Here is a 52,600-nt window from a genome sequence, read left to right as displayed (position 1 = left end):
GTCTGGACCGCGGAACCGCATCTCGAGGCCCGCAAGCGTCTCGGATTCCAGGTCATGCTGTTCCTGATCGTGCTCGCAGGCCTGCTCTACTTCACCAAGAAGAAGATCTGGGCCCGCGTGGGCGGCGAGGTCGAAGGCCACGCCACACCCCCGATGACGCACAATCCGTAAAGATCGAGAACGAGGCCCCGAAAGGGGCCTTTTTCTTTATTGGGTGACAGCGTGTGACGGCAGCCCTATTTCGAGGCGATGCTGCAGACGATCGCCGACGACATCTGGGGAAAGCCCTGCCTCGCCTACCACGTTCAGCCGAGCCTTGAGCCTGAAACCCGCGACGCCTTCGAGGCGGTGCAGCGGAAAATTGCCGAGCACTGGCCGGAGCCGTTGCATATCGGACCGAAGCACGGGCTGCATGTCACTATTTATCCCCTGGTTCCGGTGAGAGGCTCTTTCGACAAGGCCGCCTACTGGCAGGGCATCGCACGACAAAGTCAGAGTCTCCTGGAGGATCTCTGTGCCGGTCACCAGTCTCTGGAACTGCGGTTCTCCCGCCTCAAGGTCACCGACACGGCCATCATCGCGACCGCGACCGAGGAGACCGGGCTGATTGACGCCATTCGGAACAGGATCGTCCGTGATATTCCCCCGCCGCCGGGTCATCAGCCGATCATCTACGATCTCATCCACGCGACCCTGGCCCGCTACCCGACGGGAGCCTCCATTCCGGACGATGCGGTCGGGCGCATCGAGAGCCTGCCCGTCTCCATCACGGCGCCGGTGACGCAGATCAGGCTTGTTCGCGAGACGCTTTTTCCCTGTCTCAGGACCGACGAGATCGCCTCGATTCCGCTGACCACGAGGTGAGGCTTGGCAGGTGACACTTGGGACGTAGGCCTTCCTCGGCTATGACAGGCCCTTAACAGCCCCTGGTATACGAGGACGAGCATGACGAAGGCGGTTCTAGGAATCATCGGCGGATCGGGGGTCTATGATCTGCCGGGCCTTGAGGACATGTGCGAGGAGCGCATCACGTCCCCCTGGGGCGAGCCCTCCGACATTTTGCGCATTGGCCGCATCGGCGGAACGACGATTGCGTTCCTCCCCCGCCACGGACGCGGCCATCGCCTGTCGCCCTCCGACATCAACTACCGGGCCAATATCGACGTGATGAAGCGAGCCGGCGTCACCGACCTGATCTCGGTCTCGGCGGTCGGTTCGTTCAAGCACGAGTACCACCCAGGCTTCTTCGTGCTGGTGGACCAGTATGTGGACCGCACCCACAAGCGCGAGAGCTCCTTCTTCGGCCAGGGTTGCGTGGCCCATGTGCCCATGGCTCATCCGGTTGGCCCTCTGCTGCGCCAGCGCATCGCCGATGCCGCTTTGGCCGAGGACATTCCGTTTGCGCTGGGCGGCACGCTGGTCTGCATCGAAGGTCCGCAATTCTCCACTTACGCCGAGTCGATCACCTACAAGGGACTCGGCTACGACGTGATCGGCATGACGGCGATGCCGGAGGCCAAGCTCGCCCGCGAGGCCGAGATCACCTACGCGACCATCGCCATGGTGACGGACTACGATTGCTGGCACCCGGAGCACGACCATGTCGATGTAGCCTCCGTTGTTGCCGTGGCGCAGCAGAACGCCGCCAAGGTCGCGCGCCTCGTGGCCCGCGTCGCCCGCGACTTCCCAGCCGAGCACGAGCCGTGCCCTGCCGGTTCCGACCAGGCGCTTGAGGGTGCCGTCATGACGGCGCCATCCGCGCGCGATCCGGAACTGCTGAAAAAGTTGGATGCGGTGGCGGGCCGGGTGCTAAACCCTTCCAAAGCGTGATCACGGACCCATCGTCGTCAAACACTCAGGCAGGCTTGAACCCATGGACCAGCGTCTCCTCACCGACCTGAAGGCCGCGATCCGCTCGATCCCGGATTATCCCAAGCCGGGCATCGTGTTCCGCGACATCACGACCCTGCTGGGCGACGCGCGGGCCTTCCGGCGCTCCGTGGACGAACTCGTCCATCCTTTCGCGGGCGGTCGCGTCGACAAGGTGGCGGGCATCGAGGCGCGCGGATTCATTCTCGGCGGAGCCATCGCGCACCAACTCTCCTCCGGCTTCGTGCCGATCCGCAAAAAGGGCAAGCTGCCCCACGAGACGGTGCGGATCGCCTATTCGCTGGAATACGGCGTCGACGAAATGGAGATCCACACGGATGCCATCGGTCAGGACGAGCGGGTGATCCTCGTGGACGACCTCATCGCCACCGGCGGGACGGCGGTCGCCGCCACCCAGCTCCTGCGCCAGATGGGGGCGAACATCGTGGCCGCCTGCTTCATCATCGACCTGCCCGATCTCGGCGGAGCCCGGAAGCTGCGCGATCTCGGCGTCGAGGTGCGCAGCCTCGTGAGCTTCGAGGGGCATTGACGCCACACACTGTCACCCCGGGGCGGCGTAGCCAAGCCCGGGATGACAGCGGGGTAGAGCGGGGCGCCCTGAGCTGGCCCTCACCCCCGCCTTTCCCAGAACACCATGCCGTCGAAGGCGAAAACCGCCTCGCCGTGCTGGTTGGTGCCGGTGTTGTGGTGGAACACCAAGCCCCATTCCGGGCGGGACGCGGAGGGGCGCTTGGCCGTCACCGTGGTGCGGTAGGTGATCGTGTCGCCCGCATAGACGGGCTTCAGCCACTTCAGGTTCGAGAAACCCGGCGAGGGGCCGAGCCGGGCCGGGCGCTGGCCGTGGGCGAGCGCATAGGCGCGGATCCGGTCGCGATGCCCGACCATGTGCTTCATCCAGACACTGGCCGTATGCCAGCCCGAAGCACAGAGCGCCCCGAACAGGCTGCTCTTGGCAGCCTCAGCATCCACATGGAAGCGCTGCGGATCGTACTGCTTTGCGAAGCCGATGATGTCGTCCGGCACGAAGGTGTAGGAGCCTAATTCCTCCGTCTCGCCGATGATGAGATCTTCGAAATAGGGATTTGAGGAGATCGGCGGGATTTCGCGTTGCGGATGGTCGCCGGGCAGCGAGTCCGCCACAGCGTTGAGGACTTTGCTGTTGTCGACCGCAAAGGGCTCGGCATCGCGGGTTGCGAACATCACCCAGTTGGTCTGCGTCAGCACCGTCTCATCGGCTTGGTTCACCATGTCGAAATGCAACTGCACGAGTCCCAGCGTCGGCCTGCTCTTGGAGATACGGCTCTCCAGGACCTTCACGTGCGAGCGCAGGGTATCGCCCGGCCTCACGGGCCTCACCCATTTCACCTCCTCGATGCCCGGAGCGCCCATGGCGGACGAGTCCAGCAGCAGCCCATCGGCCACAAGGCGCATGTTGAGGCTGCAGGTGTGCCAGCCCGAGGCGATCAGGGTGCCGATGAAGCTGTCTTTGGCCGCTACCTCGTCCACATGGAAGGGCTGGGCATCGTATTCCCGCGCGAAGGCCAGGATGTCGTCCTTCGACACATGGAGGGGCCCGAGGGTTTGAGCGAAGCCGACCGGCAGATCTTCGAATGTGCGCATGAGCAGTCCCCTGTCAGGACCTGCCCTAGCACAACGGGCCTCCCGATGGGAGGCCCGCTTCAGTGTGAGTGGCTCTGGTTTAGGGCCGGAATGGCAGTTCCTAGAGTACGAACCAGCTCTTTTGCAGGTCGAAGCTTCCCTTGAGCCTGATGACGGCTTCTGCCGTCTTGTCGTTGTCTGTGTTGAGATAGACGTAAGTGTCCGTCTTGGTCTTCTCGTAGCGAACCTCACCGGCCTTGCTGAAGGCGTTCTTGCCGATGAAGCTGAAGTTCTGGTCACCGCGCTTGCTCGAGTTGGCATCCACCAGCTTCAGGTCGAGCCTGTCGCCCTGCCGGCCCGAGAAGTCGGTGATATAATCAGCCCTGCTCTTGGACGTGCCGGTGTCCCGGTCGTCGAAAACGAACACGTCCCGGCCGGTGCTGCCCGTCATCGTGTCCTTGCCGAGGCCGCCGATCAGCCGGTCGTTGCCGATCCCTGCGCTGAGCAGGTCGTTGCCACCGACGCCGGACAGCACATCGTTGCCGTATCCGCCCTTGATGACGTCTGCCAAAGCGCTTCCGACAGCTCGCTCAGCCTGCGAGTCACCAATCGTTACATCGATTCGCTGGGTGAGCTTCGCTCCGAACGAATCTGTAACGGTCACCGCATCGTGTGTTTCTGCGCCTGCTCGTAGTCGAGCAGCACGCCGTTGGCCACCCTGAGCGTCCCGTCCGCATCGAGCGAGAAGCGGCCGCCTGCATTGTCTACAAGGGTAAACAGGTGCTTGTCGTTGGCATCGTCCGTGACCGAGAGCTTGCCAATGGGATGTCCTGTCTTGCTGTTCTCCTCAATCACGTTACCGACCAGATTAACGCCGCTCGGTGGAACGTTTTGGATGCTGTCAAAGTCTACCTTGATATCGGAGAACTGGAAGATCTCGGCTCCGGTGACCGTATCGGTCCCATCACCATTGGCGCGCTTGTCCTTGATCGTGAGAACCTCACCATTGCGGGTGACCTCGTAGTCGGACCGCTGGCCGGTGAAGACAACCGTATCCTGGCCGCCCCTGCCGTCGAAGCTGTTGTTGGCGCTGTTGCCATGGAACGTGTTGGCGAAGCCGTTGCCTGTGAGGTTGATGGCGGCAGCGCCGTCAGCCCTGAGGATCTCCACATGAGATGCTCCGCCAAGCGTATAGTTTACGCTTGAGACGAGCGTGTCGATGTCGCCGGAGTCGGCTTCGATGATTCCGTCGTTCTGATTATCGATCCGGTACGTGTCGTTTCCACCACGACCGTCCAATGTATCCGCACCCGCGTCGCCATTGATGACGTTGGCTGCATCGTTGCCGATGATGGTATTGGCAAGCGCGTTGCCGGTGCCGTTGATGGCAGCGGTTCCCAGGAGCGTCAGGTTCTCCAGGTAGTCGGAAAGGCCGTAGGTTCCGCTGGTCTCAACAGTATCGATGCCACCAGCATCGACTTTGCGACCGTCAACTTCAATCGTCTCGTCGATGGTGTCGTCTGCGCCCACCACATAGGTGTCGTTGCCGCCCAGACCTCTGAGCGTATCCGCACCGCCGCCGCCATTAAGGCTGTTGCGGCCCGCATTGCCGATGAGAATCTGTCCTAGCGCATTGCCGGTCAGATTAATGTCAACTGTGCCAGCATTGGCTTGAAGCAGTTCTACTGCCTGACCAACGCTCAGGGTAAAGGACTCTGATGCATGAATCTCGTCCTGGCCCGTATCTGCACCGCTCTCAACCACCGCATTGCTGCCATCGACATAGTAGATGTCGCCGCCTGCGCCGCCCTCGAGCGTATCTGGCCGCCCTTGCCGTCGAGGATATTGGTGCCACCATTGCCGATGATGATGTTATCGAGAATGTTGCCCATGCCAGTCTCGGCGCCGTCGAGAAGGATCAGGTTCTCCAGGTTGCCGCCGAGCGTGTAGTTCTGCGCGGACCTGACTGTGTCGGTTCCTTCCTCAGCTCCTTCGACGATGGTGTCATCCCCGTCGAGGATGTAGGTGTCGTCCCCTCTACCGCCGTCCAGCCTGTCGGCTTCTTCTCCGCCGTTGAGCGTGTCCGATCCGTCTCCGCCAGTGAGGATATCGACGCCATCCGCACCGGAAAGGGAGTTCGCCGCATCGTTGCCGGTGATGGTGTTGGCAAGGTCGTTGCCATTGCCGTTGATGGCAGTGGTTCCAAGAAGGATAAGGTTCTCAAGGTTCGCGCCGAGAGTGTAGTTGTTCACCGCAGTGCGGACAGTATCGGTGCCACCAGCATCAACTTTCACGCCATCAACTTCGATCGTCTCGTCAATCTTGTCGATTCCATACACCACGTAGGTGTCGTTGCCAGCTCCGCCCTCAAGTGTGTCCGCACCGCCGCGGCCATCCAGAACATTGGTTCCTTCATTGCCGATGAGACGCTGCGCGAGCTCATTGCCGGTCAGGTCAATAGCGGTCTCGCAGTCAGCAGGCCAAGCCCGCAGGATTTCGACGGCTTGACCAGCCCCCAGGGTGAACGACTCCGTTGCGCAAACCTCGTCAGTACCCTGGTTAGCAAGTTCGAATACTCGGTCGCTGCCGTCGACATAGTAGACGTCACTGTCTGCACCGCCGTTGAGGGTATCCGCTCCTGCATCGCCAGAGATAGTGTCGTTGCCGGCGCCGCCGTATATGGTGTCGTCGCCGTCGTCGCCAGCGAGGGTGTCGCCGAGATCCGTGGTGCTGCCGCTGAGGTCCAGCTTGAGAATCCGACCATTCATGCCGAGGACGTACAGGTTGCCTTGGCCGTCCTGGCCGAAAGAGACGAACTGCCATGCCCCTACCGAAGTGTTGTTCGGGAAGGCGATCCGGCTTGTAATGTTGACAGGTTGGGAGCCAGCGACGCGAAGATCGATGGCAAAGATCTGGCCGTTGCCGTAGTCGCCGAAAATGTAATGCCCCTTGAACTCACCCGGTCCTTCGTAGACATATCCACCGGTGATGGATCTGCCCATGACGTTGTGCTGGTAGGCGTATACTGGGTCTGTATAGCCGTTTCCTTGGGGCCCGTCGGCTTGAGCGCCACCGGTTGTCGGCCGCCAGCCGTAGTTCGCGCCGGCTGTGCCAATATTGATCTCTTCGTACGCTCGGTCGCCTACATCCGCGATGTAGAGCCTTCCGTCCTCATCGAAGCTGCAGCGCCACGGATTGCGCAGGCCAACGGCCCAAATGGCGGACGGCGCAAAGGTGCCATTGATATTCACAAAGCTAGTGGGATTGTCGGTTGGGATCCCGTAGTTGTTGTTCTCGTCCCCTGGAAAGCTGTCCCCATTCACATCAATTCGCAGGATCTTGCCTTTCAGGTTTACTGAACCACCCTGCATGATGGTTTGGGAGTTGTTGGCGTCCTGATCTTCGCCCGTGGCGATGTACAGCTTTTTGTCGGGACCAAATTCCATCCAACCTGCTCGATGATTGGAAGTGGCATAATCGATCGTCATGATCGTCTTGGGCGGAGCGGTCGGACCTGCGGCAAGATTTTCCGGATTGAAAATGTACTCCACGATAACCTGGTCAGTTCCGGATGCTGTTGAAGCAGTATAGTTGACGTATAACTTCCCGCGATGAGGGCTCCCCGCAAGAGCAAATTCCGGATGAAGTGCCAGGCCGAGAAGGCCCGTCTCATTGCCACTGCTTATTGGGGAAATTGTGAGAATGGTCTCCGCGGCAGCGGTGGGATTCTGGAGATTTACAACTTTGACCAGTGCTTTCCCTATTCCATTCTCATCCATAAATCCTTTTTCAGCAACGAAAAGGCGATTGGCGTCTCCGGCCGGGGCCGTGGCGAAGACTGTCTGGAACATGCCTGTTCCAAATTGCGTCGCTGTGGGAGAGGACGGATCGTATCCATAGATCGTGTCGGCCCCATTAGAGCCTGTGATATTATCGGATGCGGAAGTACCCGGATAAGTCGCCATAGTCGTTGCCCCACATTGAAAGTGTTACTTGCCTCCATCTGTTGCTGAGGGGCTTGGCTGGGACAACTCTCTGAACGGGGAGGGTTCTTGACGAAGGGGCAGGTTTGTCTCGTTCCGGCAATGAAAAGCCTGTCAAACACAACCATGACTCCTGAGCCCATCACGCCGCGGCAATTGGCAGCATTTAGGGAGAGAACTGCCCCGCCGCGTGGTGCGCCAGTCGGATCGGCTCGGGCAGGCGGTACTTTGGCGAGCAGCGCAGCACGACTTCGGTGGCCGTCGGAATGTCCGCGAGGTGGCCCGGCGAGATGAACATAGGGTTCTTCGCCGTGCGAGTGCGCAAGGCCACGCCGATGGTCTCCTTGCGGTCGATGAGCGGCGCGGCAGAGCCTTTCTCTTCGGCCAGATCCTTGTAGCGACCGCAGAGCAGCGTCTTGCCGCAGCCGATGGTCGGGCGCTGGAGCCACAGGCCCATATGGCTGGCGATTCCAATGCGGCGGGGATGGGCGATGCCCATGCCGTCGAAGAGGAACACGTCGGGCACGGTTTTCAGCTTCTCGAACGCCTCTTCGAGCACCGGTCCTTCGCGGAAGCTCAAGAGTCCTGGAACGTAAGGAAAGGGCGTCGGGCGCTGCGCCAGCACCGTCTCCACCGGCAGGAAGCCCGGATAAGTGACCACCACGATGGCAGCTTGCGACTGCTCGTTCTTCACGCTCACATCGACGCCCGCCACCAGCTCGACCGCGTCGAGGTCGATGGGGCGATCGGACACGACCTCCCTGCGCAGCTCCTGCTGCAGGGCGATGGCCTCGGAGGGGGAGAGGTTCCAGTCGTGGCGATGGTGTAGCTTCATGATCCGACATCGAAGAGGACGAGGGCTCAACGCTCAAGGTTCGGGATCGATCCCTTTCAAGCCCGGGGCGCCGGACCAAAGCCAGCAAATCCTATGGCCAAGCCTATGACATCACTACGGGAAACCCCTTAGGGACATTGTCTGAATATCGTCCTCGGTCTGGCGGGTATACACCCTTGATCACTAGACGAAGTCCAACAACGAGGATGTCATGTCTCGCGTATCTGCCGCCGCCGGTCTTGCGGCCCTCGGCACCGGCCTCTGGGCGTGGCCTGCCGAAGCTCATGTGAAGTGGTTCGCCCCTTATATCGTCGATGCCGCCCCGCAGCCGATTTCCGCCACCCTGACCAACGTGTGGTTCTGGAACGGCATCGGCCTGGTGCTCGCCTTCTTCCTCGCCACGCTCATGATCGAGCGCACATTCGTCGGTCGCGGCATCCAGTCGGGCCTCGACCGCGTCAGCGCCCCGTTGTGGAGCCGCGCGGACGACTTCATGCGCGTGTCCATCGGCGGCTTCTTCGTGGCGATCTTCGCCGTCGGCGGGGTCTATCTTACCCCTGATCTCAAGACGGACTACGAGCTCATTTCCTGGGCGCAGCTGCTGATCGCCATGTGCGTGTTCTCGCGCCGGACGATGCCGATTGCCGCTGCCGGCATCATTGCCCTCTGGGTGGTGGCGCTGCGGGAATACGACCTGTTCCACCTGCTCGACTATCTGGCGCTCGGCGTTGCCGTCGCGGCCTATCTGGTGCTGGCCTCGTCCGATGACGAGAAGTGGCGCGCCCGCCGGTTCCTGGCCCTGCGCTGGGGCATCGCGATTGCTCTCATGTGGTCGAGCCTGGAAAAATTCGCCTATCCGGAGTGGTTCTATCCGCTCGTGGAGGAGAAGCCTTTCCTGACCTTCGGCATGCCGCGTGACGTGTTCATCCCGATGGCCGGCGTCGCCGAGTTCACCATGGGCTTCGGCCTGCTCTGGACCGCGCTGGTGCGCCGTCTCTCGGCCGTGGCTCTGCTGGTGATCTTCTTCACCGCCGTCTACCCGTTCGGTCGCATCGACCTCGTGGGTCACGCCCTGATCATGGCGGCCCTGTTCCTGGTTGCCGCCGATCCGTGCCGCGAGGCCAAAGCGGTTGCCGTGAAGATGCCCAATGCCCTGCCGCGCTTCGGCAGCCTGGCTTCGGTTCCTGCGGGACTTGCGGTGGCCCTCGTGGTGCTGGTGAGTGGGTACTGGGGACTGCACGGGGTGTTCTATGGTGCCGAGTATGGGATCGAACGGCAGATCGAACAGACAACCCATTCCCACAGCAAGGAATACCCGCACGGGCCTCAGCCCAAGCCTGAGAACCGCAGCCATCACTGACCAAGCTGAAGCCGGGCCGCTCATAACGGCCCGGCTTGATCTTTCGCAAAGAATGACCGAACGGGATGGAGCATCGTGCCTCCATCCCGTTCGGTTTTGAGGAGATCCGATTTGGCGCATTCAGCCGCAGGCCGCAGCATCCCGATCATCAGCCCGGCCGAGGGCGTGACGGAGGCAATGATCCGCGAACTCGTGGAGACGTTCTATGACCGGGTGATCCGCGATCCGGAACTCGGGCCGATCTTTCACACGGCGCTCTCCGGGCGATGGAGCCGGCACCTGGCCCTGATGGTGGATTTCTGGTCGTCGATTGCCCTGCGGACGGGCCGCTACCAAGGCAAGCCTCAGGCGGCCCATATGGGCATGAGCCTCACGCCCGAGCTTTTTGCACGCTGGTTGTCATTGTTCGAGCAGACGGCGAAGGAGCTGTTCGAGCCGGATGTGTCGGCTTTCTTCGTGGATCGGGCCCGACGGATCGCCGAGAGCCTGCAGATCGGCCTCGGGAGCCCTGCGGCTGCCTTGAGGCTTTAAGACTACCGTTCCCACCACTCAAGCTCGTCATTGCCGCTCTTGGGCAGCAGGGATGAGATGCCGATCATGAGAAAGCCGCAGGCCACGAGCACACCGACGAAGAATTCGGCACTGCCGAAGCAAGGGGAAAAGAAAGTCTCGAAAAAAGCCTGCATGAAGCCACCCTCCATGCAGGCTTTGTCGCATCATGGCCCTGAACGCATGAAAAAGCCCGTGTTCAGGATTCCGACAGGTTGATGAGGAGCCACTAGAGAAAACCTGAGCCTCATCCTGAGAGGCTGGCTCATAAAAGACCGGCAGCCTTTCTGACGTCATCACCGGCCTTGTGCCGGTGATCTCGATGGCTTGAAGCGCCGTGCTTTTCAGCATCGGGATGGCCGGCACAAGGCCGGCCATGACGAAAGCCGAGGCGTGTTCCTCTTTATGAGCCAGACTCTGAGGAGGACCTCTAGCTCTGTCTCGAAGGACGAGGCGTCTCTAGAGAGCACTGGACCCTCCTTCGAGACGCCGCTTCGTGGCTCCTCAGGATGAGGGGAAATTGTTAGGCTCTATGTGTTGAAGCGGAAGTGCATCACGTCGCCATCCTGGACAATATATTCCTTGCCCTCCAGCCGCAGCTTACCCGCATCGCGCGCGCCGGCCTCGCCCTTCAGGGAGGTGTAGTCCGTGTACGCAATGGTCTCGGCGCGGATGAAGCCCTTCTCGAAATCCGTGTGGATCACGCCGGCAGCACCGGGAGCCTTGGTGCCCTTGGTGATCGTCCAGGCGCGGGCCTCCTTCGGGCCGACGGTGAAGTAGGTGATGAGGCCGAGCAACTCATAACCGGCGCGGATCACCCGGTTGAGGCCAGGCTCGGCAAGGCCAACCGCGTCGAGATAATCCTTCTGCTCGTCGGGCGGCAGAACGGCGATCTCGCTCTCGATCTTGGCCGAGACGACCACGGCCTTCGCGCCTTCTTCCTTCGCGCGCTCGAAGACCTTGGCCGAGAAGGCGTTGCCCTGGTCGGCGGAGGCCTCCTCCACGTTGCACACGTAGAGAACGGGCTTGGAGGAGAGGAGGCCCAGCATCTGGAACAGGCGCTCTTCTTCGACCTTGCGCTCCACCATGCGGGCGGGCTTGCCTTCACGCAGAAGGGGCAGGGTGCGGTTGACGAGGTCGAGGGTTTCCTTCGCCTCCTTGTCGTTGCCCTTGGCCTTCTTCTCAAGCGCGGTGACGCGCTTCTCAAGGCTGTCGAGGTCGGCCAGCATCAGCTCGGTCTCGATGGTCTCGATATCGGCGATCGGGTCGATCTTGCCTTCCACGTGGGTGATGTCCGTATCCTCGAAGCAGCGCACCACATGGGCGATGGCATCGACCTCGCGGATATTGGCCAGGAACTGGTTGCCGAGGCCTTCACCGCGGGACGCGCCGCGCACGAGGCCGGCAATGTCCACGAAGGTGAGGCGGGTCGGTATGATCTGCGCCGAGCTGGCGATGCCTGCAAGCTGGTCGAGCCGGTCGTCCGGCACCGCCACGTCGCCCACATTCGGCTCGATGGTGCAGAACGGGTAATTGGCCGCCTGTGCCGCAGCCGTCTGCGTCAAGGCGTTGAAGAGGGTGGACTTGCCCACGTTCGGCAGGCCGACGATGCCCATTTTGAAGCCCATGGCCTCACTCCTTATGGTAGCCGGGCTCTAGCCGGCGTTGTTCTTGCCTTCGGCAGCCTTTTCTCCGGGCCGCTTCACGTCCGTCCAGCCTCTCGCCTCCATGGCGAGGTGGACCTTGTTCTGAAAGCTGCCGTCCTCACCCTTGGCGAGAAGGGCAGCACTGTCCGCGATGATCCGGCACAGGTCATCGACCCAAGCCTCCTCGCTCTTGCCGAAATCGCCCAGCACGTGGCTCTGCACGAGAGCCTTGTGGCCCGGATGGCCGATGCCGAGGCGCACGCGGCGATAATCGTTGCCGCAATGGGCCGAGATCGACCGCAGGCCGTTATGGCCCGCATTGCCGCCGCCGATCTTCACGCGCAGCTTGGCCGGCGGCAGATCGAGCTCGTCGTAGAAGACCGTCACGTCGTGGAGCGGGATCTTGAAGAAGTTCTGCGCTTCTCCCACGGCCTGGCCTGACAGGTTCATGTAGGTCTGCGGCTTGATCAGCAGCACCTTCTCGCCCCCGATCACCGCATCGGCGGCCTCCGCGTGAAAGCGCTTGCGCCAGGGTCCGGCATTGTGCACGCGTGCAACCTCATCCACGGCCATGAACCCGATATTATGACGGTTCCTGGCGTAGCGGGATCCGGGATTGCCGAGGCCGACGAAGAGGCGCATCGCTTGGTCCTGCTCATAAGAAACGCTCCGGCCTTGCGGTCGGAGCGTTGAAGCCGATCGATGGGCTTGAACGCCCTATCAGAGCCTTTAGGCCGCAGCGGTGCCTTCGGCAGCAGCCGGAGCCGCATCCTCTTCCGTGAGGCCGGTCGGGGCCACAACGGTGACGAGGGTCATGTTCTCGGTCGAGGTCGCCTTGGCGCCGTTCGGCAGGGCAACTTCGTTGAGGTGGATCGACGAGCCAATTTCGAGGTTTGCAACGGAAACTTCGATAAAGTCCGGAATCGAGTCGGACGGAACGAGCAGTTCCACCGAGTGCTCGACGATCTGGAGAGCGCCGCCGCGCTTCACGCCCGGGCTCTTCTCCTGGCCGACCACGTGCACCGGAACCACGACCTTGATCGCCTGACCCTGCGAAAGGCGCAGGAAGTCGATGTGAATCGGGAAGTCACGGACCGGGTCGAGCTGGTAGTCGCGCGGAATGGCGCGGATCGTCTGGCCGTCCACGTCGATCTCGAAGATCGTGGTGAGGAAGTGACCGGCGAAGATCAGCTGCTTGGTCTGGTTGAAGTCGAGGGCGATCGCCTGGGCCGGCTGGCCGGCTCCGTAAATGACGGCGGGAACTTGGCCTTGGCGACGAACGGCCCGGGCGGCCCCCTTGCCGGCCCGGTCGCGCGCCACGGCCTTGATTTGCTTTACTTCGCTCATGGTCGTGGTCCTTGATAAATGGATTGGAAAAACCGATGGCCGCCAAGGTCCTAAAACCTATCGGCGGCCATGAGGTCAGCGCCCGTGCCTCCAAGGGTGTCGAGCGGGCGCGGCATCCCTATAAGGTAAATCTCCACGAAAGACAATCATTTCAGGAGATCCGGCATCCCGGCCCCTCAGAGGCCTACGGATAACAGCCATACCGCTCGAGATAGCGCATTTCCTTCACCCGCTTTCGCCAATTCTCCTCGGGATTGCCGATGCGGGGTAGGGGCCAGTGTGGTTCTTTCCCCTTGGGAAGGGCGACGATGTTGGTGTCGCCCACAACTCTAGCCGAGCTGTCGGACCGCTGGGAGGCCGATGCTGAGACGAAGGGAGCGAAAAACCAGTAGGTATCATAGCCCCACTGGTCCAATAATTTGATCAACTCGACCGTCTTGGGTGATGCATGAGCCTCGCAAAACAGGATAGGCCTGTCCCGCTGGATTGTCTCCTGCGCTCCACGAACCACCTCCAGGTCGTATCCTTCCACATCGATTTTGATGATGCTGAGGGGTGGAAGCGCCAACGAATCCAGTCTGCGGATGATGACCGGAACCTTGTCTCCACTCTGGCTTCCACGTCCGACGGCTCCGAAGTTCGTCTGGGTAGTCAAGGCAGGAGTGGCGAATTCAATAATTCCGTCAGCCTCACCTAAGGCCCAGGGATAGGCTTCGATGGACATCAATCCATTGAGAGTCACGTTCCGCATCAGGAGCCGGAAGATCGGCAGTTGCGGCTCAAAGGCAAAAACGGACAGTCCTGGCAGTGCCTTGGCGATCGGGATGGACACAGTGCCGATGTTGGCACCTACATCGCAGACAGCACCGTCAGGTGACAGGTGGGCGAGCAGGAAATCGACTTCAGCCCGGGCAAATTCGCCCGCCGAGGCAAGACATGGCCCGATCGTTTGATCGGCACTTGGATATAGAAAGAGCGCGTCGAATGCGATGGCGCTGGAAACCTGTCTCATCTCACCTCTCCAGGAATGGGTAGGTTATAACGGACGGGATAGATCCGGCCTAGCGCCTCGGCTGCGCTCAAACGATATCAGTCGAACAGGCTCGACACCGAGCTTTCCGTCGCCGTGCGGCCGATCGCTTCGCCCATCAGGGACGCGATGGAGATGACTCGGATGTTGTGGGCCGCCTTCACCGCCTCGGTCGGCATAATGGAATCAGTGATCACGAGCGCCTTGAGGCGGGAGCTGGCGATGCGGGCCACAGCGCCGCCGGACAGCACCCCGTGGGTGATGTAGGCGTAGACCTCCTTCGCCCCGTTGGCGAGGAGCGCATCGGCGGCGTTCACCAGGGTGCCGCCGGAATCGACGATGTCGTCGACCAGGATGCAGGAGCGGCCGGACACGTCGCCGATGATGTTCATCACCTCGGACTCGCCGGGGCGATCGCGGCGCTTGTCGACGATGGCAAGCTGGGCATCGATACGCTTGGCGAGCGCACGGGCGCGCACCACGCCGCCCACATCCGGCGAGACCACCATGCGGTTGCCGCCGTCCAGGTGTTCCTTGATGTCGCGCGCCAGGATCGGCGCGGAGAACAGGTTGTCGGTCGGGATGTCGAAGAAGCCCTGGATCTGGCCGGCATGGAGATCAAGCGTCAGCACACGGTCGACGCCCGCATGGGCGATCATGTTGGCCACCAGCTTGGCCGAGATCGGCGCGCGGGAGGCGGACTTCCGGTCCTGCCGGGCATAGCCGAAATAGGGGATCACCGCCGTGATGCGGCGGGCCGAGGCCCTGCGCAGCGCATCCGTGATGATCAGGAGCTCCATGAGATGGTCGTTCGTGGGGAATGAGGTCGACTGGAGGATGAACACGTCCTCGCCGCGAACATTCTCCTGGATCTCGACGAACACCTCCATGTCCGCGAAACGCTTCACCTGGGCTCTGGCCAGGGGAACATTGAGATAGGCGGAGATGGCCTCCGCCAGCGGACGATTGGAATTTCCCGCAACGAGCTTCATGAAAGCAACTTTGGCTCTGTGTGACCGACGATGCCCGTTGCGCAACGCCGTATTTCCTGCGCCTTCGGGCGCAAGGGTCTTAGCAGCGATATCAAACCGTCACAATACACGTGAGCGGCTTTGATGGGCCGCAATACCGGGTTGTTGCCATGCGATTACTGCATTGCAACCGGGTTCTCCTCATCCAGTGTCCCCGTGGGCTGAGCCTCCGCCGTCTGGATCGGCGCATCGGCTCTGGCCGGAGGCTCGGACTTGGCCGCACTCAGGAATTCGGCGATCTCGCCCATGCTGGACTGAGCCAGCTTGGCGAGAGCCTGCTTGTCGAGGGACGAGATGGAAGCGGCTGGAACGGGGCTCGACCCTTCCAGGCGCTTGGCCCGGCGCTTCTGAGAGTCGAACACGTCCCAGACATAGGCCACCTTGGTTTCGCCGTCCTCGGTTGCGGTCGAGAGATAGCCGCGGACCCGGTAGCGCGCCGCGGCGCTGGCGCCGACCAGCTCGACCTTGCGGTCGGTGGCCGCGGTGGCGAGCTCCTCGGCCAGGGCGGTGCGGATTGGAGCCGGCGCCCCGTCGATGCTCTCGAGAGCAACGGGGATGCCCTCGGGCGATGCGCTGAATGTGCCTTGGCAGGCTCCCAGAGCCGCCGTCAGCATGATCGCGGCGATCCGCCGTGCAAGCGCCATTCCGCCCATGAAAGCCCCCGTTCTTGTTCTTCGTAACGAAGTCTTAAGCTTAACGGGGCCTCCCGTCCAGTTCAGCCGTGCTTGCGCAGCCGGATCGCAAGCGAATCGAGCCCCAGGGTGACGAGACCCGCCACCAGCCCCCAGAACGCCGAGCCGATGCCGAAAAGCGTCAGGCCGGAGGCTGTCACCGCCAGAGTGATCACGGCTGGAAAAATCTTGGACCCCTCAGACAGGGCGGAGCCTAAGGCTCCCGCGAAGGCTCCCAGGAGGGCCAAGCCCGCCACGGTCTTGATGAGTTCCGGCGGCAGCGCCGCAATCATGCCGATCAGCGCCGCGCTGAAAGCGGCAAAGACCAGATAGCTCAAGGCGTAGAAGGGGCCGACCATCCAGCGCTTGGTAGGGTCGGGGTGGGTATCGGGTCCGGTGCAGATCGCTGCCGAAATGGCCGCGAGATTGCTCGTGTGGGCGCCGAAGAGGGCAGTGACCACGGAGGCCAGCCCGGTCACGGCCAGGATCGGGCGGGAGGGCGGCTGATACCCGGAGGCCCTGAGCACGGCGAAGCCCGGCAGGTTCTGAGACGCCATGGTCACCAGAAATAGGGGCAGCCCGAGCCCGATCAACACCGCAGGCTCGAAGGCAGGCGCGATGAAGGTGAGGGAGGAGAGGCTTAAGTCAGAGGCCAGAGGCCGGGCCATTCCGCCGCCGAAGGCGATGCCGAGGCCCACGAACAGCACAGCGAGCACGGCCAAGGCTGGATTGAACAGGCGCACCACCAGGAAGATGCCCACGAGGGGAAGCACGAGGCCGGGCGCGCCCTGTGCACTCTGGAACACCCCGACCACGAACTGAAGCAGCACGCCCGCCAGCATCGCGGCTGCGATGGATGTCGGAATGCGCTCGATTGCGCGCCCGAACGGCTTGATGAGGGCTGCCAGCACGATGAGGGCACCGGCCAGCAGGAACGCGCCGACAGCGGCGTGGATGGAGATGCCGGCTGAAGCCGCGATGAGAGCCGCGCCCGGTGTCGACCAGGCGGTGATGACCGGCATGCGATAGCGGACGCTCAGGAAGCCGCTGCTCGCCGCCATGGCGAGGCACAGGGCCGCCACCCAGGAGGAGGTCTGCGCCGCATCCGCGCCTACGGCCTGCGCCGCCGCGATGATGATCGCAATCGTGCTGCCGAATCCTACCAGGGCCGCCACGACAGCGGATGTGACGATCGACAGGCGCATGATCCGGCTCCAGGCTGCATTCCAGGAGCTTTGCCGTTTAGCCCGAACGGCAGGGCTGCGCCAGTTCGTCGGAGGCACTTTCCTCACGCCTCCCGAGCCCTTAAATCTCCCCCATGAGTCGCAACACCACCAATGACGTCCCGCCGGACATTCTGGACAACGAGGAAGACGATCAGTCTGTCGCCCTTGAGAGCGGCTCGGACGTCGAGTTCGACCTGGAGGCCAATCCGGGCTCGGTCCAGCGCGGCACCGAGGTCATCCGGCATTTCTGGAACACGCTTCCCAATGCGCCCGGCGTCTACCGCATGCTCGATGCGAAGGGCGACGTTCTCTATGTGGGCAAGGCCAAGAACCTGAAGAACCGCGTGGGCTCCTATGCCCGCGGGCAGGCCCATTCGAATCGCATCGCCCGGATGATCGGCGAGACTTCGTCGATGGAGTTCGTCACTACGGCAACGGAAACCGAGGCGCTGCTGCTTGAGGCCAACCTCATCAAGCAGCTGAAGCCGCGCTACAACGTGCTGCTGCGGGACGACAAGTCGCTGCCCTATATCCTGCTCACCGCAGACCACGAAGCGCCGCAGCTCGTGAAGCATCGCGGCGCGCGCAAGCGCAAGGGCGATTACTACGGCCCCTTCGCCAGTGTCTGGGCGGTGAACCGCACCATCAACGCGCTCCAGCGCGCGTTCCTGCTGCGCTCCTGCAACGACAGCTACTACGAGAACCGCACGCGGCCGTGCCTGCTGTTCCAAATCAAGCGCTGCTCGGGTCCCTGCACCAACGAGATCTCGCACGAGGATTATGCTGGGCTTGCCGCCGAGGCGCGGGCGTTTCTGTCGGGCAAGTCGAATGCCGTGAAGCAGCGCATCACCGAGGAGATGCAGCAGGCGGCCGAAGACCTTGAATTCGAGCGCGCGGCCCGCTGCCGCGACCGCTTGGCGGCGCTCTCGGCCATTCAGGGCGTTCAGGGCATCAACACCCAATCGGTGGAGGAGGCGGATGTGTTCGCCCTCGACGAGCAGGCGGGGCAGTTCTGCGTCGAGGTGTTCTTCTTCCGCAACTGGCAGAACTGGGGCAACCGCGCCTATTTCCCGAAGGCCGACAAATCCATGAGCCGGGAGGAGGTTCTCGGCTCCTTCATCGCCCAGTTCTACGACGACAAGCCGGCACCGCGCCTCGTCCTGCTCTCGCACGAGATCGAGGACGCGGAGTTGATGGCGGCTGCGCTGTCGACCAAAACCGACACGAAGGTGGAGATCCATGCGCCGCAGCGGGGCGAACGGCGTCAACTCATCGAGTACGTGCTTCGCAATGCCCGCGAAGCGCTCGGCCGACGGCTTGCGGATACAGCCTCTCAGCAGAAGCTTCTCGTCTCCCTCGGCCAGGCTTTCGGCCTGTCGAAATCGCCCCGGCGGGTCGAGGTCTACGACAACTCGCACATCATGGGCACCAACGCTGTAGGCGCCATGGTGGTAGCAGGGGCCAACGGCTTCATGAAGCAGCACTACCGCACCTTCAACATGAAGTCGGAAGACCTGAAGCCCGGCGACGATTACGGCATGATGCGCGAAATGCTTCAGCGCCGCTTCGCCCGTCTGGTGAAGGAGGAGCCACGTGCTGCTGACGAAGATCGCGCCGCGCCGCAGGGAGACGACGGATTTCCCGCCTGGCCCGATCTCGTGCTGATCGACGGTGGCAAGGGGCAGCTTGAAGCCGCGCGCCAGGCGCTTGCGGAGGTGGGCGTGAGCGAGGATGAGGTGGCGCTCGTCGGCATTGCCAAGGGGCGCGACCGCGATGCCGGGCGCGAGACCTTCTTCAAGCCGGGCCAGCCGCCCTTCAAGATGCCGCCGCGGGATCCGGCGCTCTATTTCGTGCAGCGCCTGCGCGACGAGGCGCATCGCTTCGCCATCGGGGCGCACCGGGCCAAGCGCAAGCGTGAACTGGTCAAGAATCCCCTGGACGAGATCCCCGGCATCGGCCCGACGCGCAAGCGGGCGCTCCTGCACCATTTCGGCACGGTCAAGGCGATTCAGCGGGCGGCCCTGGAGGATCTGATGAAGGCGCCTGGCGTGAATGCCGCTACGGCCCGCGCCGTCTACGACTTCTTCCACGAGCGAGGCTAGGATTCGGGTGCGGCAGGACCTGGAGGACATCGCGGTGGCGTTTCGCAATTGCCGGCTTCTGCAATTGACGGATGATCCGTCCTCATGCTTCCTGCGGGTGTGATGAAGTCTGCTCCTTCCATCGGCCGCTCCAAGGCCTTCAACCTGGCCAACATGCTGACCTACGGTCGGCTGGTGGCCGTACCGGCCGTGGTCGGCCTGCTGTTCTGGCCCGAGGACCACTGGTCCCGCTGGGCCGCCCTGATCGTCTTTGCGCTCGCGGCCATCACCGACTACCTCGACGGCTATGTGGCGCGCACCTTCGCTCAGCAATCGGCCCTCGGGCGCATGCTCGATCCCATCGCCGACAAGCTTTTGGTGGCTGCCTGCCTGCTGATGCTGGTGGCCGACGGCACCATCCATGGCTGGGCGCTCTGGGCTGCCATCGTGATCCTGTGCCGCGAGATCCTGGTCTCGGGCCTGCGCGAGTTCCTGGCCGAGCTGAAGGTGAGCGTGCCGGTGAGCCGGGTGGCCAAGTGGAAGACCACCCTGCAGCTCGTGTCGCTCGGCTTCCTGATCGCTGGTCCTGCGGGCGAGACGGTGCTGCCGAACAACACCCTGATCGGCATCATCCTGCTCTGGGTGGCGGCGGTTCTGACGCTTTATACCGGATGGGACTACTTCAAGAACGGCATCCATCATCTCATGGACGAGGGCTAGAGCCATGAAGCTCGTCTACTTCGCATGGGTCCGCGAAAGGGTCGGGAAGACCGACGAGGATGTCGAGGTGCCGGAAGGCATCGGGACCGTGGTTGATCTGGTGCGCTGGCTGAAGAGCCGGGGCGACGAATATGAATACGCCTTCGAGAATGAAGGCGTTGTCCGAGCGGCTATCGACCACGTCCACGCCAAGCCCGAGGCCTCCATTGCCGGCGCGCGCGAGATTGCTTTTTTCCCGCCCATGACGGGAGGCTAGCCCCTTGAGGGGCGGCACCGCCATGGCACGCATGATCAGTATCCAGGCCGAACCCTTCGATGTTTCCGCCGAGACGGCGGCCCTGACCGGGGGGAGGGCGGATATCGGCGCTGTGGTGGCCTTCACAGGCCTGTGCCGGGACGAGGGCGGACGGCTCGCGGCCCTCGAGCTCGAGCATTATCCCGGCATGGCCGAGGCCGAGATCGACAGGATTGCCGAGCAGGCGGAGAAGCGCTGGCCCCTGCTGGGGCTGACTGTGATCCACCGCTTCGGCCGGATTTCCCCCGGCGAGGAGATCGTGCTGGTCCTGGCCGCCAGCGCCCATCGCCTGGTCGCCTTCGAGGCGGCGTCCTTCATGATGGATTACCTGAAGACGCAGGCTCCGTTCTGGAAGCGCGAGCACCTCAAGGACGGCACCACTGGCGCCTGGGTCGAGGCCAAAGAGGCCGATGATCACGCTATGGCGCGGTGGGCCTGATCCCTCAGGCTCGGATGCCCTCCTGAAGCGCCTCCGGCGACGGCCAGAGATAGACGACCACCGGCCATTCCCGGGCATCGACCCTGACCACGACTGCCTTGACCACCACGCCTCCGATGGCCTCGTAGAAGGACCGGAACGGGTTCTGCTCGAAAGCCCCGATGGAGACCGGGCCCGGAGCATGGACCTTCAGCCACTCGGCGGCCTCCAGGAGGAGCTGGCGTCCGGCGCCTCGGCCTTGATGCTCCGGCGCGACGTAGAGCAGCGTGACCTGTGCTGCCGACCCTACATCGTTCCGATCGCCGAGGCGCGCGGCAAGGAAGCCTGTCACGTGGCCCGCCTGCTCTGCGACGAGCAGCAGTTCCGCGTTCGGGTCGAACTGGGTTGAGAGCCACGCCCCTACCTCTCGCGCTCGATAATCGGGGTCGATGCGCGGACCGAGTTCGCTTTTGGGCATGAAGCCGGAATAGGCTTGGCGCCAGCCGTCAGCCAAAATCCGCCCGATGGCTGCGCTGTCGGCCGGGGTTCCGGGACGGATCGAAATGTCAGGTGCAGGAAGGGTCATCAAGGCTACGCGGCATCGGAGGTTCATATCCTTGACCTTATGCCGGGAAAGGCAGACCATTGCGAGACATGACACGCGGAGATGCCTCATGCGCAGTGTCGTCCTTGTCTTCAGCCTGATGGTTTTGGCGTCGGCGAACGCCCATGAGCGGCCAGCGCTGCCCCAGCAGGTACAGGCTCCCGATCACAATCCGCTTGATTGCTACTGCCGGGCGCAGGGAAAGATGTTCGCACCCGGAGAAAATGTCTGCCTGAAGACGGCTGAAGGGGCGCGGCTCGCCCAATGCCGCATGGAGATCAATGTCATGTCCTGGAGCGTCACGGAAACGCCCTGCCCGGAGACATAAAAAAGCTGCCGGGAAGCACCGCGGCAGCGTGAAAAACCATGAAGCTCGTGGAGCGGCTCGCCGGGAGCCGCAGAGACCCCCTCAGAAAAGACCTGCCACGACGGCAAGAATGAAGGAGGAGGAGGCGCAAACGGCTACGATGTTGAGCTTGGCACTCCAGTCGAGATCGGATGTCAGATTCATCGTAGCCCCTTTCCTATAGGGGTTGATCCCCTCTATGAATGGATAGGTAAGGTATCAAACCTGCGGGGACCTGAGAAGCGCCTGCCGAGCTGATCAGGCTGTACAAGGTGGCTTTCGGAATGGTTAACAAATCCTTAACGTCTTGAATTCGCTGGCCTGCAATCGTTTTCACAAGCGTGCGAAAAAAGTTCCTGCTCTATTGTGTCGCACCTTGGTTGCACCGTGCCTTCCATCTCCATGCCCGTGGTCGGACAGGCCGAATCGAAGGATGAAGGCGGCCAGCACCGATTGACGTTGACGAGATATTTACGGGCCTGTTGCTAGCCTCCGGCCATGCGTCGTGGGTTAGTTGCGTTTTTTGCCCTATCGCTCGTTGGGCTCGGGGTCACCGGTTGCGGACTGTTTCGGTTCGAGCAGCGCGAGCCTTGGCGCGCGCAGGCTGAGGAGGCCTGCCTGTCGCAGCGGCTCGTTCAGCCTTCGGCCTACATGGCCCTGAGCTCCAAGATCGAAGGCCCCGGCGTCTGCGGCATGGATTATCCGTTCAAGGTCTCGGCCTTCAACAACGGCGCCGTCGGCCTGAAGTCCAAGGTGACGCTGGCCTGCCCGATCATCCCGCGGATCGATACCTGGCTCGACGAGATCGTGAGGCCGGCCGCCGAAATGTATTTCGGCGTGCCGCTGGCCGACCTCAAGGCGGGCTCTTACTCCTGCCGCCCCCGCAACAACCAGCGGGGCGCCAAGCTCTCCGAGCATTCCTTCGGCAACGCGCTGGATGTCATGGGCTTTGCCCTGACCGACGGGCGGGAGATCTCGGTCGTCAATGGCTGGCGGAGCCGGGATCCCGCCGAGCAGGAATTCCTCCGCGAGGTCTTCGTCGGCGCCTGCCGCTACTTCACGACCGTTCTGGGGCCGGGCTCCGACGCTTTCCACTACGATCACTTCCATATCGATCTGGCGCGCCACGACCCGAAAGGGCAGCGACGCATCTGCAAGCCGATCCTGAAGTTTGCGCCCCGGATCGACCCCGAGAAGAGCCAGGAGGTTCTTCAAAGCGTGGCCGCCGCGGGCGATCTGGCTCCGGTGGATCTTGAGCAGGACGTGCCGGAAGGGGAGGCTTACATCCCGCCTGCGCCGCCTCCGGCCCCTGCGCTGGCTGCGCCCGTGGCTCCGCCACCGCGCTACTCGTCCTCGAACGGCTATCCGGCCGATCTTCCCGGTCCTGGCGGTGCCAGGGGCTCGCCGCCATCCTATCCCCAGCCATCCGCCGGCCGGCCTCCGGAGCAGACTTATCTCTCGCCGCAGTCCCAGGGGCGTCCGGCCAATGCGCCGATGATGCTGAACAGACACGCCATCTATTAAACCATAAGCGGAGCCTTGACCTTCTGGGGCTTCGCCCACATGGTCGATGGAACAGAATCCGAAGACCTGTTGGAGCATCCGAATGAAGTGGCTGGCGGCTTTCATCTCCTGCATGATGTTGAGCGCACCTGCGATGGCCCGCGAGATCACCCCTGCGGAGCGGCGGGAAGAGCCTTTCGACGCCTCGCTGCCGGCCTGTGCGGATCCGTCCGTGCTCCATGACATCAGCGTGAATTTCCGGAACAAGGAACACAAGTTCTGGAACTCCAACCTGCAGATCGTCGCTTTCGAACGGGTGCAGCAGGTTGCCTGGCGTCCTTGGGGTCTCGACTACATTCCCCGCCGCTACTGCACCGGAACGGTGGTCGTGTCCGACGGCTACAAGCACAAGATCAACTTCTCGATCCGCGAGGATCTCGGATTTATCGGCATCGGCTGGGACACGGAGGCCTGCGTGGACGGCTTCGACCGCCATTATGCCTTCGCGCCCCATTGCAAGCAGGCTGCTCCTTGATCCTGCGCTGGTGCCTCTCGTTTGCAGGCGCCTGCTTTCTCCTGCTCTCTCCCACGGCGGCTCAGGGACCGCGGGAGGCGAGGGGCGCCCCCATGGGGCAGTTCGACTTCTACGTGCTCGCGCTCTCCTGGTCGCCGGGCTTCTGCGAGAACAGCGGCAGCCGGAGCCGGCAATGCGACAGCGGCAGTGGCCTCGGCTTCGTCACCCACGGCCTGTGGCCGCAGAACGAAAAAGGCTATCCCAGCTTCTGCGAGCCCAACGGGCGCTTCGTCCCGCAGGCGGCGATCATCGAGGCCGACGGCCTCTTTCCTGACAACAACCTGGCGCGCTACCAATGGCGCAAGCACGGAACCTGCACGGGAGAATCTCCAAGCGGCTACTTCCAGGCTGTTCGACGCGCCCGCGAACTCGTGCGCATTCCCGAGAGTTTCAAAGGACTGGACAGCCGCCCACGCGTGCTGCCGAACGAGATCGAGCAGGCTTTCCTGAACGCCAATCCAGGCTTGCGCCCCGACATGATTTCGGTTTCCTGCGGGCGGCGCATCTTCCAGGAGGTGCGCATCTGCTTGGCCAAGGATCTGCGCGGCTTTCGCCAGTGTCCCGAGGTTGACCGCGACAGCTGCCGCGCGGGCGAGATCACGGTTCCGGCGGTGAGATAGCGCATCTCCCGAATGTGCAGCCTGCTTTCGGGCCCGATGCTTTAGGACAGACATGAACTACCGCCACGCCTTTCACGCCGGCAACTTCGCCGACGTCATGAAACACGCCCTTCTGGTGCGGATCCTCACCTATCTGCAGCGCAAGGAGACGCCGCTTCGCGTCATCGACACCCATGCGGGAATCGGCCTCTATGATCTGACGGCTGACGAGGCCGAGCGAACCGGGGAGTGGATCGACGGAATTGGGCGCCTGGACGAAGCTTTTGCTCCCGAGGTGGAAGAGATCCTTGCTCCCTATCGCAAGGTGATTGCCGATGTGCGTGCCCGGCATGGAGAGACCATCTATCCCGGCTCTCCCGGCATTGTGCGGGAAATCCTGCGGCAGCAGGACCGGGGTGTGCTCGTGGAATTGCACCCCGCCGATCATGCGGTGTTGAGCGAGGCTTTCAATGAGGTTTCCAACCTGAAGGTCATGCATCTCGACGCTTGGACGGCCCTGCATGCCCTCATCCCACCCAAGGAAAAGCGTGGGCTTGTCCTGATTGACCCGCCCTACGAAAAGCCGAACGAGTTGGAGCGTCTCGGCACGGAGCTTCTCGCCGCATTGAAGAAATGGCCGACCGGAATCTACGCCGGCTGGTATCCGATCAAGGATGTGGGGCCTGTTGACGCGGTGGCCGAGCAACTCCACCGGGAGAGTTCGCGTCCGGGGCTGCGGCTCGAGCTCTATGTGGATGATCCGCGCGATACAGCACGGCTCAACGGCAGCGGGCTCTTCGTTCTCAATCCGCCATGGTCGTTGAGGGAGGAGGCGGAGGTTCTTCTGCCCGCTTTGGCGGAGCGCCTGTCGCGCAGCGGCTACGGCGCTTATCGCTGTGAAGCCTTCGGACCCCCTGCTTAAAACGGATTGCCGCACGCGCCCCGACCGTTCATGACTGGCCCCAGTCTCTTCAATCCAGGGGTTTTCTCATGCTCGTTCTCCGCTCATCACCCGCCTCACCATTCGGCCGGAAGGTGAAGCTCACCGCCGCAATTCTTGGTCTCTTGGACCGGATCGAGATCGTGGATGCAGATACGCTGAACCCCGGGGACTCGATCCGCCAGCAGAACCCCCTGGGCAAGATCCCGGCGCTCATCCTCGAGAACGGGGATGTACTGTACGATTCCCGCGTGATTGTGGATTATCTCGATCATCTTGGGGGCGGGCGCGTCATCCCGAACGGGCCGGAGCGGTTCACCGCCCTGCGCGATCAGGCGCTGGCCGACGGCATCATGGATGCGGCGCTGTTGCAGGTCTATGAGGGCCGCTTCCGCCAGGAGGACAAGCGCGAGCCGAAATGGGTCGACCATCAGGCAGACAAGGTCCGCCGCGGCCTCGATCATGCGGAGGCTCATCTGTCGACCCCCGGCCAGAATCTGCAGATCGGCCAGATCGCCCTGGCTTGCGCCCTGGGCTATCTCGACCTGCGCTTCGGCGGACGCTGGCGTGAAAGCCATCCGAAACTCGTGGCGTGGCTTGCCGATTTCGAAGCCCGCGTTCCGGCCTATGCGAAGACCAGGGTCACGCCCTGAAACAAAAAAGGCCCGGGGTGACCCGGGCCTTTTCGTCGATCGCCGAGGCGATGGATCTTAGTAGGTGCCGAAGCGGAAGTTCAGACCAGCGCGGATCACGCCGAAGTCGGTCTCGCCGTCGAAGCCGTCGAAATCGAAGTCGTCGTCGTTCTCGAGGTTGACGTAGAGGCCTTCGATCTTGGCCGACAGGTTGTTGGTGAAGGCGTACTCCAAGCCACCACCCACGGTCCAGCCGGTGGAGTCGTCAGCGAAGGCGAAACCGCCGGTTGCGTAGATCAGAGCGCGGTCGAAGGCCACACCGGCGCGAGCACGCACCGTGCCGAACCAGTCGCTGGACTCGAACACGCCATCATCGGGGCCGTCGCCGTCGATGTCGAAGGCGCCTTCACGGCCGAAGTCGGCGTACTGGATGTCGCCTTCGAGACCGACCACGAACGAGCCGATCTGGTAGTTGTAGCCCACCTGGGCGCCGCCGACGAAGCCGCCGTCGTCCTCGTCATCAGCGAAGTCGATCGCGTCGAAGTCGTCGTTCGACCAGCCGTAGCCGGCGTTCACACCGACGTAGAAGCCGGTCCAGGTGAAGATCGGAGCAGCGGCAATGATCGGAGCCGGAGGAGCGGAGCGGACCGGCAGGTCAGCAGCGGCAGCAGCCCCGGCGAAGCCGAAGAGAGCGACGCTGGCGAGAAGAATCTTCTTCATGGTTTCTCTTTCCTAATCGATGTCATGCCAGCCCGACCCGATTACGCTGAGTCAGCCGGACACTCCCCATTTATAGAGCGACAATCTCGCGAGGGCTGTGACCTCACAACCACAGCGGCCAAGAACAGCTGTGGCAGGATTGTGGCGGCAATACGCAGATTATCCCCTTGCGACATCGCTGGACCTACAACGCACAGCTTGGCCATTGGTTCGACGCAGCAGCGAAAAAATGTCATTTTCTTGGCGAATATCGCTAGTTGACGCTACAGACTTACATTTCAAGAGGCTTACCATGGAAAAAGCGGCTCTCGTCACGGGAGGAGCTCAACGCATCGGGCGCAGAATCGTCGAGCGACTCGCTGCAGAGGGCTACGCGGTGGCGATCCACTGCCGCCGCTCGACGTCTGACGCTGAGCATTTGGCAGCCCAGATCAGGCGAGCCGGCGGGCGAGCGGTGGTCGTGCAGGCCGACCTCGCCGATGGAGAGGCCGTGGCTCGCCTGGTACCCGAAGCCGTCCGGGCACTTGGTCCTCTGACTCTCCTCGTGAACAACGCCTCCGAGTTCGAGCCCGACGAGGTCGGGACCCTGTCGCAGGAGCGTTGGGATCGTCACTTCGCCGTCAATTTGCGGGCTCCCGCCTTCCTCGCCCGGGATTTCGCGCATCAGCTGCCCGTCGAGGGCTGCGGCTGCATCGTCAACATCGTGGACCAGCGGGTGTGGAAGCTGACGCCGCAGTTCTTCTCCTACACGCTCACCAAGGCGGCTCTCTTCACCGCGACCCAGACCATGGCCCAGGCCCTGGCGCCGCGCATCCGCGTGAATGCCATCGGACCCGGCCCCACCCTGTCGAACGTGCGCCAGGGGGATGAAGACTTCAACAAACAGAGCGGCGCCGTGCTGCTGGGCCATGGCGGAACGCCGGACGAGATCGCCGATGCGGTGCTCTACCTTGCTGAGGCTCGCAGCGTGACAGGCCAGATGATCGCGGTCGATGGCGGCCAGCACCTCGCCTGGGAGACGCCGGACGTAGCCGGCATCAGGGAGTGAGCGCGATCGCCGAGATCAGGCGACCGTAATCCGGCTCTTGCCGGTGAGTGGTGCGGCGATAGCTGAAGAACCGCTCCTCGTCGGAATAAGTGCAGAGTCCGAGATCCGTGAAGGCGCCGATCCCTGCAGCCTTCAGGCGGGCGCCGATAAAGCCGGGAAGGTCGAACATGGCATGTCCCGGCCTCTCCGCCTCCTTGAGGAAGCGTTCATGGCCGGGCGCCTCCCTGGTGAAGCGCTCGATGAAGTCGGGGCCGACCTCATAGGCATTCTGGCTGATCGTGGGTCCGAGCACCGCGACGATGTTCTCGCGCGTCGCGCCCAGCCGCTCCATCGCCTCGACGGTGGATTCGAGAACGCCAGTCACCGCGCCGCGCCAGCCCGCGTGGGCTGCCCCGATCACACGGGCCTGCGCGTCGGCAAGCAGAACCGGTCCGCAATCCGCTGTCGTGATGCCAAGTGCGATCCCCGGCATGGAGGTCACCATGGCATCGGCTTTGGGGCGCTCGCCGCGCCAGGGGCCTTCCACGATCACCGCGTCGGGCGAGTGGACCTGATAGACGCTGATGAGGGCCTCAGGCGTGACGCTGAGCGCCTCGGCCATGCGCCGGCGGTTCTCCTGCACCTTTTCCGGATTATCCGAGGAGCCGACACCGCCGTTGAGCGAGGCATAGATGCCTTCCGAGACACCGCCCTCCCGCGTGAAGAAGGCGTGGCGGAGACCAGTCTGGGAGGAAAGGGCAGGGGCTTGGATGAACATGGGGCGATCTTACGAAGAGAAGGGCAGGGCGGGCAATCCGGGTACGGCCTGGATGGCTTCATGTGTAACGGCCAAAACCTTAAACAGCTCTCCCATCCCGGTCGGTCCGCGCTCGGTGAGGCGCGCGAGGGCGTGGTCGATGTCGGCCGCCTGGGCTGGCGTGGCGCGTGCCTTCAAGGCCTCCGCTCGCGCTTGAATCCCGAGCACTTGAAGAAACTCGCCCTGCGTGACGATGCCGTGAACCCGGGTGCCGTGCATTGCAGCGGCTTGGGCCAAGCGATGAAAATCCACATGGGTGGTCAGATCCGCCTCGCCCGGCTCCTCCAAGGGATCGACGGGCCGATGATCTTTAAGCGCCTGCAGGGTGTCGCCGAAGGCCGGCCCCCAATAGCCGTAATCCAGGATCAGGGCAGCTCCCCCATCGCGGGCAAGGCGCCCGGCGAGCCCGACCATGATGTCGATTGAGACGGCAGGCCATTCAAGGACATCGCCCAACCGCAGCGGCTTGCCGAGAGCGTGTTCCGGCTCCGCGCGCACGCCGAAAATCAGATCCTCGCCGTCGAGGCCCACCAGCCGTTCGCACCAGCCGCGGTCGGTGGCAGCGAACTGGCGGACCGGGAGCGCATCGAAGAACTCGTTGGCGATAAGCAGGGTCGGGCCTGACGGCACATCCTCGAGCCGGTCGTGCCATTCAACCGAGAAGCCTGAAGCAGCAAGAGGAGCCTGCTGGCGCTGCCTCAAGGCCGGACTCGTCTCGACGAGGTGAACCGTGGCAGCCGCTTGGAAGTCGGGCAGGAGGCAGGTCGCCCGCAGGAGATCCGCCATCAGGGTGCCGCGTCCGGGTCCCAGCTCCACGAGACGGCACGGCGCAGGGCGGCCCATGCCGTTCCAGACCTCCAGCATCCACAGGCCGATCAGCTCGCCGAACATCTGGCTGATCTCGGGCGCCGTGGTGAAGTCGCCGGCGGCTCCCAGCGGATCGCGGGTGGCGTAGTATTGCCTGAGGCACAGGCTCATATAGCGCTCGACCGAGATCGGCCCCTCCAGGGCGATCATCTCGCGCAACGTATCCTTCAGCGGCCTCACGCGGCCTCGATTGCCTGCCGGGGGCGCGTCAGACCGCGCGCTGCCAGCACGATGGCGCCTGCGCCCACGAGGGCCATGGGGATCGAGAGCAGCATGCCCATGGTGATGCCGCCGCCCAATGCCCCCACGGAGGAACCGAACAGGAAGCCGAGCTGCGCGTCCGGCTCGCGGAAGAACTCGGCCGCGATGCGGGCCAGCGCATAACCCAGCACGAAGATGCCACCGAGAAGACCCGGTCTGCGGAAGCCGAAGCGCCGTGCCGCGAACGCCATGACGATGAACAGGATCAGGCCCTCGCCGAAAGCCTCGTAGAGCTGGCTCGGATGGCGCGGCACCGGACCCGCATGGGGGAAGACCACCGCATAGGGTAAGTCGGGTGCCGGCCTTCCCCACAATTCGCCATTGATGAAGTTGGCGATGCGGCCGAAGAACAGGCCGATGGGCGTCACCACGGCGGCCATGTCGAGCATGGCCAGCGGGTTGAGTCCGCGTGAGCGGGCAAAGAGCACGATGGCGAGCACCGCGCCCAGGAAGCCCCCGTGGAAGGACATGCCCCCGCGCCAGACCGCCAGGATCTCCAGCGGCTGCGAGAGATAGGAGCCCAGGTTGTAGAACAGCACGTAGCCGATGCGCCCCCCCAGCACGACGCCGAGCGCCACCCACACGATGAGGTCGTCCACGTCGATGGGCTTGGGCTGCTTCGGGCCGCCCCAGAGATCGGCCTTTGCGGCCAGGCGCTTGGCATAGAACCAGCCGCCCAGGAGGCCCACCACATAGGCGAGCGCATACCAGCGGATCGCCAGGGGGCCGATGGAGATCGCGATTGGGTCGATGATTGGGAAGGAGAGCGGCATGAGCGGGCCTTGATCGAACGGGCTGCCATTGGACCCTTCAGGCGAGGATCGTCAACCCTGTTGCAGTTTAGGGCGAATGCGCCCATGTGTGGCGTTCCAGGGCCGATGGGCCCACCGAACGCTGTGGATTGACCCATGACCCAATCGTCCAACCGGATCTTCGATGAACTCGCCCGCTTCGCTACCGATGCCGCAGGGGCAGCGCAGGGTGTCCGCCGCGAGGTCGAGAGCATGGTCCGCAGCCAGTTCGAGCGGCTGATCAAGGATATGGACGTTGCCACCCGCGAAGAGGTCGAGGTTCTGCGCGAGATGGTGATCGCGGCCCGTGAGGAGAACGAGCGCCTCGAGGCTCGGGTGAAGGAACTCGAGGCGAAGTTGACGCCTGCCGGCGGCGCGAGCACTGCTGCACCCTGACCGGGGTGAAAAGCCGGCCTGCATCCGGCGCGGGGCTCCTGTTGTGGACAGAGGAATCCGGCGCATTGTGACGGAGGCCGAAATCTAAGACTGTCGATTATGAGCTGATTCGAGGTTGCCGCGGGAGAGCTTCCGAATACCGAAGGTATTCCGAGGTCTTTCTCCGAAAAGTGCCCGGATTGACGCAATGGTATTGCCCGAATGTGTTTACCATGTTCAGGCAACTGAGTTTTCAGGATCGACATGTCGCAGATTCATCTTGAAATCGACCGCGCAGAGCATCCCCTCGACGTGGTCGAGCGGCTGGCGGCCCTGCGGCATTGGATCTTCGATCGGGCCGAGGCGGACGAGATGTCCGTTTCCGTCTCCGGCCGCTGGGCCGATTACGATGTCGCCTTCACGTGGATCGAGGACGTGGAGGCCCTGCATATGGCCTGCGCCTTCGACCTGAAGGTGCCGGATCGTCGCCGGCAGGAGGTTGTCCAGCTCATCTCCGCCGTCAACGAACAACTCTGGGTCGGGCATTTCGACCTGTGGAGCACCGAAAACGTGGTGATGTTCCGGCACGCCCTGCTGCTGGCAGGCGGCGCCGATCCCACAGATGGGCAGTGCGAGACCATGCTGCGGGTCGCGGTGGAAGCCTGCGAGCGCTATTTCCAAGCATTCCAGTTCGTGATCTGGGCCGGCAAGTCGGCCCGCGAGGCCCTCGACAGTGTCCTTTTTGAAACCGAAGGCGAGGCCTAGAGCATCGGACCCAAAAGTGGATTTGCACTTTTGGGTCCGATGCTCCTTCTTAGAAGAGCGCATCGTCTAACGCGGAACACCGGTTCCCACCTTTCCGCACGATGCGCGACCTGCCTCGACAGGGCCTGATCGGCAGGGATAGATAGCGGTATTCCGCATCTCTTCCGTCAGGTCAGCTTATGTCTCCGAACGCTCCCCGCCTCCCATCGTCCCTCATCCTTGTTGGTGCCGGCAAAATGGGCGGCTCCATGCTGGAGGGTTGGCTCAAAGTCGGCATGAGACCGCAGGGCGTCACGGTGATCGACCCGCGCCCGTCCGAGGAAATGACCCGGTTTTGCCGCGAGCAGGGCATCGCTCTCAATCCTGCGAACCCGGCCGCGCCCGATGTGCTGGTGCTCGCCACCAAGCCGCAGATGCTGGATGAGGCAGCGTCCTCGGTGAATGCCTGCCTTGGGCCTCAGACCCTCATCATCTCCATCCTTGCCGGCAAGACCATAGGCGACCTGCGGTCAAGGCTTTCCGCCGCGGGTGCCATCGTGCGCGCCATGCCGAACTTGCCTGCCAGCATCGGCCGCGGCGCTACGGGGGCGGCCGTCAACGATCAGGTGAGCGAGGAGCAGCGGCTCATGGCCGATGCGCTCTTGAGCAGCAACGGCATCGTCGAGTGGCTTCCTTCGGAGGATCTGATCGACGCCGTTACGGCGGTGTCGGGCTCAGGGCCGGCCTATGTGTTCCATCTCGTGGAGTGTCTCGCCGAGGCAGGCGCCGCGGCCGGCCTCCCAAAGGACCTTGCCGAGCGCCTCGCACGCGCCACAGTAACCGGAGCGGGCGAACTCCTGTTCCAAAGCGACCTGCCGCCGGCGACGCTGCGCCAGAACGTCACCTCGCCCGGCGGCACCACGGCGGCGGCACTCGACGTGCTTATGCGTGACCCGAATGGGATGAAGGCTCTCATGCGCGAAGCCGTGGCCGCGGCCAAGCGGCGCGCCGAGGAACTCGCCGGGTGAGCCTTGGGATTGCTGCGGTGCATCCCTAGATTAGCCTCAACGGCATCACTTCAGGAGGTTGATCGTGACGGCACAGGCTTCCACAGCTCCGATGGACAAGCGCAAGGCCATCATCGAAGCGCTCATGGATCTCGCCGCCCGGCGCTCCTGGCATGAGATCGAGATCACCGACATTGCGAAGGCCGCCAATGTCACGCTCGCGGAGTTTCGCGATCTTTTTCCCTCGAAAGGCGCGGTGCTCGGCGGGCTGTCCCGCATGATCGACAAGCAGGTGCTAGAGGGAACGACGGACGACCTCGCCGGCGAGCCTGCCCGCGAGCGCATCTTCGACGTGCTGATGCGCCGCTTCGATGCGATGCAGCCCTATAAAGAGGCCCTGCGCCGGATCTCGCAGGACCTGCAATACGATCCCGTGTCGCTTGCAGCGCTCAACCAGGTGGCGCTCAACTCCCAGCGTTTCATGTTGGCGGCTGCCGGCATCAGCACGGAAGGGCCGCTCGGCACCTTGAAGCTCCAGGGCGCGGTGCTCGTCTATGCCAACACCATGCGCACGTGGCTCGAGGACGACGATCCCGCACAGGCCAGGACCATGGCGCGCCTTGATCGCGAATTGCGCCGCGGCGAGCGTATTCTGGAAGGCGCCGAAGATCTGCGCCGCCTGAGCGCTCCGTTGCGCGCGGTCGGCCGCGCCTTCATGCAGGGGCGCCGCTCATCCCGTTCCGAGAGGCGTCGCGCCACGGATGACAATGGCGATGCAGAGAATCCCGCAGCGGCGATCTGACAAGACGCAGAGGGGCACATGGATCAGGGGCAATTGATCTTACCGCCGATCACGTTTGATGATTTCCTGAAGGTCGACATCCGAGTCGGGCGAATCCTTGCCGTGGATCCCTTTCCGCAGGCGCGCAAGCCCGCCTTCAAGCTCACGCTCGATTTCGGCCCCGAGATTGGCACCAAGCGCTCATCGGCCCAGATCACGGTTAACCATACGCCAGAGGATCTCGTCGGCACGCTCGTGCTCGCCGTGGTGAATTTCCCGCCTCGGCAGATCGGGCCGTTCGTGTCGGAGGTTCTGACGCTAGGCGTGCCCGACGCCAACGGCGACGTCATGCTGATCCGTCCGGACCGTGACGTGCCGATTGGTGGACGGTTGTATTAGGTAGGTCCCAACTGTCATTCCGGGGCCGCGCAGCGGAGCCCGGAATCCATAAACACGACGCCTGTTGAGTTCCGCACTACGGAAGCCGCTTCGTCATATCCTCCACCGTCAGCGGTTATGGATTCCCGCCTTCGCGGGAATGACAGTGTCGATGTTTACAAGCCATTCTCGTCCCACGATCCCGGATCTTCGCTGCGCTTCGTCCGGAATGACGATTGCTGAAAGACTAGGCCGGCAGTCGCACCGTCGCACGCAAGCCTCCCAGAGGACTGTCACCGAGCACGATGTCGCCGCCATGGGAGCGTGCGACGTCACGGGCAATGGCGAGGCCCAGACCTGAACCGCCCTCGTCCTGGTTGCGCGCTTCGTCCAGGCGCACGAACGGCTTGAAAACCTCCTCGCGCATCTGAGGCGGGATGCCAGGCCCGTCGTCATCCACATGCAGCACGAGCCAGCGTGTTTCGTGATTGGCCGTGATCTCGATCCGGTCGCCATGCCGCGCCGCATTGCCGACCAGATTGAACAGCAGGCGGCGGAACGCATCGGGACGCACTGTGATCATCGGGTCTCCGACGATCTCGAGCTCCGTCACGTGTCCTTGCCGCTCGGCGTCCGACTGCACCTCTTCGAGCAGCTGCCGCAGGTCCGTCTCGACCGCCTGCTCGCCCGCATCGCCGCCCTCGCCGCGGGCGAAGGCGAGATAGCCTTCGAGCATGCGGCTCATCTCGTCCACATCGCGCTTGAGATCTTCGACCTCGGGTGTCTGTTCGAGGAAGACGAGCGACAGCTTGAAGCGCGTCAGGATGGTGCGCAGGTCGTGGCTCACACCGTTGAGCATCGTGGTGCGCTGTTCCATGTTGCGCTCGATGCGCCGCTTCATTTCGAGGAAGGCGTGACCGGCCTGGCGCACCTCGCGCGCGCCGCGCGGGCGGAAATCGATCTCGCGTCCCTTGCCGAGAGCTTCGGCTGCTTCCGCGAGCCTCAAGATCGGCCTGATCTGGTTGCGCAGGAACAGGATGGCGATACCGAGCAGCACGAAGGATGAGCCGCCCATCCACACGAGGAAGATGTGCGAGTTCGATGCGTAAGCCTGGCTGCGCCGCGCCAGAACGCGCATCACGTCGCTCTGGTCGAGCTTGATGCGCACTTCCACATAGCTCGACCGACCGACCGTATCGATCCAGTAGGGGCGGTCGATCTGGCGGCGCAACTCGTTCGAGAGGGTTTCGTCGAGAATATCGAAGAACGGCTTCGGCCCCGGCGGCGGCAGATCGGTGTTGCGCAGGATATCCACATCGAGCTGCAGGCGCTCGGAGGCGATGCGCGAGAGGGTGCTGGTGTTCCTGTCTTGCGGGTAGCTCTCGTAGATGTCGATCAAAGCCGAGATGTCTGCCGTCACAGCCGATGACAGGCGGCGCGTCACGAGCTCGTAGTGGCGCTCCATGAACACGTAGGCCACGACGGATTGCAGCAGGATGACCGGCGCGATGATGATGATGAGCGCGCGCGCATAGAGACCCTTCGGCAGGAAACGCCCGAACCAGCGCGCGGCGTGGTCGAGGGGCGAGTAATTCAGGGTCGCGCCGATCTTCATCGGTCGATCACGAGCCGATAGCCGATGCCGCGCACGGTCTGGAGAAAGATCGGGTTGGCCGGGTCGGTTTCGATCTTGCGCCGCAGGCGGTTGATCTGGACATCCACCGTGCGCTCGTTGGCGGCGATCCCGGTTCCGGACAGCGCCTCACGGGGCACGTTGTCGCCCGCCTGGCTGCCGAGAATGGTCAGGATCTCGCGCTCGCGCTCGGTGATGCGCACCATCTCGTCGCCTCGCCGCAACTCGCCCCGGTCGAAGCGGTAGGAGAAGGGTCCGAAATGGATCACGTCGGGCGTGTCGCCATTGGCAGCACCCGGCACAGGCACCGCGCGCTTGAGGATGTTGCCGAGACGCAGGAGCAACTCGCGGGGCTCAAAGGGTTTCGACAGGTAGTCGTCCGCGCCGATCTCGAGGCCCGTCACCCGGTCGGAGGTGTCGGATCGGGCGGTGAGCATCAGGATCGGCACCTGGGAATGCTCCCGTAAGGAGCGGGCATAGTCGAAGCCGGTTTCGCCCGGCATCATCACGTCGAGGACGAGGGCGTCGAAGACGAAGTTCTCCGCCTTTGCCCGCGCCTCAGCGGCGCTGGCGGCGGCCGTCACCCGATAGCCGTTTTCGCTGAGAAACCGGGTCAGCAGGTCGCGTAGACGGCGGTCGTCGTCCACCACGAGGACATGCGGGGCGTGGTCGGGAATGTCGATGCGTGCATCCATCGGGTCTAACACTTCACTGTCGCGGACCCTGCTTTATCAGGTTTCCTCAGACCCGAATACGAGGTGCTTCACATGGGCGCTGCTGTCGGGATCGATCAGGCTCAGGAGGTAGCGGCTGACCGCATCCTTGGCCTCGGGCTCCATGCCCGACAGGGCGCGCATGATGCGGCGGGTCTGCAGCTTGGCGAGCTTCAGGGCGAGTTCCCGGCCTTGAGGCGTAGCGAAGAGCAGGCGCTGGCGCCGGTCGGAGGTGCCCATCCGGCTCTCGATGAAGTCCTTTTCGATCAGCTCCTTGAGGACCCGGTTGAGACTCTGCTTGGTGATGCGCAGGATATCGAGGAGTTCCGCGATGGTGAGACCCGGGTTGCGGCTGACGAAGTGCAGGACCCGGTGGTGCGCCCGTCCGAAACCATACTCATCCAGGATCCGGTCCGGATCGCTGACGAAGTCGCGATACGCGAAGAAGAACAATTCGATCAGGTCATAGGCCGGGGTCTCGGCGAGGATGTCCTTGCCGGAGTGATGAGACTTCAAAGCCGGAAGAGCGTCAGGCACCATCCTGTTCCCAAATTTTATGTCAGCCTTGTTGACATATCTCAGGACGATTGTTACTCGTCAAGCCGCTTCCGCGAAATGAATGAAATTGAAATTGGCTGGGAGCGCACCGGAAATTACCCGACCCCGGTTGCCACAAGGTCGGCCTTCAAGGAGAGAGACGATGTCCGCGACCCCCTTCGATCAACGTGATGGATGGATCTGGTACGACGGGCAGCTCGTACCCTGGAAGGATGCCCAGCTTCACGTTCTCTCGCACGGCCTTCATTATGGGTCGTCGGTGTTCGAAGGCGAGCGTGCCTATGGCGGCGCGATTTTCAAGTCGACGGAGCATTCGGAGCGCTTGAAAAAGTCGGCTGAAATCCTCGATTTCGAGATTCCCTACAGCGTGGCCGAGATCGACGCGGCCAAGCGCCTCGTGCTGGAAAAGAGCGGCATGAAGGATGCCTATCTGCGCCCCGTCGCATGGCGCGGTTCGGAGATGATGGGTGTAGCCGCGCAGGCCAACAAGATCCATCTCGCCATCGCAGCCTGGGAATGGCCGAGCTATTTCGACCCGGCCGAGAAGATGAAGGGCATCCGCATCGATATGGCCGAATACCGCCGTCCCGATCCGGCGACCGCGCCATCCGCTGCCAAGGCCGCGGGCCTGTACATGATCTGCACCATCTCCAAGCACAAGGCGGAGCGCAAAGGGTATGCGGATGCGCTGATGCTCGACTGGCAGGGCCGTGTGGCCGAATGTACGGGCGCCAACGTGTTCTTCATCCGTGACGGCATCGTCCACACGCCGATTGCCGATTGCTTCCTCGACGGCATCACCCGCCGCACGGTGATCGACCTCGCCAAGCGCCGAGGCTTCGAAGTGGCCGAGCGCCGGATCATGCCGGACGAGCTCCCGAGCTTCAACGAGTGCTTCATCACCGGTACGGCGGCCGAAGTGACGCCCGTGTCCGAGATCGGCCCGCACAAGTACCAGCCCGGCAACATGACCAAGGTTCTGATGGACGATTACTCGGCCGAAGTGCAGCCGAAGAGCAAGGCTGCCTGAGGCTTCCACTTCTCATATCCTTGATGTCATGCCCGGCCTCGTGCCGGGCATTCACGTTTTTAGGCAGTCTCAATCATCGGGATCATTGTGAGCAATGACACGGATCTCGACGATGGCCCCTTCACGCCTGAGGCCCGCCACTTCAACCGCCGTCCAGGCCGGGTAGGGCTCGTCCAGGTACTCGAGGCGGATTCGATCGAAGATGTCGAAATGATCCCGCAGACCGACATGATAGGTTGTCATCTCCACAATTGACTCAAATGTCAGGCCACCTGCGCGCAGCACGGATCCGATCTTCTCGAAAGCGTTCCTGATCTGGGTTTCCGCATCATCCGGCATCCGTCCGTGCGTGTCGCTCCCGGTGACGCCGGTCAGAAACACGTGGTCTCCAGAGACAATGCCAGGAGACATTTTCAACCGGTCGGCCGCCGCTCTGAAGTCAGGCGGAATGATTGCGCGTTTGGCCATTGAGCAGCCTCCAGAAAGCAACTGAGCTGAGATCATGGCCTAAGGCGGCCCTGACGCTCAACATCCCAGGCGCAGCTTAAAAATCCTCCGCATCGGGAATGCGGTTGAAGGCGATCTTGGCGCCTGCATAGCCTCCAGGGATCGTCACCCAAGGGCCCCAGTGCAGCAGGGTCTTTCGGTGGCTGACATTAAGCTGGTCGGCGATGGCGGACAGGTATTCCATGCGCCGCTTGAGCTGCGCTTCCGGCGCATCATCGAACAGGTCGTCCTCGATGTCGCTTAGAGGCACCAGATCGTGCAGGGCCACATGAACGCTGCGGCTGCGATGCATCTCCTCCCGCTCGGCATGGCGGAACAGACGGCTCAAGGACGCCAGCAGGGACGGGTCGTCCCAGGTGGCCCGGAAATGTTCCTCCCCATACCAGCCCGCGCTGTTCCTGTCCGTCAGCCAGAGGGCGAGCGCTTTGGATGCAAAGCCGGCGCGGCGCATGCGGGCCGAAGCCTTGGCGAGCAGCACCCGGGCGGCCGCATAGGCGCCGCTCAGGGAGCGCCAGTCGGCGGGAAGAACCCGTCCGTGGCCGAACATGCGGCGCCGGGTCTCGGGCCGCTCCACGGTGTAGCCGTGCAGCCCCATCCACAGCCGCTCCCCCTCGACGCTGCCCCAGAGCCGGCGCAGCTCCTTGGGCTGGAGCCGCCAGAGGGCGGTCATATCGCCAACTCCGGCGCGGGCAAGCCGCGCCGCATTGCCCCGCGCGATGCCAGGGATGTCCGTGAGATCGAGCGAGAGCAGGGGGCCGGGCAGATCGTCGGGATGGAGCGCTACCAGACCGTCGGGCTTCTGCATCTCGGCAGCGATCTTGGCCAGCAGGTCGTTGGGGCCCAAGCCCACCGAGCAGGTGAGGGTGGGGCCGATCCGTCTGGCGATCACGTCCTTCACCCGCTGCCCGATCGCGAGCCCCTGAGGCCATTCCGAGGGCATCAGCGCGCAGACCATCTCGTCGATGGAGCAGACCGCCTTGACGGGGATTGCGGTCTCAATGGCCTCCAGGATCTGCCGGTGCAGTTCCACATAGGCCTCGTGCCGTGCCGTCACGAGAATAAGGCCGGGGCATTGCCGGCGCGCATCGCGAACGAAAGTGCCACGCTTGAGTCCTTTAGCCTTCGCTTCCCTGCTGACCGCGATGAGTCCCGTATGCTCGGAATCGACCGGGATCACTCCAACGGGCCGGCCGCGCAGATGGGGTTGAAGGTGCTGTTCCGCGCTGGCGAAGAAGGAATCGAAGTCGACATAGAGCCGCTCCAGACCCGTGGGTTTGCGCATCGCCGTCCACCTTTTGTGTTTCGTGAACAAAGCAAGAACACGAGCTTGGCAGCGAGTCGAGGGCCATATCTGTGGATAACGGGGATGAGTCTCCGGGAGTAATCCGCCTTTCTCTGAGGAACCAAGGCCCTGGAAGCGTGTTCTCGTTTCAGAACAAAACTAGAACAATAGGAGTCCTGCATGTCTTCGCACGGCAAAGTGAATTCCGGTGCTTCCGCTAACCATAAGCCTTCCGCAGAGGCAGTTAACCCGAAGACCAATCCCGATCCTTCCGACAACCAGATCAAGGATCCGGACGAGTGGGTGACGGGCGACGAACCCATGACCGGCGCCCAAGCATCCTACCTCAAGACCCTGTCCGAACAGGCGCACGATCCCAAGGCTTTTGATCCCAAGCTCGACAAGGCCGAGGCCTCGAAGCGGATCGATCAGCTGAAGCAGAAACAGGGTCACTGACAGATCAAAGACCTACGTCATGGCCGGGCTTGCCCCGGCCATCTCTGTTCTGGGAGCGCGGCGCCTTGCAGCATCGGGATCACCGGCACAAGGCCGGTGATGACGGGAAGGGCAGAGGCTGTTGGAGCCTTAGCCAAAATCGAACGTCCCACCCTTCCGCAACCCCTCGGGCATCACCACATTATCTCCAGGGAGCGTCATGCTCCGCAGGGATGAAACAAAAGACGATGATGAATTTAGCTTCTCGCCGCAGCCGGATCATGATGGTCCTGGCGGCCGGTCTGATCTTCGCCGGAAGCGCGGCTGAGGCTCGCGTCGGACGGGGCGGGGGCAGCTTCGGCTCGCGCGGCTCGCGCACCTACACGCCTCCGCCGGCCACGCGCACGGCCCCGGACGCCGCAGCCCCGATCCAGCGCTCGCAAGTTCCGAACCTGGGTCCCAACGTGACCCGTCCGGGCACTCCGGCGCCCAACGTGGCGCAGCCGCGCCGCTTCGGTTTCGGCACGGGTCTCATGGCCGGTCTCTTCGGCGCCGGCCTGCTCGGCCTACTGATGGGTAACGGCTTCTTCGGCGGCCTCGGTGGCCTTGCCTCGATCTTCGGCCTCCTGCTCCAGATCGGCCTTGTCGTCCTGCTGGTCTCCTTCGCCATGAAGTGGTTCCGTAGGCGACAGCAGCCGGCCTATGCAGGGTCGGCCCAGGGGCAGGGCTATGCCCGCTCCATGGGTGGCAGCGTGCCCCCGACAGGCGGACGGCCCACGAGCGGTGGCCTCGGCGCGGGCTTGGGCGGCCTTGCCGGTGGTCTGGGTGGGGCGCTCGGCGGCATGTCCAGAGGGGCTCAGCCTCAGGGTGCGCAACCCCGTCCCGGCGTGCGGGATGAGATCGGCATCGGCGAGCGCGACTTCGCGGATTTCGAGCGTGGCCTCGTCGAGATGCAGGATGCCTATTCCCGCGAGGACGTCGCCAAGCTCTGGACGATCGCGACCCCAGAGATGGCCGGCTACATCCAGGAGGAGCTGAACGACAACACGGCCCGTGGCGTCGTGAACAAGCTCTCCAACGTACGCCTCAACCAGGGTGATCTGTCTGAGGCCTGGCGCGAGGGCGCAACGGACTACGCCACCGTGGCCATGCGCTTCGGCATCACCGACGTCATGGTGGACCGCGCCAGCGGCCGCGTGGTGGAGGGTGATTCGAATAAGGTGGAAGAGGCGACCGAGCTTTGGACCTTCCGTCGCGATCAGGGCGGTTCCTGGAAAGTCTCGGCGATCCAGCAGGCTTAAAGCCGATATGCAGACGAATACGAAAGCGGCCGGTGAGAACCGGCCGCTTTTTTGTTGGCGTAAATGCGTGTGATTACTCTGCGGCCTGACGGCGGCCTGCGTGGGAGCCCTCACGTACCTCTTCGATGATCTTGTTCACGAAGGCATCGAGGTCGCCGGGATTGCGGCTGGTGATGAGGCCGTGATCGGTCACCACCGTCTCGTCGCGCCACTGCCCGCCGGCATTGATCACGTCCGTCTTGATCGAGTGGTAGGACGTGCATTGCTTGCCTTTGATGACGCCGGCTTCGATCAGCAGCCAAGGCGCATGGCAGATCGCCGCCACGGTCTTGCCCGAGGAGTAGAAGGCGCGGATGATCTCGATCGCCTTCGGCTCCGCACGGAGCTTGTCGGGATTGATCTGTCCGCCGGGCAGCACGAGGGCATCGTAATCCGCCGGGTTCACATCCTCGATGTCCTTGTCGACGGACACGGTCTTGCCCCAGTCATTCTCATCCCAGCCGTAGATCTTGCCGGATTTCATGCGTGACTTCGGGGCCGCAACCTCCACCGTTGCGCCGGCATCCGAGAGCTTTTCCTGCGGCACCATAAGTTCCGACTGCTCGAAGCCGTCGGTCGCCATGATGAGGATTCTGGCCTGTTTGATGTCAGGCATGAGGCTTCTCCATCGTTTTCGGGAACTGCTTCTGGAACGAGTGAAGGGGGGCGCGGTTCCGTGCGAAGACCGCAATCGGAACCCTGCTCACGCGGACTTGTTGACCCAATCACGGGTTTGAAAAGTGAGGAGGAAACGATGGTCAATCCGGGAAGCCCCACAAACGAACCGCTGCCGGGCGGGAACATCCCGAGCGAGGTGCCGCCAGGAACCATTCCTGATGAGGAGCCGGACATCGGCCCGACCGGACCGCGCACGCCCTATCCTGTGAACGATCCAGGCATCAACGATCCGAAAGGCCCTGGCTCCGAGCCCGATTACCTGCCCGGCAACCCAACGGATCCTGGCACGCGCTATTAAACGGAAATAACGGTGGGCGGGCTGCCGATCAGCCCGCTCAGATCTCGAGAATGGCGTAGGGCTTGCCCGTCGGCTTCTCGATGTGCTTGGCCACATTGTAGACCGGCTGACCTCCCGGCGTGCGGCCCTCGAAGCGGCCGCGATGGGCATGGCCGTGCACGATGGCATTGACCTTGAAGCGGTCGATGGTTTCCGCCAAGCGCGATGAGCCCAGGAACGGGTAGATCTCAAGCGGCTCGCTCTCGATCGTGTCGGTGACCGGCGCGTAATGCAGGATGACTACGGAACGTTTGGCGCGCACCTGACGCATGGCGTTTTCCAGCCGCAGCGTCTCGTTCATGGTCTCGTTGACGAACTGCTTCATGGCCGGCTCGCCGAAATAGCCGAGCATCCGCCGGCCGAAGCCGCCGGCAAATCCTTTCACGCCGACAAAGCCGACGCCGTCGATCTCAACCGACTGGCCGTCGAGCAGCTTCATGCCGGCATCGCGCAGAATCTGCGCCACCTCTTCATGCGCGCCGCATTCGTAATCGTGATTGCCGAGCACGCCGACCACGGGAATCGAGCAGGCCTTCAGGTCCTGCGCGAGAAGCTCCGCCTCCTTCGGCTTGCCGAGATCTGTCAGGTCTCCGGCCAGCACCAGCACATCCGCCTCTCGGGAGATTTCCCCGAACAGATCGCGGTAGGATTCGGCATTGTCTTCACGAACGTGAAGGTCGCCCATGGCTGCGACCTTCAGGGTTGTTTGCACGTCACTCATTCCGCCATTCACCTTCGCCGCCGACATCGGCAAAGCCCCATTCCTTCACGTCGATCTCGTAATCGATGCGGGAAAACATCCGCCCGCGGCAGACCTTCATCTGCGGAGGCGGAAGATCGCGTTGCTTGGAGAGCCTGTCGAGAAGCTCATCCATCACCCAGCCGGGGACCTTGTCGCGCTCGGACGGGTAGATCCAGCGGAAGTTGAGCAGGTGCATGAGCAGCACCTCCCAATGCACTTCCATATAGGCGAGGAGCCCATGCCAGTCGATCTGATCGTGTGCCTTCAGGATCGTGTGCGCCACGTCGGCACCGTCATAGCGGTGGCGCAGCTGGATGAAGCATTTCGACCAGACGAGTTCGGTCGGGCCGACGATGCGCACAGGAATGCCGAACACCTCGATCTGCCGCGCATGCTCGAACCAAGGATCGCCGATCGGCATGGTGCCGTTCGACGAGGCGAATATCACGTCGAAGAAATACTGGCCCTTGAACACCTTGCCGAGCCAGCGGTCATCCTCGATCTCGATGGAGTAGCCGAGGCTCTTGAAGTGCGAGAGAACGCGCGTGTAGTCGCCGGCCTTGCAGAAGATGTCGAGGTCCTTGGTCGGTCGCGTGATGCCCGTATAGGCCGAGAGCGCGTAGGTGCCGGCGAGCAGGAAGGGCAACCCGAGAGAGTTCAACTCCCGAAGAGCCTCTGCATAGAAGCCCTCCGATTCCGGGTGTTTGAGGGTGGGCTCCGCCTTGGCGTCCATGATCGGCACGGACGGATATGCGCCGGAGGTGAGATCTGGGTCGTGAACTGCCATGGGCCCTGTCCGAAGCGCGGCCAAGAATGACCCGCGTTCGACAACCGAATGGCATTCATGAAGTTCCGCTGAAGCTTAAGCTTGATGCCGGAGAGGTGATGGCCGGCTCAGGCTCGCAGCCGCCGCTCCTCGGATTTTTGCTGCAAGGGGGCGCAAAGACCGAGGTTCGTCCAGACGCCGAGGGCATTCTCCTCGAACTCGGCAACACGCTTCCGGAGTTCCGCCTCATGCTCCGCACCGTTCAACGGCTTGCCATCCTTCAACAGACGCTGGCCGGCGGCCGACAGAGTGGTCCCGACGAAGCCGGCTGTAACGGTCCCCTGCTCGTGGAGAGACAGCCACATCAGCTGGTTGATGCGATCAGCCGCGATGCCGCCACCTGTGACCGGTGAGGCGAAATGGCTGAACTTGCGCTCGAAGCGCGACTGGTTCGCAACGGCCCTGTTGAAGCGATCTGCTTGGAGTTTCCGTTCGGCAAAGCCCTGCTCCGGCAGGCAGGGTTGGCAAGAGCCCAGGGCGACAAGCAGCGTGAGGGCCTGGATCACGCGGTTGACGCCCGCTTGTGCCAGAGCAGGCTCGGTCATGATCTCGCGCAGCGTGCGGGGCCCCTTCTCGATTGCCGCGATCAGGGGATCGTAGATGCCGCTGTGCAGTTTGACAGCGTGGCGGAGGCCACGCAGCTCGCGCGGGATCTTGCTGCCCTTGGCCGTGAGGGCAAAGGGCGTCCCAAGCCATTGCTCGCGTACCTGCTGAGCGGAGAGGCGGACCGCTCCCTTGACGAAGATGCCGCGACGGAACTGCTGATCGACGATGTGATCGCGCGTCATCTGACGCAGGGGAATGTCGTCGATTCCGGCGAGGAACTCCTGCTGCTCTTTCGTCAGATTGATCTCGTCGAGATTTTCCAGCGCGTTCGCAGGACCTACCCAGGTCAGCTTCGCCTCCGCGAGCTCTTCGGCTAGGTCTGTGAAGTAGAATGGCTCGAGTTCGCTATTGAGATACTCGTGGGCGATGTAGTTGGAGTTCTGGTCCTTGAGCTTTTCGATCTTTTTCGCCAGCTTGGGATGGCTCGCGAAATAACGCGTGTCGAGCTTGCCGAGCTTATCCGCCACTTCGAGGAAATTTTTAACACGTGACGGTCCGGTGAGCCGCGATCCTTGAGCTCTTGTATGCTCCAGGAGCAGGCGCCTGAGCGGCATCATGGAAGCCCAGCCCGGCATGGTGTTGTAGGAGATATAGACAATGCCGCCGGGCTTGAGCTTGCGGCGGATGAACTCGACGATCGTCTTGCGATTTTCCGGAGAGATCCAGCTGTAGATTCCGTGCAGGGTAATGAAGTCGAAATCCGGTAAGTCATTGCGGCCGAGGAAGTCGGCGAAGCTGTCGTCGTAGAAGTGGACGTTTTTCAGTTCCGCTGCCTGAGCGAGGCTCTGCGCACCGACGATATGACCCGGGTTGAAGTCGGTGGCGTGGAACTGGATGTGTGGGTTCGCAGCCGCCAGAAGGTTCGTCGAAAAGCCTTGGCCGCATCCGAGTTCGCAATAGGCCAAGGACGACGAGCGGAGATCCGGTGCCTGCACGCCCTGCAGGAGCGACAGGAAGCTGAGGAGGCTCGGCGTCAGCTCCTGATAGAAGCCGTGGGTATACTCGACATCGACAACATAACCGGCCGACCAATTCGCCATGACAATATCCCGGTCGCCTGAAGATGCGGCTTACGGCACCGAACCAGGCAGAAGAAAAGTTATAAAGTAACCTATGTCAGGCGGCCGGATTCAGATCAATGCTTTTCTGGTGACCTTGAGGAAGATTGGTTAAGCCTAATGGTCCCCGTGCGAAACACGCGCATCGCGGGGGCTGTTGAGAATCTCGAGCAGGCTTTGGGCAATGTGCCTTGCCTCATCGTCCTTCAGGCGCAGCAGGAAAGGCGGCATCGCTCCGGCTTGAAGGGCCACCACAGCCATGCCGTGCTCGTCCATACCGATATCGATGGTCTGAGACGTCACGTCCACCAGTTCCTCAGGCATCTCCTCCCCTTCCTCCCCGACGCTCTCGCCGATCGCGGCGAGGAGCTGGCTCACGGCCCTGACCAGCGAGCGGGCAGCGTGGGGGTCCATGACCACGGCGGTGGATTGTTCGCCCTTCTGGAACGCCAGCTGGATGTTGTCGCCTTCGAGCGTGACGGAAATGCCTGCCATCGATGTCCTCTTCCTTTCCGTCCCATATGGGGCCTCATCGCGGTTGGGGAAAGGCAAAGGCCTTGTTACGACGGATGCGCCTCGTCCCCAAGGGGAGAAGCGCATCCTGGTAAATCAGTGGTCGCGTCGTATCGCGAGAATGCGTCAGACGCCGCTGCCCGAAGCTCCGCCGGTTCTGCGGGGGCTGGGGGCCGTGGCGTCGCTCGACGGAGTTCCGGTGCTGCCGGCTCCCGCGGCTCCGGCGCCGGACATCATGGTACCGGCAATGCCTGCATCGGCCGCCTGCTGGATGCGCAGGTTGTTCTGCACATGGGTGACGCCGGAAACGGCCTCTGCGATGTCCTCCGCGTGGCGCTTCTCGAAGCGGCTGTTGACCGTGCCGGTAAGCGTCACCTCGCGGTTCTCGACCCTCACGTCGATCTCGGAGGCGTCGATGTGCGGATCCTCGGTAAGGTGGTCGTTCAAGTCCTCCAGGATGCGGGCATCGGACCGCTGATAGCCCTTCGGGCCACGGCCGCGATGCTGGCCGGCCTCGTGCATGTCGCGGTCGCGGCGGCGCTCGGCGTCGTCATCCCCGAACCAGGACCGCACCTCGTCACCGGCCCGCTCGAAGAACCCGCGATCCTCGTTGTAGTCGCGCGAGCCGCGGCCGAAGCTCTCGGACCCGGAGCGGCCGCGTCCATAGCGGTCCTGCCCGAACCGGTCCGGATCGTGCCGGCGGTCGGTGTCGAACAGGGGTCGCCCCTGGCCGCGCTCCTCACCGACCACATCGTGCCAGTCGAGGGCCGAGCCGCCGGTGCCGTAGCCGGCCGAGTCCCCGAAATCGCGCTCGCGGCCATAGCCTTCGTCCGAGCGACGGTCGGAGCCGGCGTTCCGGTCGTAGCCGGCGCTGCGGTTGCCGAAGCCGCGGCGGGCGATGTAGCCGTCATCCTGGTCGCGCCAGCCGGAGTCCTGATTGTCGTAGCGGTTGCGATCATTTGCCATGATTGCGCTCCTCCTTGCTGTCATTCGGGCTCTTGGAGAGCCCGCTCTTGCGCAACCAACGTGAGGCGCGAACGTCTGTTCCTGGGCCGGAAAAGCCCCCAGCGGCGTGTTTTTCTCGCTCCGCTTGAACGGTCCAGCCGCCGTCGCATTGAGACAGTGGGGTCTTCAACAGCATGACGAGGTTAACGATGGCGGATCTGTCCGGATTGAGCGACGAGGCGCTGGCGGTGTTCGCCTTCGCGGCCTACCACCAGTTTTCGAGCGGCCAGATGGTGCGCAGCGTGGTGCAGAAGGACGGAGCCGGCCACAAGGCGAGCGACGCTGCCGTGGAGGAGCTTACGGGCCGAGGGCTGATCGAGGCCGACGGAGCCGAGATCCGCTTCACGTCGCAAGGCGAGGAGGCCCTGCAGGGGGTGATCGCCGGCATCCGGGGCAACCGCTAAAAGCCCGGCTGGCCAAGCATTCATCCAAGCATTCATCGCAAGAGCGCCCAGGGGAGGAGCCCCTGGCTTTGCCTTGCATTTGCCCCATCCGTACCCTACGTAGTTCTGATCGACATTTGGCCGGACGACTGGGCTTCCCGCTTTGGCACTGCCGGGCGCACGTTCCTTCTCTACCATCTATCGACTAACGGGTGTCTGGCTTTGATGCTCGCATCCACGTGCAAACGACAGTGAAAAGGGAATTCCCCATGGAACAGGGAACCGTGAAGTGGTACAATGAAACCAAGGGTTATGGTTTCATCCAGCCCGACAACGGCGGCAAGGACGTGTTCGTTCACGCTACGGCGCTCGAGCGCGCCGGCATGCGCGGCTTGCAGGAAGGCCAGAAGATCTCCTATGAGCTTCAGACCGACCAGCGCACCGGCCGCGCTTCTGCAGTGAACCTGCAGAACGCCTAAGGTTTCATGCCGGAGAACGTGCTAAGGCACGTTCTCTCGCATCTGAGCCGTTCCGGGTGAGGGGCGGCTTTTTTGTTATGAGGAAAGGCTTTGCATGGCAAAGGAAGAACTGATCACCTTTGAAGGACTTGTGACCGAAATTCTGCCCGATGCGCGCTACCGCGTGCAGCTCGACAACGGGCACGAGGTCATCGCGTACACGGCCGGCAAGATGAAGAAGAACCGCATCAAGACCCTCGCCGGCGACCGCGTGACCGTCGAGATGTCGCCCTACGATCTGGAGAAGGGCCGTCTCATCTTCCGTCACAAGGATTCGGGTGCCTCTTCCGGTCCGCGCCCGCCGCAGCGCGGCAACCAGCAGTTCCGGCGTCGCTAAAGCATCGGACCCAAAAGTGGATCTGCACTTTTGGGATTGACCCGATGCTTCCTCACTAAGCGAGAGCATCGTGAGGCGCCCCTTGCGGAGCGCCTGCTGATGGAAAGCCTAGGTCAGGCGACCGCGTGCATCACCGAGAGGGTGACGCGGTCCGGGCCGAGATCCTCCTCCATATCGGTGAGGTGCATCAGCTCGGCGAGGCGGTTGCGGGCCCGGTTGACGCGGCTCTTGATGGTGCCCACCGCACAGCCGCAGATCTCCGCCGCCTGCTCGTAGGAGAACCCGGAAGCGCCCACCAGCAGCAGCGCCTCGCGCTGGTCGTGGGGCAGGCGGGCCAGGGCCTTCTGCAAATCCTCGAAATCGAGATGGGGCATCTGGTCGGGCGCCACCGAGAGGGTGGCCGCGTACTTGCCGTCCGCATCCTCGACCTCGCGGCGGCGCTTGCGGTATTCGGAATGGAACAGGTTGCGCAGGATGGTGAAGAGCCAGGCCTGCATGTTCGTGCCCGGCTGGAAGCGGTCGATATTGGCGATCGCCCGCATCAGGGTTTCCTGAACAAGGTCGTCGGCGCGGTCCACGTTATTGGTCAGCGAGATGGCGAAGGCGCGCAGGTTCGGCGTCGCCTTGAGCATGGAATCGCGGAGACTAATGTCGATACTCATGACTGATGCTTCTCCGGCTTACGCTCGTCCAGCCGATTGATGATCTCGATGAACCGGTCCGGAACCGGCTGCTCGCCGAGCGCCAGCGTCTCGTAGAACTGACGCAGCCTCTGGCCGATCTGGGCCTGCACCGAGCGGCTCAGGGCCGGAGAGGACGATCCGTGAAGGCCAGGAACATTCTCTGTATCTTCGTTGCGCATGGGGTCTGGATTCTTCTTCTGCATGAGGTGTCCTGGGCATTCGTGGACTAGCGACCTCCCGTCGGGACCGCGCTGAAAGCGGCACCCAATCGCCGAGGAGGTAACGTCAGGCATTTGTGATCGTTCCGCCCCGGAACCTACCCCTTCGGTGCTCATCCACAGGCAAAAGCTGACCCCTGGAAAGCGGGAACCTTTCCCTAATGGCCAAGTTTCCCACCCATGAAGCGCGGCCGTTCCCAAGGCGCGCCACCAAGGAGAATTCCCCATGGGTATCAGCACCATCCTGCTCATCCTGGTCATCCTGCTGCTCATCGGCGCCGTGCCGGCCTGGCCGCACAGCCGCGGCTGGGGCTATGGCCCGAGCGGCCTGCTCGGCGTTGTCCTCGTCATCCTCATCATCCTGCTGCTGATGGGACGGCTCTGAAGCCGATAAACCCTGACTGAACCTGATGGCCGGGGATTCCCCGGCCATTTTTGCGCCCAGCGACCAAACGGCCCAGTGGGCTGAAATTGGGCCAAAATTCCTGGCCGGCCTGCCGGAACGTGATATCAGACGGGTGGCGGACATCGCTCCGCTTCATTGTTGAACAGCCCGTTTGAAATCAAAGAATGAAGGTTGGAAATGGCACGATATTTCGGGGGCCGCGGGGCCGACCTGCTGCGCGGCAGCAAGGGGACGGACCTCATCAAGGGCTATAATGGCAACGACCGCATTTACGGCGGGGCCGGCGACAACACCATCGACGGCGGCGACGGCAACGACCGGATCTGGGGCGGCGCTGGCAACGACCTGGTGACCGGCGGCAACGGCCGCGACCGGATCTGGGCCAATGCGGGCAACGACACCGTCGATGCGGGCGCAGGCCACGACATCGTCTTCGCCGGGGCCGGCGACGACAGCATCAATGGCGGCGCGGGCGCCGACGACCTCCAGGGTGGCGCCGGCAACGACGCCATCCTCGGCGGCGACGGCTTCGACATGATCTTCGCGGGCGAGGGCAACGACGTGGTCAACGGCGGCGCCGGCGCGGACTTCCTGCGCGGCGGCAAGGGCCAGGACACCTTCACCTTCGACGTGGGCTTCGGCCGCGACCGCATCCGCGACTTCAGCCAGGCCGACGACCTCATCGACCTGCGCAACACGGACGTGACCGCCTTCGAGCAGCTGAAAATCGCCATCAAGGGCGGCGCCACGGTGGTGGAGACCGGCACCGGCACCATCGTGCTCCAGGGCTTCAAGGGCACGCTGGCGGCGGACGACTTCCTGTTCTGAGAGGCACGGCCTCTGCGGATACGAAAGGGCGGCTCGCGCGCATCGTGCGGAGAAGTGGTCCCGGTTCTCCGGTCCACACGATGCGCGCTTTAAGAAGAAGCATCGGATTGACCCCAAAAGTGGCTTCCACTTTTGGGTCCGATGCTTGAGCCGCCCTTTTGCTTGAACGGGATGGCTTGTTTTCAGGCCCTCTCGCCCGGCGGCCGATAAGCAATCGACGAAGCCTTCTGCAGGGCGGCCATGGTCTCCTCGACGCTCAGCAGGACGGTGGTCTCGAAGGAGCTGACCGCGCCGCCGGAGCCGATCGCCAGCGCCGTGGCGGCCATCGAGACGTTGTCCGGGGCCTCCCACAAGGTGTAGCCGTCGTGCTCGCCGAAGGCATACCAGAAACCATGCAATGTCCCGCCGGCCGCTTCGATATAGGCCTTGGCGGCCGTTCGGCGGTCCTCGGGGTTCCGGATGAGCTTCGCCCATGTTGCCGGCGTGTAGCTGAACCGGGTCAGGTAGAACGTCATTGGCTCCTCCCTCGCGCTGCATCGGACGTGAGAAGGGAATGTGCACGTTCGGCATCCATCCGATGCTCCGCCCTTGGCCGGCCACCGTTGAGAGCGGACCCGGAGGCCCGCACGATGCGCCGGCCCTCTCCGGCGAGAGGCTCAGCATAGCACCTTTGGTTCTCGTGGGACGGAGGGTCATCCGTTGTTGCCGCCGCCCGCTCGCGCTCAGCGCGGGGGAGGCTGCCGCAACCGCCATGCGGGGGATCATGAACGAGGACATGACAACGCGCCTGTCGATGGAACGGGAGGCTTACGGCCCCAGGGCCGGATGGCTCAGCGTGCCGGACCTGAAGTCCGCCTGCCGTTCGCCGCACCGGCCTCCCGGTCACATCCGCCCGCAGGGCGGCCTCGCCTTCGCCTTCCGGCGCTGGTCGTACCAATAGGCCCGGTACTCATCCAGCTCGCAGCGGACCGCATCGGCGAAGAGGTGGCGGTATTGCAGGTAGCAGGGCGGGCCGAAGCCGCCCTGGCAGCCTTCGTTGCGCCGGCACGTGCGCCTGCGGCAGATCCGGTGCATCCGGAGCAGGTTGGACAGGCGGGCCAGGGTGTCGTCGAAATCGGGCATGTCGAACAGGGGAAGGTCGTCGTCGTCGATCATGATGAAGTCTCGGCAATGGTGAGGGCGGGAATGAATGAAAAATGCGTCAGCGAAGAATGCGGGGATGAAGCAGGCATGACCCTTCGCTCCCAGGGCCGTTCGGCCCCGGGTTTGAAGGCAATCGAGGGTGGCGCGTTGGGCAGCCCGGCTCGATGATGTGTGGTGGGAAGTGAGAGCCAAGCTGCTCATCACGCGCGGTTTGTTTCAGCGGACCTGGATCAAGCCAGGATCGGCCACCTGCGATCACAGGCTTGCGAGGCCTGCGGCAGGACCGCTCCTTGCCCCACTGCTGCGACGCCTCGCGAGCGCGCCCATCATCGGACGAGGATGTGAGATGATATAGCCGAGCTTAGGACAGAAGTCAAGAACGAATGGGGAACTTACACATTCGCCCTGATTGTGTCATGGGGGCTTGTCCCGGCCATCCACTTCCTTACCCCCGTCCAAGCGCTCTCAAGCCTTTTCCTGAAAAGCAGTCGTGAGGCTGCGCTTCGAAGGATTTTCTAGAGAGCGCTGGTGCCTCCTTCTAGACGGTTGCTCAAGTGGCCTCATCAGGATGAGGGTTGTGGGTTCTGAAGCAGGGATGATTAGGCCTGCCCTCAGAGACGGTGCGAGGACAGTCACGAGGTGGGAGGGGGAATCGCCTCGTCAGATCATGAAAGCGCTCCTGATGTTGCGGGCGAGCGCTAACGATAACGGAGCAGGATAGTTCAGCTTGGCAGATAGACAACTTCCATGGCTCAAGCAAGTTGAAAGATTAGCGGATCATTAAGGATGTAAAGCTGAAATCCTTGTTATTCAAATTTTATCCCACTTAGGTCAGCTATACGTTTCGTTACCGCTAGCGACGAAGGAACAAAAATTCTTAATTTTTCGAGCGCTTCAGTAGCTGAGACAGCAGAGTTGATTTTGATCATCGCTGTGTGAAAATCATCCAAAGATCTCTGAAAAATTAGAATAACCTTTCGGCTCTCTTGGTCTTGAAGAATGGCTCCTAGTGGATAGCATCTGACACTTGGTACCCACGTTAGACCTCCACTACGATAGCGCTGCACCTTATTGTGAGGGCATTGCTATGGCAGATTCCTTCGATAGCCGCGCCGACATCTTGGACCACATCCTTCAGGTCCGTGCCTATATCGACACCTTTGTCACCGAGATG

General features: G+C 62.9%; 65 protein-coding genes and 1 pseudogene (1 of these 66 cut by a window edge). 32 read left to right on the top strand and 34 right to left on the bottom strand.

What is annotated here, in order from left to right; translation table 11 throughout:
* The 4 genes from IC232_RS00325 to IC232_RS00310 form a co-directional block, all read left to right on the top strand.
* On the top strand, positions 1-171 hold the final stretch of the coding sequence (locus tag IC232_RS00325; RefSeq protein ID WP_190842744.1) for a cytochrome c1. It extends 714 nt beyond the left edge of the window; only the last 171 of its 885 coding nucleotides appear in the window; its start codon lies beyond the left edge, outside the window; it ends in the stop codon at positions 169-171.
* Positions 172-249: 78 nt separating this feature from the next.
* Complete coding sequence (locus IC232_RS00320) at positions 250-864, top strand: 2'-5' RNA ligase family protein (RefSeq protein WP_190842742.1); 615 nt, start codon at positions 250-252, stop codon at positions 862-864.
* Between the two features lie 81 nt (positions 865-945).
* The gene (locus tag IC232_RS00315; RefSeq protein WP_190842740.1) at positions 946-1,830 is read left to right on the top strand and encodes an S-methyl-5'-thioadenosine phosphorylase; all 885 of its coding nucleotides are present in this window, start codon (positions 946-948) and stop codon (positions 1,828-1,830) included.
* 43 nt (positions 1,831-1,873) lie between these two features.
* A complete protein-coding gene (locus IC232_RS00310; protein WP_190842737.1) occupies positions 1,874-2,419 on the top strand; it encodes an adenine phosphoribosyltransferase in 546 nt (181 codons plus the stop codon).
* An 80-nt stretch (positions 2,420-2,499) separates the two neighbouring features.
* On the opposite strand, the gene IC232_RS00305 is transcribed toward IC232_RS00310, so the two are convergent.
* The 6 genes and pseudogenes from IC232_RS00305 to nfi all read right to left on the bottom strand — a co-directional run bounded on the left by IC232_RS00305 (position 2,500) and on the right by nfi (position 8,307).
* Complete coding sequence (locus IC232_RS00305) at positions 2,500-3,510, bottom strand: MaoC family dehydratase (RefSeq protein WP_190842735.1); 1,011 nt, start codon at positions 3,508-3,510, stop codon at positions 2,500-2,502.
* A gap of 100 nt (positions 3,511-3,610) precedes the next feature.
* A complete protein-coding gene (locus IC232_RS32800) occupies positions 3,611-4,153 on the bottom strand; it encodes a hypothetical protein (protein ID WP_312895083.1) in 543 nt (180 codons plus the stop codon).
* Positions 4,150-5,253, bottom strand: coding sequence for a hypothetical protein (locus tag IC232_RS00295; protein ID WP_190842733.1), 1,104 nt, complete (start codon positions 5,251-5,253; stop codon positions 4,150-4,152). Before IC232_RS00295 ends, IC232_RS32800 begins: the two co-directional genes overlap by 4 nt.
* Entirely contained in the window at positions 5,190-7,340 is a 2,151-nt protein-coding gene (locus IC232_RS00290; protein ID WP_246811980.1) for a PQQ-dependent sugar dehydrogenase, read from the bottom strand. Before IC232_RS00290 ends, IC232_RS00295 begins: the two co-directional genes overlap by 64 nt.
* A gap of 39 nt (positions 7,341-7,379) precedes the next feature.
* Positions 7,380-7,454: pseudogene (locus tag IC232_RS33180) on the bottom strand (hypothetical protein); the annotation flags it as partial.
* 184 nt (positions 7,455-7,638) lie between these two features.
* Positions 7,639-8,307: a deoxyribonuclease V gene (nfi, locus tag IC232_RS00285; RefSeq protein WP_190842729.1), complete on the bottom strand. Its 669-nt coding sequence runs from the start codon at positions 8,305-8,307 to the stop codon at positions 7,639-7,641.
* 211 nt (positions 8,308-8,518) lie between these two features.
* Between nfi and IC232_RS00280 the strand changes: the two genes are divergently transcribed.
* Positions 8,519-9,667 (top strand): hypothetical protein, encoded by a 1,149-nt coding sequence (locus IC232_RS00280; protein ID WP_246811979.1) that lies wholly within the window; start codon positions 8,519-8,521, stop codon positions 9,665-9,667.
* Between the two features lie 111 nt (positions 9,668-9,778).
* Positions 9,779-10,198 carry a group III truncated hemoglobin gene (locus IC232_RS00275; protein WP_190842726.1) on the top strand — a complete coding sequence of 140 codons (420 nt, stop codon included), beginning with the start codon at positions 9,779-9,781 and terminating at the stop codon, positions 10,196-10,198.
* Between the two features lie 2 nt (positions 10,199-10,200).
* On the opposite strand, the gene IC232_RS00270 is transcribed toward IC232_RS00275, so the two are convergent.
* The 4 genes from IC232_RS00270 to IC232_RS00255 form a co-directional block, all read right to left on the bottom strand.
* Entirely contained in the window at positions 10,201-10,353 is a 153-nt protein-coding gene (locus tag IC232_RS00270) for a hypothetical protein (protein ID WP_190842723.1), read from the bottom strand.
* A 393-nt stretch (positions 10,354-10,746) separates the two neighbouring features.
* Entirely contained in the window at positions 10,747-11,844 is a 1,098-nt protein-coding gene (gene ychF / locus IC232_RS00265) for a redox-regulated ATPase YchF (protein ID WP_190842721.1), read from the bottom strand.
* Positions 11,845-11,871: 27 nt separating this feature from the next.
* On the bottom strand, positions 11,872-12,504 hold the full coding sequence (gene pth, locus IC232_RS00260) for an aminoacyl-tRNA hydrolase (RefSeq protein WP_190842719.1): 633 nt from the start codon (positions 12,502-12,504) through the stop codon (positions 11,872-11,874).
* An 87-nt stretch (positions 12,505-12,591) separates the two neighbouring features.
* Complete coding sequence (locus tag IC232_RS00255; RefSeq protein ID WP_190842716.1) at positions 12,592-13,209, bottom strand: 50S ribosomal protein L25/general stress protein Ctc; 618 nt, start codon at positions 13,207-13,209, stop codon at positions 12,592-12,594.
* A 35-nt stretch (positions 13,210-13,244) separates the two neighbouring features.
* Here IC232_RS00255 and IC232_RS00250 point away from each other — a divergent pair, with 35 nt between their 5' ends.
* Positions 13,245-13,403: a hypothetical protein gene (locus IC232_RS00250; RefSeq protein ID WP_190842714.1), complete on the top strand. Its 159-nt coding sequence runs from the start codon at positions 13,245-13,247 to the stop codon at positions 13,401-13,403.
* On the opposite strand, the gene IC232_RS00245 is transcribed toward IC232_RS00250, so the two are convergent.
* From IC232_RS00245 to IC232_RS00230, 4 genes are all read right to left on the bottom strand, one after another.
* Positions 13,394-14,221 carry an FkbM family methyltransferase gene (locus IC232_RS00245; protein ID WP_190842712.1) on the bottom strand — a complete coding sequence of 276 codons (828 nt, stop codon included), beginning with the start codon at positions 14,219-14,221 and terminating at the stop codon, positions 13,394-13,396. The genes IC232_RS00250 and IC232_RS00245 overlap by 10 nt on opposite strands.
* A 77-nt stretch (positions 14,222-14,298) precedes the next feature.
* Positions 14,299-15,231, bottom strand: coding sequence for a ribose-phosphate pyrophosphokinase (locus tag IC232_RS00240; RefSeq protein WP_190842710.1), 933 nt, complete (start codon positions 15,229-15,231; stop codon positions 14,299-14,301).
* 155 nt (positions 15,232-15,386) lie between these two features.
* The gene (locus IC232_RS00235; RefSeq protein WP_190842708.1) at positions 15,387-15,923 is read right to left on the bottom strand and encodes a hypothetical protein; all 537 of its coding nucleotides are present in this window, start codon (positions 15,921-15,923) and stop codon (positions 15,387-15,389) included.
* Between the two features lie 62 nt (positions 15,924-15,985).
* Positions 15,986-17,146, bottom strand: a complete 1,161-nt coding sequence (locus IC232_RS00230; protein ID WP_190842705.1) for a benzoate/H(+) symporter BenE family transporter — start codon at positions 17,144-17,146, stop codon at positions 15,986-15,988.
* A 113-nt stretch (positions 17,147-17,259) separates the two neighbouring features.
* Here IC232_RS00230 and uvrC point away from each other — a divergent pair, with 113 nt between their 5' ends.
* The 4 genes from uvrC to IC232_RS00210 all read left to right on the top strand — a co-directional run bounded on the left by uvrC (position 17,260) and on the right by IC232_RS00210 (position 20,702).
* The gene (gene uvrC / locus IC232_RS00225) at positions 17,260-19,269 is read left to right on the top strand and encodes an excinuclease ABC subunit UvrC (RefSeq protein ID WP_190842703.1); all 2,010 of its coding nucleotides are present in this window, start codon (positions 17,260-17,262) and stop codon (positions 19,267-19,269) included.
* 102 nt (positions 19,270-19,371) lie between these two features.
* Positions 19,372-19,968, top strand: a complete 597-nt coding sequence (gene pgsA / locus IC232_RS00220; RefSeq protein ID WP_246811978.1) for a CDP-diacylglycerol--glycerol-3-phosphate 3-phosphatidyltransferase — start codon at positions 19,372-19,374, stop codon at positions 19,966-19,968.
* A 4-nt stretch (positions 19,969-19,972) separates the two neighbouring features.
* Positions 19,973-20,224: a molybdopterin converting factor subunit 1 gene (gene moaD, locus IC232_RS00215; RefSeq protein WP_190842699.1), complete on the top strand. Its 252-nt coding sequence runs from the start codon at positions 19,973-19,975 to the stop codon at positions 20,222-20,224.
* A gap of 22 nt (positions 20,225-20,246) precedes the next feature.
* A complete protein-coding gene (locus IC232_RS00210; protein WP_190842697.1) occupies positions 20,247-20,702 on the top strand; it encodes a molybdenum cofactor biosynthesis protein MoaE in 456 nt (151 codons plus the stop codon).
* Between the two features lie 4 nt (positions 20,703-20,706).
* Here the strand turns inward: IC232_RS00210 and IC232_RS00205 are convergent, their stop codons facing one another.
* Positions 20,707-21,267, bottom strand: a complete 561-nt coding sequence (locus IC232_RS00205; protein ID WP_190842694.1) for a GNAT family N-acetyltransferase — start codon at positions 21,265-21,267, stop codon at positions 20,707-20,709.
* Positions 21,268-21,355: 88 nt separating this feature from the next.
* Here IC232_RS00205 and IC232_RS00200 point away from each other — a divergent pair, with 88 nt between their 5' ends.
* The 6 genes from IC232_RS00200 (at position 21,356) to IC232_RS00175 (ending at position 25,900) form a co-directional block, all read left to right on the top strand.
* Positions 21,356-21,613, top strand: a complete 258-nt coding sequence (locus IC232_RS00200) for a hypothetical protein (RefSeq protein ID WP_190842692.1) — start codon at positions 21,356-21,358, stop codon at positions 21,611-21,613.
* 516 nt (positions 21,614-22,129) lie between these two features.
* Positions 22,130-23,155, top strand: a complete 1,026-nt coding sequence (locus IC232_RS00195) for an extensin family protein (protein ID WP_190842690.1) — start codon at positions 22,130-22,132, stop codon at positions 23,153-23,155.
* Between the two features lie 82 nt (positions 23,156-23,237).
* Entirely contained in the window at positions 23,238-23,669 is a 432-nt protein-coding gene (locus IC232_RS00190; RefSeq protein WP_190842688.1) for a hypothetical protein, read from the top strand.
* Positions 23,666-24,328, top strand: coding sequence for a ribonuclease T2 family protein (locus IC232_RS00185; RefSeq protein WP_190842686.1), 663 nt, complete (start codon positions 23,666-23,668; stop codon positions 24,326-24,328). Before IC232_RS00190 ends, IC232_RS00185 begins: the two co-directional genes overlap by 4 nt.
* A gap of 52 nt (positions 24,329-24,380) precedes the next feature.
* Positions 24,381-25,229: a 23S rRNA (adenine(2030)-N(6))-methyltransferase RlmJ gene (locus tag IC232_RS00180; RefSeq protein ID WP_190842684.1), complete on the top strand. Its 849-nt coding sequence runs from the start codon at positions 24,381-24,383 to the stop codon at positions 25,227-25,229.
* 68 nt (positions 25,230-25,297) lie between these two features.
* On the top strand, positions 25,298-25,900 hold the full coding sequence (locus IC232_RS00175; RefSeq protein WP_190842682.1) for a glutathione S-transferase family protein: 603 nt from the start codon (positions 25,298-25,300) through the stop codon (positions 25,898-25,900).
* Positions 25,901-25,957: 57 nt separating this feature from the next.
* Here IC232_RS00175 and IC232_RS00170 read toward each other — a convergent pair whose 3' ends face one another.
* Positions 25,958-26,599: an outer membrane protein gene (locus tag IC232_RS00170; protein WP_190842680.1), complete on the bottom strand. Its 642-nt coding sequence runs from the start codon at positions 26,597-26,599 to the stop codon at positions 25,958-25,960.
* 292 nt (positions 26,600-26,891) lie between these two features.
* Here IC232_RS00170 and IC232_RS00165 point away from each other — a divergent pair, with 292 nt between their 5' ends.
* A complete protein-coding gene (locus IC232_RS00165; protein WP_190842678.1) occupies positions 26,892-27,647 on the top strand; it encodes an SDR family oxidoreductase in 756 nt (251 codons plus the stop codon).
* Here IC232_RS00165 and pgeF read toward each other — a convergent pair.
* Genes pgeF through lgt form a run of 3 tightly spaced genes read right to left on the bottom strand, consistent with a single transcriptional unit; the run spans position 27,637 to position 30,344 of the window.
* The gene (gene pgeF, locus IC232_RS00160) at positions 27,637-28,404 is read right to left on the bottom strand and encodes a peptidoglycan editing factor PgeF (protein WP_190842674.1); all 768 of its coding nucleotides are present in this window, start codon (positions 28,402-28,404) and stop codon (positions 27,637-27,639) included. The genes IC232_RS00165 and pgeF overlap by 11 nt on opposite strands.
* A gap of 9 nt (positions 28,405-28,413) precedes the next feature.
* Entirely contained in the window at positions 28,414-29,490 is a 1,077-nt protein-coding gene (locus IC232_RS00155) for an SAM-dependent methyltransferase (RefSeq protein ID WP_312895082.1), read from the bottom strand.
* Positions 29,487-30,344, bottom strand: a complete 858-nt coding sequence (lgt, locus tag IC232_RS00150; protein ID WP_190842667.1) for a prolipoprotein diacylglyceryl transferase — start codon at positions 30,342-30,344, stop codon at positions 29,487-29,489. The genes IC232_RS00155 and lgt overlap by 4 nt, the downstream gene beginning before the upstream one ends.
* A gap of 135 nt (positions 30,345-30,479) precedes the next feature.
* Here lgt and IC232_RS00145 point away from each other — a divergent pair, with 135 nt between their 5' ends.
* The 5 genes from IC232_RS00145 to IC232_RS00125 all read left to right on the top strand — a co-directional run bounded on the left by IC232_RS00145 (position 30,480) and on the right by IC232_RS00125 (position 33,668).
* Positions 30,480-30,758, top strand: coding sequence for an accessory factor UbiK family protein (locus tag IC232_RS00145; RefSeq protein ID WP_190842665.1), 279 nt, complete (start codon positions 30,480-30,482; stop codon positions 30,756-30,758).
* Between the two features lie 243 nt (positions 30,759-31,001).
* A complete protein-coding gene (locus IC232_RS00140; protein ID WP_190842662.1) occupies positions 31,002-31,502 on the top strand; it encodes a YbjN domain-containing protein in 501 nt (166 codons plus the stop codon).
* A 179-nt stretch (positions 31,503-31,681) separates the two neighbouring features.
* Positions 31,682-32,509 (top strand): pyrroline-5-carboxylate reductase, encoded by an 828-nt coding sequence (gene proC, locus IC232_RS00135; RefSeq protein ID WP_190842659.1) that lies wholly within the window; start codon positions 31,682-31,684, stop codon positions 32,507-32,509.
* A 91-nt stretch (positions 32,510-32,600) separates the two neighbouring features.
* Positions 32,601-33,290, top strand: a complete 690-nt coding sequence (locus IC232_RS00130) for a TetR/AcrR family transcriptional regulator (RefSeq protein WP_190843408.1) — start codon at positions 32,601-32,603, stop codon at positions 33,288-33,290.
* An 18-nt stretch (positions 33,291-33,308) separates the two neighbouring features.
* A complete protein-coding gene (locus IC232_RS00125; protein ID WP_190842657.1) occupies positions 33,309-33,668 on the top strand; it encodes a tRNA-binding protein in 360 nt (119 codons plus the stop codon).
* Positions 33,669-33,894: 226 nt separating this feature from the next.
* Here the strand turns inward: IC232_RS00125 and IC232_RS00120 are convergent, their stop codons facing one another.
* Genes IC232_RS00120 through IC232_RS00110 form a run of 3 tightly spaced genes read right to left on the bottom strand, consistent with a single transcriptional unit; the run spans position 33,895 to position 36,533 of the window.
* The gene (locus tag IC232_RS00120; protein ID WP_190842654.1) at positions 33,895-35,262 is read right to left on the bottom strand and encodes an ATP-binding protein; all 1,368 of its coding nucleotides are present in this window, start codon (positions 35,260-35,262) and stop codon (positions 33,895-33,897) included.
* Positions 35,259-35,975 (bottom strand): response regulator, encoded by a 717-nt coding sequence (locus IC232_RS00115; RefSeq protein ID WP_190842650.1) that lies wholly within the window; start codon positions 35,973-35,975, stop codon positions 35,259-35,261. Before IC232_RS00115 ends, IC232_RS00120 begins: the two co-directional genes overlap by 4 nt.
* A gap of 36 nt (positions 35,976-36,011) precedes the next feature.
* The gene (locus tag IC232_RS00110) at positions 36,012-36,533 is read right to left on the bottom strand and encodes a MarR family winged helix-turn-helix transcriptional regulator (RefSeq protein WP_190842646.1); all 522 of its coding nucleotides are present in this window, start codon (positions 36,531-36,533) and stop codon (positions 36,012-36,014) included.
* A 160-nt stretch (positions 36,534-36,693) separates the two neighbouring features.
* Between IC232_RS00110 and IC232_RS00105 the strand changes: the two genes are divergently transcribed.
* A complete protein-coding gene (locus IC232_RS00105) occupies positions 36,694-37,581 on the top strand; it encodes a branched-chain amino acid aminotransferase (RefSeq protein ID WP_190842643.1) in 888 nt (295 codons plus the stop codon).
* A 69-nt stretch (positions 37,582-37,650) separates the two neighbouring features.
* On the opposite strand, the gene IC232_RS00100 is transcribed toward IC232_RS00105, so the two are convergent.
* Together IC232_RS00100 and IC232_RS00095 are read right to left on the bottom strand one after the other, a co-directional pair.
* Positions 37,651-38,049: a RidA family protein gene (locus IC232_RS00100; protein WP_190842639.1), complete on the bottom strand. Its 399-nt coding sequence runs from the start codon at positions 38,047-38,049 to the stop codon at positions 37,651-37,653.
* A 76-nt stretch (positions 38,050-38,125) separates the two neighbouring features.
* A complete protein-coding gene (locus IC232_RS00095) occupies positions 38,126-39,370 on the bottom strand; it encodes a Y-family DNA polymerase (RefSeq protein WP_190842637.1) in 1,245 nt (414 codons plus the stop codon).
* Between the two features lie 180 nt (positions 39,371-39,550).
* Here IC232_RS00095 and IC232_RS00090 point away from each other — a divergent pair, with 180 nt between their 5' ends.
* The gene (locus IC232_RS00090; RefSeq protein WP_190842635.1) at positions 39,551-39,826 is read left to right on the top strand and encodes a DUF3072 domain-containing protein; all 276 of its coding nucleotides are present in this window, start codon (positions 39,551-39,553) and stop codon (positions 39,824-39,826) included.
* 227 nt (positions 39,827-40,053) lie between these two features.
* Positions 40,054-41,106 carry a Tim44 domain-containing protein gene (locus IC232_RS00085; RefSeq protein WP_190842632.1) on the top strand — a complete coding sequence of 351 codons (1,053 nt, stop codon included), beginning with the start codon at positions 40,054-40,056 and terminating at the stop codon, positions 41,104-41,106.
* 73 nt (positions 41,107-41,179) lie between these two features.
* On the opposite strand, the gene IC232_RS00080 is transcribed toward IC232_RS00085, so the two are convergent.
* The gene (locus IC232_RS00080) at positions 41,180-41,761 is read right to left on the bottom strand and encodes a type 1 glutamine amidotransferase domain-containing protein (protein WP_190842625.1); all 582 of its coding nucleotides are present in this window, start codon (positions 41,759-41,761) and stop codon (positions 41,180-41,182) included.
* Positions 41,762-41,899: 138 nt separating this feature from the next.
* On the opposite strand from IC232_RS00080, the gene IC232_RS00075 reads away from it, so the two are divergent.
* Entirely contained in the window at positions 41,900-42,121 is a 222-nt protein-coding gene (locus tag IC232_RS00075) for a hypothetical protein (protein WP_190842622.1), read from the top strand.
* Between the two features lie 37 nt (positions 42,122-42,158).
* Here IC232_RS00075 and IC232_RS00070 read toward each other — a convergent pair whose 3' ends face one another.
* The 5 genes from IC232_RS00070 to IC232_RS00050 form a co-directional block, all read right to left on the bottom strand.
* The gene (locus tag IC232_RS00070; protein ID WP_190842620.1) at positions 42,159-42,881 is read right to left on the bottom strand and encodes a metallophosphoesterase; all 723 of its coding nucleotides are present in this window, start codon (positions 42,879-42,881) and stop codon (positions 42,159-42,161) included.
* Entirely contained in the window at positions 42,874-43,689 is an 816-nt protein-coding gene (locus IC232_RS00065; RefSeq protein ID WP_246811977.1) for a nucleotidyltransferase family protein, read from the bottom strand. Before IC232_RS00065 ends, IC232_RS00070 begins: the two co-directional genes overlap by 8 nt.
* Before the next feature lie 107 nt (positions 43,690-43,796).
* Complete coding sequence (locus tag IC232_RS00060) at positions 43,797-45,374, bottom strand: class I SAM-dependent methyltransferase (protein ID WP_190842618.1); 1,578 nt, start codon at positions 45,372-45,374, stop codon at positions 43,797-43,799.
* Between the two features lie 135 nt (positions 45,375-45,509).
* Positions 45,510-45,887: a hypothetical protein gene (locus IC232_RS00055; RefSeq protein ID WP_190842615.1), complete on the bottom strand. Its 378-nt coding sequence runs from the start codon at positions 45,885-45,887 to the stop codon at positions 45,510-45,512.
* A 144-nt stretch (positions 45,888-46,031) separates the two neighbouring features.
* The gene (locus IC232_RS00050; protein ID WP_190842613.1) at positions 46,032-46,871 is read right to left on the bottom strand and encodes a BON domain-containing protein; all 840 of its coding nucleotides are present in this window, start codon (positions 46,869-46,871) and stop codon (positions 46,032-46,034) included.
* A gap of 188 nt (positions 46,872-47,059) precedes the next feature.
* Here IC232_RS00050 and IC232_RS00045 point away from each other — a divergent pair, with 188 nt between their 5' ends.
* The 3 genes from IC232_RS00045 to infA all read left to right on the top strand — a co-directional run bounded on the left by IC232_RS00045 (position 47,060) and on the right by infA (position 48,148).
* A complete protein-coding gene (locus IC232_RS00045) occupies positions 47,060-47,314 on the top strand; it encodes a hypothetical protein (RefSeq protein ID WP_190842611.1) in 255 nt (84 codons plus the stop codon).
* A 248-nt stretch (positions 47,315-47,562) separates the two neighbouring features.
* Positions 47,563-47,772, top strand: coding sequence for a cold-shock protein (locus IC232_RS00040; protein ID WP_190842609.1), 210 nt, complete (start codon positions 47,563-47,565; stop codon positions 47,770-47,772).
* 94 nt (positions 47,773-47,866) lie between these two features.
* A complete protein-coding gene (gene infA, locus IC232_RS00035; RefSeq protein ID WP_009494617.1) occupies positions 47,867-48,148 on the top strand; it encodes a translation initiation factor IF-1 in 282 nt (93 codons plus the stop codon).
* A 113-nt stretch (positions 48,149-48,261) separates the two neighbouring features.
* Here infA and IC232_RS00030 read toward each other — a convergent pair whose 3' ends face one another.
* The gene (locus IC232_RS00030) at positions 48,262-48,810 is read right to left on the bottom strand and encodes a sigma-70 family RNA polymerase sigma factor (RefSeq protein ID WP_190842607.1); all 549 of its coding nucleotides are present in this window, start codon (positions 48,808-48,810) and stop codon (positions 48,262-48,264) included.
* Positions 48,807-49,034: a NepR family anti-sigma factor gene (locus IC232_RS00025; protein WP_190842605.1), complete on the bottom strand. Its 228-nt coding sequence runs from the start codon at positions 49,032-49,034 to the stop codon at positions 48,807-48,809. Before IC232_RS00025 ends, IC232_RS00030 begins: the two co-directional genes overlap by 4 nt.
* Positions 49,035-49,275: 241 nt before the next feature.
* On the opposite strand from IC232_RS00025, the gene IC232_RS00020 reads away from it, so the two are divergent.
* Both IC232_RS00020 and IC232_RS00015 read left to right on the top strand, forming a co-directional pair.
* Positions 49,276-49,434, top strand: coding sequence for a DUF3309 family protein (locus IC232_RS00020; RefSeq protein WP_036351188.1), 159 nt, complete (start codon positions 49,276-49,278; stop codon positions 49,432-49,434).
* 198 nt (positions 49,435-49,632) lie between these two features.
* A complete protein-coding gene (locus tag IC232_RS00015) occupies positions 49,633-50,283 on the top strand; it encodes a calcium-binding protein (protein WP_190842603.1) in 651 nt (216 codons plus the stop codon).
* Between the two features lie 182 nt (positions 50,284-50,465).
* Here IC232_RS00015 and IC232_RS00010 read toward each other — a convergent pair whose 3' ends face one another.
* Together IC232_RS00010 and IC232_RS00005 are read right to left on the bottom strand one after the other, a co-directional pair.
* Complete coding sequence (locus tag IC232_RS00010) at positions 50,466-50,798, bottom strand: GYD domain-containing protein (RefSeq protein ID WP_190842601.1); 333 nt, start codon at positions 50,796-50,798, stop codon at positions 50,466-50,468.
* Positions 50,799-51,165: 367 nt separating this feature from the next.
* Positions 51,166-51,438, bottom strand: coding sequence for a hypothetical protein (locus IC232_RS00005; RefSeq protein ID WP_190842599.1), 273 nt, complete (start codon positions 51,436-51,438; stop codon positions 51,166-51,168).
* Between the last annotated feature and the right edge of the window lie 1,162 nt (positions 51,439-52,600).

Source organism: Microvirga sp. (assembly GCF_014699075.1).
Taxonomy (GTDB): Bacteria; Pseudomonadota; Alphaproteobacteria; order Rhizobiales; family Beijerinckiaceae; genus Microvirga.
The sequence above is the reverse complement of the archived record's forward strand: the minus strand, read 5'-3'. Positions and strand labels throughout refer to the sequence as shown.

What these genes read in the sequence shown, in the direction of transcription:
- IC232_RS00315 (WP_190842740.1), top strand. Translation starts at nt 946, where the DNA reads ATGACGAAGGCGGTTCTAGGAATCATCGGCGGATCGGGGGTCTATGAT.
- IC232_RS00170 (WP_190842680.1), bottom strand. Translation starts at nt 26,599, where the DNA reads ATGAAGAAGATTCTTCTCGCCAGCGTCGCTCTCTTCGGCTTCGCCGGG.
- IC232_RS00120 (WP_190842654.1), bottom strand. Translation starts at nt 35,262, where the DNA reads ATGAAGATCGGCGCGACCCTGAATTACTCGCCCCTCGACCACGCCGCG.
- IC232_RS00210 (WP_190842697.1), top strand. Translation starts at nt 20,247, where the DNA reads ATGGCACGCATGATCAGTATCCAGGCCGAACCCTTCGATGTTTCCGCC.
- IC232_RS00110 (WP_190842646.1), bottom strand. Translation starts at nt 36,533, where the DNA reads ATGGTGCCTGACGCTCTTCCGGCTTTGAAGTCTCATCACTCCGGCAAG.
- IC232_RS00175 (WP_190842682.1), top strand. Translation starts at nt 25,298, where the DNA reads ATGCTCGTTCTCCGCTCATCACCCGCCTCACCATTCGGCCGGAAGGTG.
- IC232_RS00105 (WP_190842643.1), top strand. Translation starts at nt 36,694, where the DNA reads ATGTCCGCGACCCCCTTCGATCAACGTGATGGATGGATCTGGTACGAC.
- IC232_RS00320 (WP_190842742.1), top strand. Translation starts at nt 250, where the DNA reads ATGCTGCAGACGATCGCCGACGACATCTGGGGAAAGCCCTGCCTCGCC.
- IC232_RS00190 (WP_190842688.1), top strand. Translation starts at nt 23,238, where the DNA reads ATGAAGTGGCTGGCGGCTTTCATCTCCTGCATGATGTTGAGCGCACCT.
- IC232_RS00280 (WP_246811979.1), top strand. Translation starts at nt 8,519, where the DNA reads ATGTCTCGCGTATCTGCCGCCGCCGGTCTTGCGGCCCTCGGCACCGGC.
- IC232_RS00165 (WP_190842678.1), top strand. Translation starts at nt 26,892, where the DNA reads ATGGAAAAAGCGGCTCTCGTCACGGGAGGAGCTCAACGCATCGGGCGC.
- pgsA (WP_246811978.1), top strand. Translation starts at nt 19,372, where the DNA reads ATGAAGTCTGCTCCTTCCATCGGCCGCTCCAAGGCCTTCAACCTGGCC.
- IC232_RS00040 (WP_190842609.1), top strand. Translation starts at nt 47,563, where the DNA reads ATGGAACAGGGAACCGTGAAGTGGTACAATGAAACCAAGGGTTATGGT.
- IC232_RS00310 (WP_190842737.1), top strand. Translation starts at nt 1,874, where the DNA reads ATGGACCAGCGTCTCCTCACCGACCTGAAGGCCGCGATCCGCTCGATC.
- uvrC (WP_190842703.1), top strand. Translation starts at nt 17,260, where the DNA reads ATGAGTCGCAACACCACCAATGACGTCCCGCCGGACATTCTGGACAAC.
- IC232_RS00045 (WP_190842611.1), top strand. Translation starts at nt 47,060, where the DNA reads ATGGCGGATCTGTCCGGATTGAGCGACGAGGCGCTGGCGGTGTTCGCC.
- IC232_RS00195 (WP_190842690.1), top strand. Translation starts at nt 22,130, where the DNA reads ATGCGTCGTGGGTTAGTTGCGTTTTTTGCCCTATCGCTCGTTGGGCTC.
- ychF (WP_190842721.1), bottom strand. Translation starts at nt 11,844, where the DNA reads ATGGGCTTCAAAATGGGCATCGTCGGCCTGCCGAACGTGGGCAAGTCC.
- IC232_RS00230 (WP_190842705.1), bottom strand. Translation starts at nt 17,146, where the DNA reads ATGCGCCTGTCGATCGTCACATCCGCTGTCGTGGCGGCCCTGGTAGGA.
- IC232_RS00075 (WP_190842622.1), top strand. Translation starts at nt 41,900, where the DNA reads ATGGTCAATCCGGGAAGCCCCACAAACGAACCGCTGCCGGGCGGGAAC.
- IC232_RS00030 (WP_190842607.1), bottom strand. Translation starts at nt 48,810, where the DNA reads ATGAGTATCGACATTAGTCTCCGCGATTCCATGCTCAAGGCGACGCCG.
- IC232_RS00060 (WP_190842618.1), bottom strand. Translation starts at nt 45,374, where the DNA reads ATGGCGAATTGGTCGGCCGGTTATGTTGTCGATGTCGAGTATACCCAC.
- IC232_RS00245 (WP_190842712.1), bottom strand. Translation starts at nt 14,221, where the DNA reads ATGAGACAGGTTTCCAGCGCCATCGCATTCGACGCGCTCTTTCTATAT.
- IC232_RS00010 (WP_190842601.1), bottom strand. Translation starts at nt 50,798, where the DNA reads ATGACGTTCTACCTGACCCGGTTCAGCTACACGCCGGCAACATGGGCG.
- proC (WP_190842659.1), top strand. Translation starts at nt 31,682, where the DNA reads ATGTCTCCGAACGCTCCCCGCCTCCCATCGTCCCTCATCCTTGTTGGT.
- IC232_RS00235 (WP_190842708.1), bottom strand. Translation starts at nt 15,923, where the DNA reads ATGGGCGGAATGGCGCTTGCACGGCGGATCGCCGCGATCATGCTGACG.
- IC232_RS00005 (WP_190842599.1), bottom strand. Translation starts at nt 51,438, where the DNA reads ATGATCGACGACGACGACCTTCCCCTGTTCGACATGCCCGATTTCGAC.
- IC232_RS00065 (WP_246811977.1), bottom strand. Translation starts at nt 43,689, where the DNA reads ATGGCAGTTCACGACCCAGATCTCACCTCCGGCGCATATCCGTCCGTG.
- IC232_RS00145 (WP_190842665.1), top strand. Translation starts at nt 30,480, where the DNA reads ATGACCCAATCGTCCAACCGGATCTTCGATGAACTCGCCCGCTTCGCT.
- IC232_RS00015 (WP_190842603.1), top strand. Translation starts at nt 49,633, where the DNA reads ATGGCACGATATTTCGGGGGCCGCGGGGCCGACCTGCTGCGCGGCAGC.
- IC232_RS00130 (WP_190843408.1), top strand. Translation starts at nt 32,601, where the DNA reads ATGGACAAGCGCAAGGCCATCATCGAAGCGCTCATGGATCTCGCCGCC.
- lgt (WP_190842667.1), bottom strand. Translation starts at nt 30,344, where the DNA reads ATGCCGCTCTCCTTCCCAATCATCGACCCAATCGCGATCTCCATCGGC.
- IC232_RS00205 (WP_190842694.1), bottom strand. Translation starts at nt 21,267, where the DNA reads ATGACCCTTCCTGCACCTGACATTTCGATCCGTCCCGGAACCCCGGCC.
- IC232_RS00090 (WP_190842635.1), top strand. Translation starts at nt 39,551, where the DNA reads ATGTCTTCGCACGGCAAAGTGAATTCCGGTGCTTCCGCTAACCATAAG.
- infA (WP_009494617.1), top strand. Translation starts at nt 47,867, where the DNA reads ATGGCAAAGGAAGAACTGATCACCTTTGAAGGACTTGTGACCGAAATT.
- IC232_RS00055 (WP_190842615.1), bottom strand. Translation starts at nt 45,887, where the DNA reads ATGGCAGGCATTTCCGTCACGCTCGAAGGCGACAACATCCAGCTGGCG.
- IC232_RS00085 (WP_190842632.1), top strand. Translation starts at nt 40,054, where the DNA reads ATGATGAATTTAGCTTCTCGCCGCAGCCGGATCATGATGGTCCTGGCG.
- IC232_RS00115 (WP_190842650.1), bottom strand. Translation starts at nt 35,975, where the DNA reads ATGGATGCACGCATCGACATTCCCGACCACGCCCCGCATGTCCTCGTG.
- IC232_RS00095 (WP_190842637.1), bottom strand. Translation starts at nt 39,370, where the DNA reads ATGCGCAAACCCACGGGTCTGGAGCGGCTCTATGTCGACTTCGATTCC.
- moaD (WP_190842699.1), top strand. Translation starts at nt 19,973, where the DNA reads ATGAAGCTCGTCTACTTCGCATGGGTCCGCGAAAGGGTCGGGAAGACC.
- IC232_RS00305 (WP_190842735.1), bottom strand. Translation starts at nt 3,510, where the DNA reads ATGCGCACATTCGAAGATCTGCCGGTCGGCTTCGCTCAAACCCTCGGG.
- IC232_RS00290 (WP_246811980.1), bottom strand. Translation starts at nt 7,340, where the DNA reads ATGTTCCAGACAGTCTTCGCCACGGCCCCGGCCGGAGACGCCAATCGC.
- IC232_RS00020 (WP_036351188.1), top strand. Translation starts at nt 49,276, where the DNA reads ATGGGTATCAGCACCATCCTGCTCATCCTGGTCATCCTGCTGCTCATC.
- IC232_RS00240 (WP_190842710.1), bottom strand. Translation starts at nt 15,231, where the DNA reads ATGAAGCTCGTTGCGGGAAATTCCAATCGTCCGCTGGCGGAGGCCATC.
- IC232_RS00125 (WP_190842657.1), top strand. Translation starts at nt 33,309, where the DNA reads ATGGATCAGGGGCAATTGATCTTACCGCCGATCACGTTTGATGATTTC.
- nfi (WP_190842729.1), bottom strand. Translation starts at nt 8,307, where the DNA reads ATGAAGCTACACCATCGCCACGACTGGAACCTCTCCCCCTCCGAGGCC.
- IC232_RS00180 (WP_190842684.1), top strand. Translation starts at nt 24,381, where the DNA reads ATGAACTACCGCCACGCCTTTCACGCCGGCAACTTCGCCGACGTCATG.
- IC232_RS00100 (WP_190842639.1), bottom strand. Translation starts at nt 38,049, where the DNA reads ATGGCCAAACGCGCAATCATTCCGCCTGACTTCAGAGCGGCGGCCGAC.
- IC232_RS00050 (WP_190842613.1), bottom strand. Translation starts at nt 46,871, where the DNA reads ATGGCAAATGATCGCAACCGCTACGACAATCAGGACTCCGGCTGGCGC.
- IC232_RS00080 (WP_190842625.1), bottom strand. Translation starts at nt 41,761, where the DNA reads ATGCCTGACATCAAACAGGCCAGAATCCTCATCATGGCGACCGACGGC.
- pgeF (WP_190842674.1), bottom strand. Translation starts at nt 28,404, where the DNA reads ATGTTCATCCAAGCCCCTGCCCTTTCCTCCCAGACTGGTCTCCGCCAC.
- IC232_RS00250 (WP_190842714.1), top strand. Translation starts at nt 13,245, where the DNA reads ATGGCCGCCAAGGTCCTAAAACCTATCGGCGGCCATGAGGTCAGCGCC.
- IC232_RS00200 (WP_190842692.1), top strand. Translation starts at nt 21,356, where the DNA reads ATGCGCAGTGTCGTCCTTGTCTTCAGCCTGATGGTTTTGGCGTCGGCG.
- IC232_RS00270 (WP_190842723.1), bottom strand. Translation starts at nt 10,353, where the DNA reads ATGCAGGCTTTTTTCGAGACTTTCTTTTCCCCTTGCTTCGGCAGTGCC.
- IC232_RS00140 (WP_190842662.1), top strand. Translation starts at nt 31,002, where the DNA reads ATGTCGCAGATTCATCTTGAAATCGACCGCGCAGAGCATCCCCTCGAC.
- IC232_RS00025 (WP_190842605.1), bottom strand. Translation starts at nt 49,034, where the DNA reads ATGCAGAAGAAGAATCCAGACCCCATGCGCAACGAAGATACAGAGAAT.
- IC232_RS00255 (WP_190842716.1), bottom strand. Translation starts at nt 13,209, where the DNA reads ATGAGCGAAGTAAAGCAAATCAAGGCCGTGGCGCGCGACCGGGCCGGC.
- IC232_RS00070 (WP_190842620.1), bottom strand. Translation starts at nt 42,881, where the DNA reads ATGAGTGACGTGCAAACAACCCTGAAGGTCGCAGCCATGGGCGACCTT.
- pth (WP_190842719.1), bottom strand. Translation starts at nt 12,504, where the DNA reads ATGCGCCTCTTCGTCGGCCTCGGCAATCCCGGATCCCGCTACGCCAGG.